Consider the following 42,407-nt stretch of genomic DNA (forward strand, 5'->3'; position numbering starts at 1 on the left):
ACGCGTGCAGTGGTTCCTGCTCCCGCTCCGCGTGCAGTGGTTCCTGCTCCCGCTCCGCGTGCAGTGGTTCCTGCTCCCGCTCCGCGTGCAGCGGTCCCTGTTCCCGTCCCGCGTGCAGCGGTCCCTGTTCCCGTCCCGCGTGCAGCGGTCCCCGCTCCCGCTCCGCGTGCAGTGGCCCTCGTTCCCGTCCCGCGCGCAGCGGCCCCCGCCCCCGCCCCGCGTGCGGCGGTCCCCGCCCCCGCCCCGCGCGCAGCGGCCCCCGTCCCGCGCGCGGCAGGCGTAATGATGGAAGGCTTGGGGGTGGGGGCAGTCGGGTACGCGGGGGTGGAGCCGACTGGAAGAGAGGCTGGAGGAGCGCAATGACTCATCCGTATCCCGATCCCGTGCCGCCGAAGCCGTTCCCTGATCCGGACCGGCCCTTCCCCGACCCGGAGCCCGTGCCGCGGCCCGAGCCGCTGCCGTCGCCGGACCCGTCGCCGATCCCGCAGCCGCCGGGGCCGGGGCCGGAGCCGGGGCCCGAGCCGCAGCCCGGGCCGGTCTCCTGATGCCGCGGGCGTGACCTTGTGCGGGGGTGCGCGGGCGACCCGGCCCGCGCGCCCCCGCAGGCATGTCCACGTCCTCCTGAATCGCCGGTGACCGGCGACGTGCTCCCGGCGTAGCGTGGCCTCTTCGAGACCGCGTACGGAGGAGGAGTCGCCCGTGCCCCATTTCGACCTGCCGCTCGACGAACTGCGCCGCTACCGGCCCCGGTTGGTTGACCGAGCCCGAGGACTTCGACGCCTTCTGGGAGAAGAGCCTGCTGGAAGCGCGCGCGTACGGGCTCGACGCGCGGTTCGAGCCCGTACGGCTGCCGTTGCCGGGCGTGCGGGTGTTCGACGTGACGTATGCGGGATTCGGCGGGCATCCGGTCAAGGGGTGGCTCGTCCTTCCCGCGGGGGCCGAGGAACCGTTGCCCGCCGTCGTCGAGTACATCGGGTACGGGGGCGGGCGCGGCCTGCCCCATATGCATCTGCTGTGGGCCGCCGCGGGGTTCGCGCACTTCGTGATGGACACCCGGGGGCAGGGCAGCGGCGGCTGGGCGCAGGGCGACACCCCTGATCCGGTGGGCAGCGGGCCCGCCCACCCCGGATATCTGACCCGCGGCATCGAGGATCCGCACGACTACTACTACCGGCGTGTGTTCGTCGACGCGGTACGGGCCGTGGAGGCGGTCCGCAGCCACCCGCTCGTCGACGCCTCGCGGCTCGCCGCGCTCGGCGCGAGCCAGGGCGGCGGCATCGCCCTCGCGGTCGCCGCGCTGGTGCCCGATCTCGCCGCCGTCGCCCCCGACGTGCCGTTCCTCTGCGACTTCCCGCGCGCCGCGACCCTCACCGACCGGGCGCCGTACAGCGAGATCGGCCTCTATCTGAAGGCGCGCAGGGGCGGCGAGGAGCGGGTGTTCCGGACCCTGTCGTACTTCGACGGCGTGCACTTCGCGGCCAGGGGGCGGGCGCCCGCGCTGTTCTCCGCGGCACTGCAGGACCAGACGTGCCCGCCGTCCACGGTGTTCGCCGCCTTCAACGCGTACGCGGGGCGGGAGCGTGCCATGGAGGTGTACTCCTTCAACGATCACGAGGGAGGCGGCCCCTACCAGCAGGGAGTGCAACTCCGGTGGCTGCCGCGGCACTTGAGGGAGTGAACGCCTCAACTCCCGTCCTGAATCGCGGTCTTGTCAGCGTTCGGCGCACCCGCTAACTTGCGGGCTTGTCCTGTGTCCGACATGTGCAATCCGTGATGACGTGTGTCTGAGGGAGCTCCCATGGCCGTACGTGGTCGACACCGCCGGTATCAGCCGAACCGCATCAACCGCGCGTCGCTGACCGTCACGGCGGGCGGCGCCGGCATGGCGCTCCCGCTGACCGTCGCGGGCACCGCGGGCGCGGCCGACGTCGACACCTGGAACAAGGTGGCGGCCTGCGAGTCCACCAACAACTGGAGCATCAACACCGGCAACGGCTACTACGGCGGGCTCCAGTTCAAGCAGTCCACCTGGGAGGCGTACGGCGGCACCGCCTACGCCCCGCGTGCCGACCGGGCCACCAAGGCCCAGCAGATCGCCGTCGCCGAGAAGGTCCTCGACGCGCAGGGCCCCGGGGCCTGGCCGGTCTGCTCGGGCAAGGCGGGCCTGACGCGCGGGGGCGGCACACCGGACGTGACGCCGGTCGCCGCCAAGGAGCGGCCGAAGCCGAAGCGGGACGTCAAGGACGTCAAGCCGGAGGTGACTCCGCAGTCCACCGCGGGCACCGCCGAGATGTACACCGTGGTGCGCGGCGACACCCTCTCCGGGATCGCCGCCGACCGTCATGTCCGCGGCGGCTGGCAGCAGTTGTACGACACCAACCGGCGCGTCATCGGCGGCGACCCCGATCTGATCACGCCGGGGCAGCGGCTCTCGGTGCACGGCACGGGAGCGGGCAAGCGACCGGCCGACGACAGGGCGCGCGAGCGCGAGCGGGCACAGGAGCGCGGCCGGGGGAAGGCCGAGGAGAAGGCCAAGGAAAGGGCCGAGGAGAAGGCCAGGGCCGAGGCCAGGGAGAAGGCACGGGAGAAGGCCGAGCAGCAGCGGGCCGAGGCGAAGAAGGAAGCCGCCGCGAAGGAGCGGGCCAAGGAGCGGGCGAAGGAACGCGCCAAGGAACGCGCCAAGGAACAGGCCCGCCCCGCCACGTCGCCCGCCGCCTCCGCACCCGTGGCCGCCTCGCCCAGCACGCCCTACCGCGCGGCGGGCGGCTCCTGGTCGAAGGGCTACCACACGGGCGTCGACTTCCCGGTGCCCACCGGCACTTCGGTGAAGGCGGTCGCCGCGGGCCAGGTCGTCTCGGCGGGCTGGGGCGGCAGCTACGGCTACCAGGTGGTCATACGCCACACCGACGGAAAGTACAGCCAGTACGGCCATCTCTCGGCGCTCTCGGTGAAGGCCGGGCAGAAGGTGGGCGCCGGGCAGCGCATCGCGCGGTCGGGCTCCACCGGCAACAGCACGGGCCCGCATCTGCACTTCGAGGTGCGGACGGGGCCCGGCTTCGGTTCGGACATCGACCCGCTGGCGTATCTGCGGGCGCGGGGCGTACGGATCTGACCGGCCGCCCGGGGGCGCTCGTGCGGGGCGCGTATCCGATCGTCACGCAGGGCGCGGGGCGGCGCCCCGCGTGACGATCAGGACCCGATCCGCTGCTGCTTGTGCAGCGGATACCGGGGCAGGGGCGTGCAACGCACCCGGACCGTCGCGTGCTGCGCCGGGACCGCGGGCAGGGGGTCGAGCGACGGGCGCGGCGAGCGCTGCCCGCCCTGCCCGCCCTGCTCACGCACGCCCTTCGGCGGTCCGCCGGCCGTCCGCACGGACGTGGCCTCCGGCGCCGTCACAGTCGAGGCGTCCGGCGTTGGCAGGGCGTCCGACGTCGGTGTCGGCAGGGCGTCCGGCTTCGGCAGCGGCCCCTCCGCCACCTTCACGCTCTCCGTGCCGCGCGCGGCGCCGATCCGCTCCGTGGTGAGCAGGATCAGGCCGCCCGCGGCGACGACACCGCAGCCGAGGGCGATGACGGTGCCCGTGGTGCCGTAGCGGAAGGATTCTCCGAACAGGGTCAGGCCGACCGCCGCCGCGACGACCGGGTTCACGACCGTCACCGTGGACAGCGGCGCCGCGAGCCCCGCGCCCCGGTAGGACGCCTGCGAGATCAGCACACCGGCCGCCGCGAGCACGGCGATCACCCCGAGGCTCGGGAGCTGTTCGACGAGCGCGACGTTCCGGTCCCAGTCGACCGCCACCGTCTTGGTGAACACCGAGGCGATGCCGAACGCCGCACCGGCCGCGCAGGCCAGGAGCACGCTGCGGACCACCGGGTGCCGGTGCACCGCGTGCGCCGCCACCATCAGGGCGAGCACGCCGCCGCCGGTGACGAGCGCCAGCATCATGCGCTCCGCGCCGTCCAGGGACTGTGAGCCGGACGCCGAGGTCAGCGAGAGCAGCCCCGCGAGGCCCACCGTCGCCATGATCGCGCCGCGCCACGCGGTGGCCCCGGCCCTGCGGCGTACGAACAGGGCCGCCATCGGAAGCGCGAAGACGATGGTCAGCGCGCCCAGCGGCTGCACCAGGCTGAGCGGGCCGTAGGCGAGGGCCACCACGTGCAGCAGCGCGCCCAGGCCGTTGAGGCCGATCGCGGTCCACCAGACGCCGCGGCGCAGCGGTGCGTACCGCCGCTCCGGCGTGCTCGCCGCCACGCGCTCCTGGAGGATCGCACCGCCCGCGTACGCCACGGCGGAGACGAGGGAGAGCAGCACGGACAGCGCGAGGGCACTCATGAGGTGCTCCACGACGTGCGGTGCGCGCGGTGATCCCGGCGAGGCGAACGGTCGGCTTCCATGCTGACAACGATCCCTCGCGAACGGCCTCACGTCGTCGTACCTGAGCAGGCAATCGGTCCTACTACCGATGGAGTACGACCCCACCTTCGTCCTCCCCAGGGCGGGCTACCCCTTAGGGACGGAAGGAGAGGGAAGGAGGGGGACCCGGCGGGGGCGGACGGCGCCGGGCTTGCTTCACTGCTGTCGTGACCACCCTCATCGACCTGGCAGAACTCGGTTCCGTCGGCGGATTCTTCGCCCTGCGCGAGGGGCCGCCGATCGGCAGTGGCGCCGTTCCGTTCGCGGAGATATACGCGGCGCGACCGGCACCCCGCCCCGCACCGCCGCGATCAGCCCCTACGGCATCCCCGGAGGGGCCCGGCGACGACCCCCTCGCGTTCCGCGTGGACAAGGTCGGGCGGCGGCTCGGCGCCCCCGAGGACCGCATCGCGGTGTCCGTGGCCCAGCTCGGGCTCGCGGCCCGGCTGTGGTCCGTGGCGCTCGGTTCGGCCGCGCTGTACGGGGCCGTGCCCGACCTCGATCCCACGCTGCTGCACTGGGACGCCGACGGCACCTCGCCCGACGACCTGTGGCTGACGGACCTGCGCACCCTGCCCGGGGACCCGGGAACCCTCAGGGACGTCGTGCAGCACGGGCACTTGGCGCCCCTCGCCGCCGCGCTGCGCGGCCGGTACCGGATCTCCGCCCGGCTCCTGTGGGGCAACGCGGGCTCCGCGCTCGCGGGCGCCGTACGCGAACTGGACGGGTGGGCGGCGCGCACCGGCCGCCCCGACGTGCGCGAGCGGGCCGCCGCTCTCGCCGCCGCGCTCTTCGACCACCCCGATCTGCGCGGCACCGGCACGCTCGACGGCACCGCGTTCCGGCGCCGCAGCTGCTGCCTCTACTACCGGTGCCCGAGTGGCGGCGTCTGCGGCGACTGCTGCTTCGAACGGCCGCCGCAGCGGTCTTCCCCCGGGGCGTCGTCTGGGTGACCATGAGGGGGCGCGGCCGACATCAGGCGGACGACGGAGGGTTCCCCGTGAAAGTGGGACTGCTCACCCGGGAGTACCCGCCCGATGTCTACGGCGGCGCCGGAGTCCATGTCGAGTTCCTCGCCCGGGAGTTGCGCTCCCTAGCCGACGTCGACGTGCACTGCTGGGGAGCGGGCGGCGCGGTCGACGGCGTGCGGCGGCACCGGGCCTGGCCCGCGCTCGACGACGCCAACGACGCGCTGCGCACCTTCTCCGTGGACCTGTCGATGGCCGCGGCCCTCGCCGGCCGCGACCTCGTCCACTCGCACACCTGGTACGCCAACCTCGCGGGACACGTCGGCAAGCTCCTGCACGGCATCCCGCACGTGATGACCTCGCACTCCCTCGAGCCCCTGCGGCCCTGGAAGGCCGAGCAACTGGGCGGCGGATACGCCCTGTCGAGCTGGGCCGAGCGCACCGCCGCCGAGGCCGCGGACGCCGTCGTCGCCGTGTCGGGCGCCATGCGCGACGACCTCCTCGCCTGCTATCCCGCGATCGACCCGGCGAAGGTCCGCGTCGTCCACAACGGCATCGACACCTCTCTGTACCGCCCCGACCCCGGCACGGACGTCCTCGAAGGGCTCGGCATCGACCCCGACCGGCCGTACGTCCTGTTCGTCGGCCGCATCACCCGGCAGAAGGGCGTGCCCCATCTGCTGCGCGCCGCCCGGTGGCTGGACCGCGACGTGCAGCTCGTGCTGTGCGCGGGGGCGCCCGACACCCCGGAGATCGACGCCGAGTTCCGTACGCTCTTCGAGGAGCTGAGCCGCGCCCGCGCGGGCGTGCGGTGGATCCCGCAGATGCTGCCGCGCCCCGATGTCGTCCAACTCCTCACCCATGCCGCGGTGTTCGCCTGCCCCTCGGTGTACGAGCCGTTGGGCATCGTCAACCTGGAGGCGATGGCCTGCGGCACCGCCGTCGTCGCCTCGCGGGTCGGCGGCATCCCCGAGGTCGTCCAGGACGGCACGACGGGGCTGCTCGTCCCGTACGAGGACAAGGACCAGGAAGGCTTCGAGCGCGACCTCGGGCGCCTCCTGAACCGGGTGGCCACCGACCCGGAGCGGGCCGGGGCGATGGGCAGGGCCGGGCGTTACCGCGCGGTCAGGGAGTTCGGCTGGGACGCGGTCGCCCGGCGCACGGTCGAGGTGTACGAGGAGATCCTGCACGCCGACAGATAGCCGACAAGTAGGGGGCTGGGATGCGCGGTCGACCTTCGGTGCTCGGAATCGTGCTCGCCGGCGGGGAGGGCAAGCGGCTGATGCCGCTCACCGCCGACCGGGCCAAACCCGCCGTCACGTTCGGCGGGACGTACCGCCTCGTCGACTTCGTCCTCTCCAACCTCGTCAACGGCGACATCCTGCGCATCTGCGTCCTCACGCAGTACAAGTCGCACTCCCTGGACCGGCATGTGACGACGACGTGGCGCATGTCGAGCCTGCTCGGCAACTACGTCACGCCCGTGCCCGCCCAGCAGCGCCTGGGCCCGCGCTGGTACTCGGGCAGCGCCGACGCCATCCTGCAGTCCCTCAACCTCGTCCACGATGAACAGCCCGACTACATCGCGGTGTTCGGCGCCGACCACGTCTACCGCATGGACCCGCGCCAGATGCTCAAGCAGCACATCGACAACGGCGCCGCCGTGACCGTCGCGGGGATCAGGGTGCCGCGCGCCGACGCGTCGTCGTTCGGCGTCATCACGCCCGCGCGCGACGGGACGAGGGTGGAGAGCTTCCTCGAAAAGCCCGCCGACCCTCCCGGTCTGCCGGGCGCCCCGCACCAGGTCTTCGCCTCGATGGGCAACTACCTCTTCACCACCAAGACCCTCGTCGACACCCTCCAACAGGACGCCGAGGACGAGCAGTCGGCGCACGACATGGGCGGCTCCATCCTGCCCCTGCTGACCGAGCGCGGCCTTGCCCAGGTGTACGACTTCGACGGCAACCACGTCCCCGGCGAGACCCCGCGCGACCACGGCTACTGGCGTGACGTCGGCACCCTCGACTCGTACTACGAAGCCCACATGGACCTGATCTCCGACCACCCCGTCTTCAACCTGGACAACCGGCGCTGGCCCATCTACACCCACTCCGGCGGCCTGCCGCCCGCCAAGTTCTGCGCGGGCGGCATCGCGGGCGAGTCCATCGTCAGCCCCGGCTGCGTCATCCGCGGCCAGGTCACCCGCTCCGTCCTCTCGCCCGGCGTGAGCGTCGAGGAGGGCGCGGTCGTGCAGGGCTCCGTCCTCCACGACAACGTGCGCGTGGGGCGCGGCGCGGTGGTGCGGGGCGCCGTCCTCGACAAGAACGTCGACGTGCCGCCGGGGGCGACGATCGGGGTCAACCCGGAGCGGGACGCGGAGCTGTACACGGTGTCCAAGGCAGGGGTGATCGCCCTGGGGAAAGGGCAGTTGGTGCCGGTGTGAGAGCGGCGGCCGCCCACGTCGCGCCGAGCGTTCAGAGCACCCGCCGTCTCCGGCCCAGCCATGTCCGGGCGATCACCACCACCGCCAGGAACGCGCCGCTGACGACCTGTTGGTACGCCGAGTCGAGCGAGCCGATCTGGTTGATCACGTTCTGGACCACCTTCAGGAGCAGCACGCCCACCAACGACCCGCTGCCGGGCTGCGCGAGCTCCTGACGACGAGGTCCCCGGTCCGCCCGCGTGGGCGGACCGGGGGCTTCCGCCGTGCGGTGCACGACCCTTGACGGGTATGCGTGGCCGACTCAAGAATGAGCGCGACATATGACCTGACAACGTTGTCGGACGGATTCTCGGGAGGCGTTCCCCCGCATGAGATGGACCCAACGGCTGCGCGGCGCGGGAACGGTGGCCCTGACGGCCGCGCTCCTGGGCGGCGCCCTCGCGATCCCGTCGGCGGAGGCCGCCGCCCCGCGCCCCGGCCGCCTCACCGACCTGGTCAACCCGTTCATCGGCACCGAGAACGAGGGCAACACCTACCCGGGCGCCGCCGTCCCCTTCGGCATGGTGCAGTTCTCGCCCGACACCGGGCACAACACCGGCTACGACCACTCCGACACCCACATCCGCGGCTTCTCCACGGTGCACCTGTCCGGAGTGGGCTGCGGGCTCGGCGGGGATCTGCCGGTGCTGCCCACGACCGGCGACGTGACGGAGACCGACTACGCGAAGTACGCCGCCGAGTTCAGCCACGACGACGAGAGCGCGAGCCCGGGCCGCTACCGGGTCGGCCTCGAGGGCGGCATCGACGCGGAGCTGACCGCGACGCGGCGCACCGGCGTGCAGCGCTACACCTTCCCCGCCACCGACAAGGCCAACGTCCTCCTGAACGCGGGCCAGTCGCTGCACAAGACCGTGCGCACGAAGGTCGAGATCCTCGACAGCCGCACGGTGCGCACCTCCCTCACCGGCAGCGGCTTCTGCCAGGACACCGAGCCGTACACGCTGCACACGATCACCCGCTTCGACCGGCCCTTCACGACGGCGGGCACCTGGAAGGGCGGCACCGTCACGGCCGGCTCGAAGACGTCGTCGGCGGGCGCGGAACGCAATGGCGCGTACGTCCGCTTCGACACCACGAAGGACCGCACCGTCGAGGCGACGACCGCCCTCTCGTACGTGGACGCCAAGGGCGCGGCGCTCAACCTCCGTGCCGAGGGCGGGCGTTCGTACGACCGCGTGGCCGAGGCGGCACGGGACGCCTGGGAGGACCGGCTCGACGACGTGCGGGTCAAGGGCGGCAGCGAGACCGTGCGCCGCACCTTCTACTCGTCCCTCTACCGCTCGTTCCTCGCACCGAACATCGGCAGCGACGTCGACGGCCGCTACACCGGATGGGACCAACGGGTCCACCGCGCCAAGGACTTCACGTACTACCAGAACTGGTCCCTGTGGGACACCTACCGCACCCAGGCGCAGCTCCTCGCCCTGCTCGCGCCGCGCGAGTCCCGCGACATGGCGCTCTCCGTCCTGAAGATCGACGAGGAGAGCGGCTGGCTGCCCAAGTGGGGCCACGGCACGGTCGAGGCGAACATCATGACCGGCGACCCGGTCACGCCGTTCCTCACCAATGCGTATCAGCAGGGCCTGCTCAAAGGGCATGAGGAAGAGGCGTACCGGGCGCTGAAGAAGAACGCGGACGGGGTGCCGCCCGCCGACTCACCGGCGGTCGGGCGCGAGGCCAACAAGGAGTATCTGGCCAACGGATACGCCCCGTACATCAAGGGCCGCCCGCACGCCAAGCCCGGCGACTCCGACTACGACCACGGCGCGTCCGCGACGCTCGAATACGCGCTGTCCGACGCGATGCTCGGCCGGATGGCACGCGACCTCGGGCACGAGGACGACGCGAAGCGGTATGCGGAGCGGGCGCAGAACTACCGGAGGATCTTCGACGGTTCGACCGGATTCTTCCGTGCGCGCGATGCCGCGGGGGCCTTCACGGGACCCGTCGATCCGGCCAAGAGCGAGGGCTTCCACGAGGGCACGTCCTGGCAGTACCAGTGGCTGGTGCCGCAGGACCTGCCCGGCATGGTGGGCCTGATCGGCGGCAAGAAGGCGGCGGGCGAGCGGCTCGACTCCTTCTTCGCGTACGAGCAGTTGCTCAAGGATCCGGCGAGGACGGCCCGCGAGGTGTGGGTCAACGGCCCCTACGACTACTACAACGCCGACAAGTACAACCCGCAGAACGAGCCCGACCTCATCGCCCCGTACACCTATCTCTCGACGGGCCAGCCGTGGAAGACGACGGACGTGGTGCACGCCGCGCTCACCCTCTTCACGGACACCCCGACCGGCATGACCGGAAACGACGACCTCGGCACGATGTCCGCCTGGAACGTGCTGTCCTCGATCGGCGTCTTCCCGGTCCAGCCGGGGACGGACACCTGGGGGCTCTCGACGCCCGTCTTCGAGCGCGTGGACATCCGGCTCGACCGCCGCTCCTACCCGCACGGCGCGCTGACGGTGCGGGCGCCGGGCACGTCCGGCACCCGGCGGTACATCCAGTCGGCGCGGACCGACGGGGCCGCCCTTGAGAAGACGTATCTGACCACCGACGACATCCGCGACACCCGCGAACTCTCCTTCACGGTGGGGACGGAGCCCTCCGCGTGGGGCACGTCGGAAGGGGCGGCGCCTCCCGCGGTGAAGTGACGGTGCCGTTCGCGCCACCCGAAGCGACCGTTCACTTTTGCACCACATGAGTCACATAGGGCCCGCCTCTCTCCGGGAGGCGGGTCTTAATCTGTTGTTAACTCAGCGTATCTTGATCGTACTTGACTGTAATTGCCGAGCGGCGATTGACTGCGAGCTCGCCATCCCCCGCATCGACCCCCGACGCGAGAGCGAGCCATTGACTTCAACGCCTGCTGAGACCTCCGACCTGCTCGCACCTCTCGATCTGGCCTTCTGGAACATAGAGACCGCCGAACACCCCATGCACATCGGGGCGCTCGGCGTCTTCGAGGCCGGTGAGCCCGACGCGGCGGAGCGCGCCGCCGGGCTCCTCGCGGCACGCGCGGAGGGCGTGCCGGGACTTCGCATGCGCATACGTTCCGTGTGGCTGCCCTTCGGCGGCGCGACCCGCGCCCCGGTGTTCGCCTTCGACCCGTTCGACCACGTGCGGATCACCGGCCCGACGCGGGACTTCCACGCCGCGGCGGGGGAGCTGATGCAGCGCCCCCTCGACCGTGCCAAGCCGCCGTGGGAGGCGCACGTCCTGCCGGGCGCCGACGGCACGTCCTTCGGCGTGCTCTTCAAGTTCCACCACGCGCTCGCCGACGGGCTGCGCGCGCTGACCCTCGGCGCGGCCCTCCTCGACCCGGTCGACCTGCCCGCGTCCCGGCCAAGGCCCCCGGCGCCCGCCACCGCCCGGCGGCCCCTGCCGGACCCGCGCAGGCTGCCGGGACTCGTCCGCGACACCGTCGCGGACGTCGGCCAGGCCCTCGGCATCGGCACGTCCGTGGCGCGCGCGACCCTCGGCGTACGCTCGTCGGCCTCCTTCACCTCGGCCGCCACGGGCACCCGCCGCACCGCGGGCGTCGTCCTCGACCTGGACGAGGTGCACCAGGTGCGCAAGGCGGTGGGCGGCACCGTCAACGACGTACTGATCGCGGTGGTGGCCGGCGCCCTGCGCCGCTGGCTCGACGCACGCGGCGACTGCAGCGAGGGCGTCGAACCGCGCGCCCTGATCCCCGTCTCGCGGCGCCGCCCGCGCACCGCGCAGCCGCCCGGCAACCGGCTCTCCGGCTATCTCGTGCGCCTCCCGGTCAGCGACGAGGACCCGCTGGTCAGGCTGCGCAGCGTGCGCACCGCCATGGACCGCAACAAGGACGCGGGGCCCGAGCGCGGCGCGGGGGCCGTCGCGCTGCTCGCCGAGCGCGTGCCGCCGCTCGGGCACCGGATCGGCGGCCCCGTCGTCGCGCAGGCCGCCCGGCTGCTCTTCGACATCCTCGTCACCAGCGTCCCGCTGCCCGGCGTCGGACTGCGCCTCGGCGGCTGCCCGCTCGCCGAGGTCTACCCCTTCGCGCCGCTCGCCAGGGGCCAGTCGCTCGCCGTCGCCGTGTCCACCTACCGGGGGCGGGTGCACTACGGCCTGGTCGCGGACGCCGCCGCCGTGCCCGACCTGGACCTCCTCGCGAACAGCGTGCGCAGGGAGATCGACGACCTCGTGGCGCTGTGCGCGAACGGCGCGGGTTTGGTGACCGGGCCCCGCGCTACGTAAAGTTGCGCTTTTGGAGCTCCCGCGGACGACCCGATGCGCCGCGGCACGGAATGACACGAGGACAGCGGCGATGACGGTGACAGACGAAAGCCAGGAGGGGACCGTCGCGCACGAAGCGTACGGCCCCGGCATCGACCCGGACCGCCTCGCCGTCTGCCTCGCCGTGCTCGACGAGCTGGACAAGCTGGACGTGGACCACCCGGACGCGATCGCGGTGCGCCGCGCCACCGCCGGGATCTACCGGACGGTCAAGCAGCGCCGCCGCCAGGAGCGCCGCGCCGCCAAGACCGCCCACGACAAGGCGGTCACCGAGGCCACCGCGACCGGCTCCGCGCAGCGCATCGACGACGAGACCGAGGGCCTGCTGCCCTCCTCGCAGACCGAGGAGGGCAGGATCGCGGGGATACTCCAGCGCCCGCGCTCCTGCTACACCTGCAAGACCCGGTACGTGGAAGTCGACTACTTCTACCACCAGCTCTGTCCCGACTGCGCCCGCCTGAACCGGTCCAAGCGCGACGCCCGCGCCGACCTCACCGGCAAGCGCGCCCTGCTCACCGGCGGCCGCGCCAAGATCGGCATGTACATCGCGCTGCGCCTCCTGCGTGACGGCGCCCACACGACCATCACGACCCGGTTCCCCAAGGACGCCATCCGCCGCTTCAAGGCGATGGACGACTCGGCGGACTGGCTGCACCGCCTGGAGGTCGTCGGCATCGACCTGCGCGACCCGGCGCAGTCCGTGGCCCTCGCCGAGCGGGTCACCGCGGCGGGCCCCCTCGACATCCTGATCAACAACGCGACGCAGACCGTGCGCCGCCTGCCCTCGGCGTACGCCGCCCTGGTCGACGGCGAGAGCGCGCCGCTGCCCGCCGGGGAGCTGCCCGCCCACTCCGTCATCGGCGCCTTCAACTCCGGCGCGGTTGACGGCCTCGCCGCGCTGCCCGTCGGCACCAGCGGCCTGGACGCCCAGCAGGTCGCCGACCTCGCGCTCGTCGCGGGCAACGCCAGCGTCGCCCGGCACCTCGACGGTACGGCCATCGACGCGGGCGGCCTCGTCCCGGACGTCGTCGACAGCAACACCTGGGTGCAGACCATCGAGCAGATCTCCCCGGTGGAGCTGCTCGAGACCCAGCTGTGCAACTACACCTCGCCGTTCATCCTGATCAGCGCGCTGCGCTCGGCGATGGCCGACGCCGCGAAGAAGGCGTCCAGCGGACGCGCCTACATCGTCAACGTCTCCGCGATGGAGGGCGTCTTCGGCCGCGGCTACAAGGGCGCGGGCCACCCGAACACGAACGCCGCGAAGGCCGCGATGAACATGGTGACGCGGACCAGCGCCCAGGAGATGTTCCAGACCGACGGCATCCTGATGACCTCGGTCGACACCGGCTGGATCACCGACGAGCGCCCGCACTACGACAAGCTGCGGCTGGCCGAGGAGGGCTTCCACGCCCCGCTCGACCTGATCGACGGCGCGGCCCGCGTGTACGACCCGGTCGTGTGCGGCGAGGCCGGTCAGGACCTGTACGGCGTCTTCATGAAGGACTACGCGCCCGGCAAGTGGTAGGGCACGGAGGGTGGCGTCGGCCGCCCCCGAACCTGCTGCGCACCTGAGGCCGCCCCGCTCGCCGGGGCGGCCTTTTTCGCGCCAGTCGTACGTGATTTTCACGCCAGTCGTACGCGATGCAGTGGGCGCCGTCCGCACCCGCGCCCGTCACGGACGGTGACCCCGACGTGCTTCACCGTGCCCGGCGGTGCACGGTCCCGCGGGTTGTGGATCCCGTGCGCGTGCGCAGGGCCCTTGAGCCCGTCCGGTCCCGGCGGCCCGCACATGTCTGGTGAGGCGCCATTGTCCGGAATTTACCCAAGCTTTGAGCCCCATCGAGCGCGGCCGCGCTCATTTGGTTAACCTGGGGCGAACGGGCGGCCACGAGGGATCCACAAACATTCCTCGGCCGCCCCGGGACAGGCTGGCAACCACAGCCGCGGTCCCGCCAGGAAAACGGCGCCACCGCGACCGAACTGCCCATGCCCTTCCGTTACGCGACACAAAGGAGTGCGCGGTGACACCAGATCTGACGAAGCAGGAAAAGCGGCCGGCGGAACGCGGCGGCGAGCGGGCCGGACGGCCCCAGAAGCTCCGCAACCTCGAGGCGTGGGCCAAAGCGGCCCCGATCCGCCTGGCAGGCTACGAGGACGACCTCGCCGAGCCGCACATCCTGCCCGGCATCGACTGATCCGGCTCTCCGGCATCGCTCGATCCGGTAGGAGACCCGGTCCACGACCGGTCCGCTTCGCCCCTGTGCCCCCGCCTCTCCGGCGGGGGCACAGGTGTTTCCCGGTACGGTCGGCCATCCCCTCCGCGGCCGTCCGCGCCGCACGCGGCGGCGGGCCGAGCGTCATCGGCACGCGCTCGCTCCGCCGCTGCGCCGTGTGATCCACGACGCGGAAACTACAAGAGGTCAGGTCAGTTGACCATCCCGCCTCGTCGGGGCCCGGGGATTCATCCGATGGCTCTTCAGAAATGTCCAAGACCCGGTGGGGGAAGGTGCATTGACACCTCTTCGGAGCGCTTGAATCATCGGACCTCATGACCGAACTGCGTTCGCTCTTCGCGCTCCGGCGGCCCGGCGGGTCCCGATGGTCCCGATGGTCCGGGTGGTCCCAGCAGCCAGGCCGGTCCCGGTGGTCCCGCGCTGCCGCCGCCTCCGTCGCCCTGCTGCTCCTCGCGGCGCCGGTCCCGTCCGCAGGGGCCGCCGACACGGAACCGCCGCGGATGCCGCGCACCGTCCCCGCCCTGACCGACTGGACGCCCGCCGACGGCAGTTACCACTACGGCCCCGGCACCCGGATCGTCGCGCGTGACCCCGCGTCGCGGCGCGTCGCCGACACGCTCGCCGACGACCTCGCCGCCGCGGGCAGGGGCGCCGTGCGGATCACCGGCGGCGGCGCAAGGGCCGGGGACATCGTCATCGACGTCGACCGCACGCGGCGACCGCTCGGCGCAGAGGGCTATGAACTCCGCGCGGGCAGGCGCCTGGAGATCACCGGCGCGCGCGAGGCCGGTGCCTTCTACGGCACACGGACGCTGCTCCAGCTGCTCGCCGGGGGCGACCGCGTGCCGGGCGGGCGCACGGTCGACGTGCCGCGGTACAAGGAGCGCGGCGTCGGCGTCTGCGCCTGCTACATCCACATCTCCACGCCCTGGCTGGAGAACCTGGTGCGCGACATGGCGTACCGCAAGCAGAACCAGCTGCTCCTCGAACTGAAGGTGCGCAGCGACAAGCACCCCGAGGCCAACTCCTGGGGCTACTACACCAAGAGGGAGATCCGCCGCCTCGTCGCCCTCGGCGCGAAGTACCACGTCACGATCGTCCCGGAGATCAACTCCCCGGGGCACCTGGACCCTTGGCTGGAGAAGCGTCCCGACCTGCAGCTCACCGACTCCGAAGGGACGCGGCAGCCCTCGCGCCTCGACATCACCAAGGACGCGGCCTTCACCTACTACACGAGCCTCATCGACGAGTACGCGCAGGTCTTCCCCGCCGCCTCCTGGCACATGGGCGCCGACGAGTACATGCTCGGCTCCGACTTCGCCAAGTACCCGCACATCCTGGAGTACGCGAGGAAGAAGTACGGCGCGGACGCCACCCCGCAGGACGCGTTCATCGACTTCGTGAACCGCGTGCACGCCCACGCGGCGGGCAAGGGCAAACGGCTGCGCATCTGGAACGACGGCCTCACCGGCGACAACACCGTCCCCGTGGCGCCCGGCACGACCGTCGAGCACTGGCTCGACGTGCGCACCAAGCCCAGCACCCTCATCCAGCAGGGCCACCCGGTGATGAACGCCGCCTACTCCCTCTACCTCGTCCGCGGCGGCTTCCACACGAACACCGAGAAGCTGTACGACGAGCGCTGGGACCCCCGGGTCTTCGAGGGCGAACGGCTCGCCACCGGCGACGGCGTCACCGGAGCGAAGATCAGCCTGTGGCCCGACAACGGCCGCGGCGAGACCGAGAACGAGGTCGCGGCCGCCATGGCGCTGCCGCTCGCCCATGTCGCGCAGGTCACCTGGGGCGACGCCCACCCCGATCCGACGTACGCGGAGTTCACCGAGCGCGCCACGTCCGTGTCCCACGCGCCCGGTTGGCGTGATCTGACGAAGGTGCCCGTGGCCGACGGGACATACACCCTGCGCGACACCGAGGGGCGTGGTGAGCCCGGCGTCGTCGAGGTGCGGCGCACCGCCGACGGGTATGTGACGCTGCGGTCCACCCGGAGCGGCAGATGCCTGGAGACCCGCAGCGGCAAGCTCACGCTCAACGTGCCGCTCCAGCCGGGCACGGCCGTCACCGAGGAGACCTGCGACCCGGCGAACACGCTCCAACGCTGGCAGCTCGCCGCGGCGGACGGCGGTTACCGGCTCATCAACGCCATCACGCGCATGGCCGCCCATGTGACGGACGACGGGCGGCTCGTGCAGTACCCGACGGACCAACGCCCGCCCGCCGTATGGACCTTGACCGCCCCCTGACCCCCTGCCCCCCTGCCTCAAGGGAGACCCGCATCCCCATGACCGTCAGCAGACGTCTCTTCATGGCCGCCGCCGCGAGTACGGCCGTCGCCGCGTCCAGTGCCTCGATCCCCGCGGTCGCCGCGACGGCCGCCCGCCGCTCCGGCGGCGCCGAACCGCCGTACCGCATCCCCGTCGGCCCCGGCGACTCCCCGGAGTCCGTCGTCGCCAAGGCGTCCCGTGTCCGGCCCACCGCACGGCAGATCGCCTGGCAGAAGCTGGAGCAGACCGCGTTCCTGCACTTCGGGGTCAACACGTTCACGGGCCTCGAATGGGGGACCGGTGACGAGGACCCGGACGTCTTCCAGCCCTCGGGGCTCGACACCGACCAGTGGGCGCGCGCCCTGCGCGACGGCGGCTTCAGGCTCGCCATCCTCACCGTCAAGCACCACGACGGCTTCGTCCTCTACCGGACCCGCTACACCAAGCACGGTGTGGCGAGCAGCAGTTGGCGCGGCGGCAAGGGCGACGTCCTCAGGTCCTTCGCCGATTCGCTGCGGCGGTACGGCATCAAGGTCGGCGTCTACATCTCGCCCGCCGACGAGAACCAGTACCTCGACGGCGTCTACGCCAACGGCAGCAGACGCTCGGCACGCACCATCCCCACCCTGACGCCCGACGACGACCGGGCGGGCGACGATCCGCGCTCCTTCACGCTCGACGCCACCGACTACGGCGCCCACATGCTGAACCAGCTCTACGAAGTGCTCACCGAGTACGGACCTGTCGACGAGGTCTGGTTCGACGGCGCGCAGGGCCGCATCCCGCCGGACAAGGTGGAGACGTACGACTGGGACAGCTGGTACACGCTGATCCGCGCCCTCGCCCCCGACGCCACGATGGCCGTGCGCGGCCCCGACGTGCGCTGGGTCGGCAACGAAGGAGGTCTGGCGCGCGAGAACGAATGGAGCGTCGTCCCCGTCAAGGACTCCGGGAACGGCAGCATCGACTACGCCCTCAGGTACGACGCGCCCGACCAGGGCAGCCGTGAGGCGCTCGCCGAGGCGCGTGCCGTCGCCCAGTACGTGCAGTGGTGGCCCGCCGAGTGCGACGTGTCGATCAGGCCCGGCTGGTTCCACCACGCGGACGAACAGCCCAAGACCGTCGAGCAGTTGACGGACATCTGGTTCCGGTCCGTCGGGCGCAACTCGGTGCTGCTGCTCAACATCCCGCCGGACCGGCGGGGCCTGCTGCCGGACGCGGACGTGGCACGGCTGCGGGAGTTCCGCGAACGGATCCGCAAGGAACTGCCCGAGGACCTCACGCACGGCGCGCGGACCCGGCACGACCGGGCCACCGGCACCGTCACCGTCGACCTCGGCCGGGCCCGCGAGGCCGACCGGATCAGGCTCGCCGAGGACATCCGGCACGGGCAGCAGCTGGAACACGCGGTCATCGAGGCGCGCGTCGGCGACGCCTGGCAGACCGTGACCGAGGTGGACACGGTGGGCGCGAGCCGCGTCCTGAAGCTCCCCGCCGCGGTGACGGCGCGGCGGTGGCGGCTGCGGGTGACGCGGTCGCGGGGCGCCGTGCGGATCGCGGAGTTCGGCCTCTACCGGTCGGAGGTGTGAGAGGACCCGCGTTGACATGCGGGGGAGTGGGTGTCTGTAATGGTGCTCGTGCCGCGTGGCGCCGACCAAAGAGCAGTGGGCAGGTCGGCGACCGGGCGAGCACCTTCACTCAAGGACGACGCCGATGAGTACGTCGTGAGTTCACACCGCCGGGCCTTCGCCTGATCCGTGCGCCTTCGCGCGCCCTCACCACGCCGTTGCGCGTGGCCCCCGCCATGCCGTCATGCGTGGCGCTCCCTCCCCTTCACCGCGCCCGACGCGGCCCCGAACATCCCGTACGGAGAACCGACACCGTCATGCCCACACCCTTCAACCAGTCCGTCATCGACGAGTTCCGAGCCCGCGGCGGCAAGGTCGGCGGCCCCTTCGAGGGCGGCGACCTCCTCCTGCTCACCACGACCGGCGCCAGGTCCGGCAAGCAGCACACCACCCCGCTCGGCTTCCTGCGCGACGGCGGCCTGCTCCTGGTCGTCGGGTCGAACCTCGGCTCGCCCCGGCACCCCGACTGGTACCACAACGTCCTCGCCCGCCCCACGGTGCGCGTGGAACTCGGCACCGAGGAGTTCCAGGCGATCGCCGTCCCCGCCGAGGGGGAGCGCCGCGACCGGCTCTTCGCGCGCGTGGTCGCCGCCGACCCCGGATACGGCGACTACCAGGCACGGACCGACAGGACCCTGCCCGTCGTCGTCCTGGAGCGCCCCGCGCACGAGGCCGACATCCCCGAAGCGGCCGACACCTTCGCGGCCAAGATGCTGCAGGTGCACCTGTGGCTGCGCGGACAGCTGCGGCACGTGCGGGCCGAGACCGACGCGCACTTCGCGGCGCGCGCCGCCCACCAGGGCCCGGGGGAGCCGCCCGCGCCCGGCATCGGACTCCGGATCAGACAGCACTGCCTGGCGTTCTGCGACGCCCTGGAGTTCCACCACACCAGCGAGGACGCACATCTCTTCCCGACCATGGCGGGCTACCACCCGGAGCTGCGCGCGACCTTCGACCGGCTCGCCGAGGAGCACCGCACGGTCGCCCGCATCCAGGGCGAACTGGCCGCGCTCCTCGCGGACATCGGGCACGCGGACCCCGAACGGTTCCGCACCGAACTCGCCCGGATGTCGGAGGAGTTGACGGCCCACCTCGACTACGAGGAGGAGACGCTGCTGCCGATCCTGGCCGAACTGCCGTGGCCTCCCGGGCCGCCGACGGCCTGACCTGCGCTGTTCGGGCACTGTGCAGGCGGTTTGTATCCGGCGTGTATCAGGGAGCGCTCGGCCGCCCGTCGATCCGGCGCCCCGGGGAGCGGCGCGGCCGACGCGCCCGGTGTCTGCCGTATCGTTCCCCTGACCCACCCCAAAACGCCCGTACAGGAGCCATTCGCCCGTGTCCTCACCCGCCTCGCCCGGGGCTCCTTCGCACCCCGCCCGCGTGCTGATGGTGGAGGACGACGACCTGATGCGCCGGTCCTTCACCGTCGCCCTGGAGCGCTACGGCTACGAGATGAAGGCCGCGGCCGACGGCCTCGAAGGGCTCGAACTCTTCCGTGACGAGAGCTTCGACCTGCTGATCCTCGACGTGATGCTGCCCGGCCTCGACGGGATCGGGCTGTGCCGCAGGGTGCGGGAGACCAGCCGGGTGCCCGTCCTGATGATGTCCGCCCGCGGCGACGGGCTCGACGTGGTCGCCGGTCTGGAGGCCGGGGCCGACGACTATGTGGTCAAGCCCGTGGACACGTACGTCCTGGTGGCGCGCATCCGCTCGCTGCTGCGCCGTGCGACCTACGCGCCCGCTCCCGTGCCCGGCCGGACCGGGGCCGAGGGGCCGCCCGCCGAGGGCGAGATGCTGGTGTTCGGGGACCTGAGCATCGACACCGCGGGGATGGAAGTGCAGCTCGCGGGCAGCCCGGTGGCGCTCACCCCGACCGAGCTGAAACTGCTCCTGGAGTTCGCCGCCCACCCCGGTGTCGTCCTGGAGAGGCACACCCTGTTGCGCGACGTGTGGGAGTACGGCTGGGACGGCGACAGCCGCGTCGTGGACCTCTGCGTACAGCGGCTGCGCAAGAAGCTGGGCCGGGAGCGGATCGAGACGGTCCGCGGCTTCGGCTACAAGTTCAGGCGCTGAGGACGGTGCGTCCGTTCCACCGGCCCTTGCGGCCCGCCCGCGCGTCCCTGCGCTGGAAGATCGCGGCACTGGCCGCCGCCACGGCCCTGCTGGTCGTGGCGGCGGTCGGCGTACTGGTGCATGTGTGGACCGCGGGCGACATCCGTGACCGGGCGCGGGCCCGGGCCTTCAACTCGCTCTACTCGGCCATGGACGTCCACCGGCGCACCGGAACGCTGGCCGACGGCGCCGAGCTCGACCCGCCCGACCTGCCCGCGGAGCTGCGGCACCCGGCCGACGGCGAGCGGCACACGGCGTACGACGAGCGCGTCGACGGGAACATCGGGCCGAGCGTCTGGGCCGCCCAGCGGACCGGCGGCCCGGGCAGCCCGGTGCTCGCCCTCCAGGTCAACATGGGCCCCGAGCTGCACACGCTGCGCCGCCTCGACATGGTCATGGTGCTGGCCTCGCTGGCCGCGCTCGCGGCGGCCGTGCCGCTCGCGGTGTACGGGGCCGGGCTGCTCGCCCGCAGACTGCGCCGCGTCTCCGAGACCGCCGTCCGGATCTCCGCCGGGGACCTCGACGCCAGGACCGGGCCCACCAAGGGCGGCGACGAGGTGGCCGACATCGCCGCCACCGTCGACCGCATGGCCGACCACCTAGGCCAACGCCTGCGCACCGAGCGGCAGTTCACCGCGGACGTCGCCCACGAGCTGCGGACCCCGGTCGGCGGTCTCCTCGCCGCCGCCGATCTGCTGCCGCCCGGCGAGACCGAGGATCTGCTCCGGGCCCGGGTGCGCGACCTGCGCGGCCTGGTCGAGGATCTCCTGGAGATCTCCCGACTGGACGCGGGGGCCGAACTGCCCGTGCGCGCCCGGGTGCCGCTCGGCGCGGTCGTCGCGGAGGCCGTGGCGCGCACCGGCCTCGACACCGAGGTCGTCGGAGCGGAGACCGGGAGCGTGGAGACCGACCCGCGCCGCCTGGAGCGGATCGTCGGCAATCTCGTCGTCAACGCCCACCGGCACGGCGGCACCCCGGTGCGGGTCACCGTCGAGGGCCGCACCGTCGTCGTGCGCGACCACGGCCCCGGCTTCCCGCCCGACCTGCTGCTGCACGGTCCGCGCCGCTTCCACACCGGGGCGAAGGAACGCGGCACCGGCCACGGCCTCGGCCTGACCATCGCCCTGGGCCAGGCCCGGCTGCTCGGGGCCGAACTGCGCCTGGACAACGCCCCGGACGGCGGCGCGGTCGCCACGCTGCGCCTGCCCGCCTGACCGCTGCCCGGGCCGGCCTCCTGCCGCACCGGCCTCCTACCGAACCGGCCTCCTACCGAACCGATACGAAGCGACGCGGTCGCCGATACACGGCGGCCCAGGCCCCGATACGTCCTGCGGACACCCTTCGAAGTGCCCTGTCCCGCACCCGAAGAGGAGCCGCCCGTGACCGCCGACCCCCTTGCCCCGTACGCACCACGCCCCACTGCCGGGATCGCGGCCGCCACCACCGAGCTCTCGAAGGTCTACGGCAGCGGCGACACCCAGGTCGTCGCCCTCGACCGGGTCAGCATCGGCTTCCGTGAGGGCGAGTTCACCGCGATCATGGGCCCGTCCGGCTGCGGGAAGTCCACCCTGATGCACTGTGCCGCCGGGCTCGACGCGCCGAGCTCGGGCTCCGTGCGCATCGGCACCACCGAGCTGAGCACGCTGGGCGACCGGCAGCTCACCCAGCTGCGCCGCGACCGGATCGGCTTCATCTTCCAGGCGTTCAACCTGCTGCCGACGCTGACCGCCCTGGAGAACATCACGCTGCCGCTGACCATCGCGGGGCGCCGCCCCGACCGGGAGTGGCTGGAGCGCGTGGTCGCCATGGTCGGCCTCTCCGAGCGCCTCGGCCACCGGCCCGCGCAGCTCTCCGGCGGGCAGCAGCAGCGCGTCGCGGTGGCCCGCGCCCTGGCGTCGCGGCCCGCGATCGTCTTCGGCGACGAACCCACCGGCAATCTCGACTCGCGGGCCGGCAGCGAGGTCCTCGGGTTCCTGCGCGCATCGGTGCGGGACCTCGGCCAGACCGTGGTGATGGTCACCCACGACCCGGTCGCGGCGGCCTACGCGGACCGTGTGGTGTTCCTGGCGGACGGCCGGATCGTGGACGAGACCCGTGAACCGACGGCGGACTCGGTCCTCGACCGCATGAAGCGCCTCGACCCCAGGGCCCGGTGAACAGAGCCATGTTCCGCACCGCCCTGCGCAACCTCCTCGCGCACAAGGCCCGTCAGGCGATGACCGCCCTCGCCGTCTGTCTGGGCGTCGCCTTCGCCTCCGGCACCCTGGTCTTCGCCGACTCCACCGCCGCGGCCCAGTGCGCCGCCGCCTCCAGGAACTTCGCCGACATCGCGGTCAGCGTGACCGCGAAGGACGCCCCGTCAGGGCCGCCCGCCGACGCACGGAACGGCGTGCTCGACGACATGCTCGTACGGAAACTCGCCGCCGTGCCCGGTGTCGCCGCCGTACGTCCCTCGGCCGAAGGCTCGGCCGCCCTGAACGCATCGGACGGCACCCCGCTGCGGGTCAGGGCGGGCGCGAACCCCGCCGGGTCCTACGTGCCGGGCAAGGACGGCAAGGACAGCCGCTACCCGCTCGCCAAGGGCCACGCCCCGAGGAACAGCGGCGAAGTCGCCGTCGACAGCGGCACCGCATCGGCCGGCCGCCTCCGCATCGGCGACCCGGTCCGCCTCGCCACCGACGGTCCCGTCATGACCAAGCGTCTCGTCGGCATCGTCACCACCGACGACACCCGGGTGACCGCGGGCGGCACCCTCGCCCTGTTCGACCGGGCGACCGCCCAGAAGCTGTTCGCGTCCCCGGGCCACTACACCGGCATCGATCTGACCGCCGCACCCGGCACCGCACCCGCCGAACTCGCCCTCCGCGTCACCGAGATGCTCCCGGCCGACCGGGCCGAAGCCACCACCGGCACCGCACAGGCCGAGCAGCAGGCGATCCTCGTGTCCACGCTGACCAGGGGGTACGAGAAGCTGCCGATGGTGTTCGCGGGGGTGGCGCTCTTCATCGGTTCGTTCCTGATCGTCAACACCTTCACGATGCTCGTGGCGCGGCGCACCCGGGAGATCGCGCTGCTGCGGGCGATCGGTGCCTCGCGCCGACAGGTGGCGCGCTCCGTCCTCCTGGAGGCGGCCCTGGTCGGCCTCGTCGCGTCGGCGGCCGGTTTCCTGCTCGGCCTCGGCATCGCCGCCGTACTGCCCGAGGTCCTGAGCACCGGTGGGAACCCGCTGCCCCAGGGCCCCTTGGTGATCGGCCCGCGCTCCGTCGTGGCGGCGCTCGGTGTCGGCGTCGGCGTCACCGTGCTCGCCGCGTGGCTGCCCGCACGCAGGGCGGCGAAGGTCGCGCCCGTCGAGGCGCTGCGTACGGCCGAACAACCCCCGTCCTCCCCTCGGTCGCGGCTCCGCGGCATGCTGGGCGTCGTTCTCCTGGCGCTCGGCGCAGGCCGGCTGATCTCGCTCAGCGGCGCGCGGGACGCCTCGGAGGAGAACCTGCGGAGCGCGATGCTCGGTTGTGCCGTCCTCGTGGTCTCCCTGATCGTCCTTGCGCCGCTGCTCGCGGGCCCCGTGATCCGGCTCGTCGGACGCCTCACCGGCCGCTTCGGGGCCGCGGGCCGACTTGCCAGGGAGAACGCGCTGCGCGATCCCCGGCGCACCGCGGCCACCGCCGCCACGCTGCTGGTCAGCACCGCGCTGGTCACGGGGCTCGCCGTCATCGGCCACTCCAGTGGGCAGGCACTCGACCGGCAGGCCGCGGCCGGGCTCGGTGCCGACTACGTGATCGGCACGCGCTCCACCACGACCGGGATCGACCCCGGCGCGGTGCGCCGGGTGGCCGACACCTCCGGGGTGCGGACCGCGACCGCCGTCACGGACTCCAGCGTGTTCGTCGGTGGTGGTGTCAGGGAGATCTCCGGAGTCGACCCCGCCGCCGTGCACGACGTCATGAACCTCGACTTCGTCAGTGGCTCCGCCGAGGATCTCGGCCCCGGCCGGATCGCCGTCTCGCGCACGGTCGCTCAGGAGAACGGCGTGAGCACGGGCGACCGGCTCGACGCCGCGATCGGCCGGAGCAAGGAGCCCACCTCGTACACCGTCGTGGGCGTCTACCAGGACAACCCCGTCGCCCACGACGTGCTGGGCGCCCGCGCCGACGTACAGCGGGACAGCTTCCTGCGCGGCTCCGTCCAGCGCGTCCTCGTCCGCACCGACGACGGCGTGACCTCGCAGGGCATCGAGGATCAGCTGCGCACCGCCGTGGGCGACAGCCCGCTGCTCACGGTGCGGGACCGGGAGCGGCTCGTCGACGAGGCGGCGGGCACCATGGGCGACCTGCTGACGGTGATGTACGGGATGCTCGCCATCGGCGCCGTGATCGGCGCGCTCGGCATCGTGAACACGTTGGCCATGTCGGTCGCCGAACGCACCCGTGAGATCGGCGCGCTGCGCGCCATCGGCATGGACCGTGCGGACGTACGGCGGATGATCAGGATCGAAGCGGTGGGCGTCGCGGCGTTCGGCACCCTCCTCGGCCTTGCGGGCGGCCTGTTCGGCGCCTGGGCGGTCGGCTCGCTGGCCAGCGGCGCGATCGAGCAGTACTCCCTGGTGCTTCCCTGGGACACGCTGCTCCTGATGTGCCTGTCCTCCCTGGTGATCGGCGCGGTCGCGGCGGTGGTCCCGGCCCGCAGGGCGGCGGGCCTGAGTCCCCTGGAGGCCGCCAAGGAGGCATGACGCACGGTCAGTTCCGCACCCGCCCCGTGCTCTCCCGCTCGATGAGCCGCGGCAACGGCACCTGCACCGTCGCCCCGGGCCCGTCGTCGAGCAGGGCGAGCAGCTCACGGGCCGCGGCCCTGCCGAAGGCCACCGTGTCCCGGGAGAGCGCGGTCAGCCACGGGTGGACCATGCGGCACAGCGCCGAGTCCTCCCAGGCGACGACGGAGAGGTCGTCGGGGACCGTGAAGCCGAGGGAAGTCGCGGCGGCGACCCCGGCGACGGCCATCACGTCGTTGTCGTAGACGAGGGCCGTCGGCGGCTCGGCGGATTCAAGGACCCGCCGGGTCGCCGCGGCGCCCTCCGCGTCGGAGTAGTCCGTCGTCACCGAACGCACCCCGGACAGGCCGCGGCCCGCCGCCTCGGCGTGCAGGGTGCGGATGCGCCGCTCGGTGTGCGCGAGCCCTTCGAGGCCCGCGACGTGCACGATGCGGCGGTGGCCGAGTGCGTACAGATGACCCACGACCGACGCCATCGCGCCCGCGTCGTCCGCCCACACCGTCGAGAGCCCCGGATGCCCGGCCTCCGGGTCGGGCACACCGCCCGTCACGACCGCGGGAAGACCCAGCTCGTCGAGGAGTCCGGGACGGGGGTCGTCGGTGCGCGGATCGACGACGAGCACGCCGTCCACGCGGTGCTCCGCCCACCAGCGGCGGTAGACCGCGCACTCGGCGGCCACGTCCTCGACGACCTGGAAGAGCAGCCCCAAGTGCCGCTCCGCGAGGACCTCCTGGATGCCCGAGATCAGCTGCAGGAAGAACGAGTCGACGCCCAGCGTCGCCGCCGGGCGCGCCACCACGAGGCCCACCGTCGCCGAACCCTCGCCGGACAGGGCGCGCGCCGCCGTGCTCGGCCGCCAGCCGAGCTGCTCCGCGACCCTGCGCACCCGGTCGCGGGTGAGGTCGGAGACCCCGGGCCGGTCGTTGAGCGCGAAGGAGACCGCGCTCTCGGAGACCCCGGCGCGGCGCGCGATGTCCTTCATGGTCGGCCGGCGTGCCGGTGACCGCTTGCCTTGCACCCGTTGCCCCTTTCCCGACGCCGGCGTGCTCGTGACGCCCCGCGTACTAATGCGCTTGAGCGGTCCGACCCTAAAGCGCATTAGTGGTTCGCCGCAAGACTCTCAACACACCCTTCTGACCTGGTGAGTTGTCGACCCGATCGCGTGATCTCCGATATCTGGACACCGATCCGGCGGCCGGAATCCATTGACAATTATCGGCAGTTGGATGCAGGGTCTGCCTCGGCGAGGACTGCCCGGCTCGGACGGCCGCAGTCACCGCCGTCTCACGCTGGGCCGAGCAAAGGAGCCGTTTCACCGTGCGTATCTCCCGTATCCCCCGCAGAGCGGTCGCCGCGGGCGCCGTCCTTGCCGTCCTGCTGCCACTGAGTGCCTGTGGTGACGGGGACGATGGCGGCTCCACGGACGCGTCGGGGAAGATCGAAGGCAAGATCACCTTCCAGACCTGGAACCTGAAGGCCAACTTCAAGCCCTACTTCGAGGGCCTCGTCGACGAGTTCGAGGAGAAGTACCCGGGCACGAAGGTGCACTGGGTCGACCAGCCCGGCGAGGGCTACGCCGACAAGATCAGCGCCGATGCCGCCGCCGGCACGCTCCCCGACGTCGTGAACGTCTCGCCCGACCTGGTCGCCCCGCTCGCCAAGGCGGGCCTCGCCATGGACCTGGGCAAGGCGGCGGGGAAGTACGAGAAGGAGTACCTGCCCGGGGCCTGGAAGAGCCACCAGATACCGGGGATGGACGGGACGTACGCCTTCCCCTGGTATCTGAACACCGGGCCGCTCTTCTACAACAAGCGCCTCTTCAAGGACGCGGGCCTCGACGCGGACAAGCCCCCGAAGACGTACGACCAGCTCTTCGACGACGCCCGTGAACTGGCGGAGAAGAGCGACGGCAAGGTCGCCACGCTCGCCAACGTCCCCACCATCGAGGACTTCGGCCGCTACGGCGTACCGCTGATGAACAAGGAAGGCACCGGCTTCACCTTCAACGACGCCAAGGGCGTCGAACTCCTCACCAAGTACAAGAAGTTGTACGACGCCAAGGCGCTCGACGGGCAGGCGCTGACCGCGACCCCGGAGTCGACGGGCAAGAAGTTCCTCACCGAGGCCGTGGCGATGAACCCGGGCAGCGCGCTCGACCTGGAGAAGTTCAAGAAGGACGCGCCGACGCTCTACAAGAACATCGGCATCACCCCGCAGATCAGCAGCACCGGCAAGGACAACATGTATGTGATGGGCGTGATGGTGAACGCCCGCACCAAGCAGACCCCGGCCGCCGTCGCCTTCGCGCACTTCGTCACCGACGCCCAGCACCAGATGGAGTTCGCCAAGAAGGTCGCGATCTTCCCCAGCACCCAGGGATCCCTGGACGACCCGTACTTCACCCAGCAGGACGGCAAGGAGGAGACCCGGGTCCGCGTCGCCGCCGCCAAGTCCATCAAGACCGCGGTGAACTACACGCCCGTGCTCTTCAGCGAGCAGATGAAGGTAGAGCTGCGCAACGCCGTCGCCCGTGCGCTGCAGGGCAAGGAGAGCCCCGAGGAAGCGCTCGACAACGCTGTCAAGAACTGTGACCGGCTGCTGAAGCAGAGCTGAGCGCGGGCGCCGTGCCGAGCCATGACCAGGGAACGCCAGCCATGAAGAGTCCCACCGCCGCCAAGGCGACATCGTCCGACATCAGCACCGCGGGCCCCGCCCTGAAGGATCTGCCCGGCGCCCACCGCGGTGCGCGAGGCACCCGCATCCGGCGTCAACTGCCCACGAGCCCCTGGCTGTTCGCCGCCCCCGGGCTCGCCGTCGTCGCCGTCTTCATCCTCTATCCGTTCATCAGCACGCTCAACAACGCCTTCACGGACAAGCGGACGCTGATCCCCGGCGAGTACGTGGGCCTCGCCAATTTCCGTGAGCTGCTGCACGACGACATGTTCTGGATCGGCCTTCGCAACAGCACGCTGTACGTCATCGTGGTCGTCCCCGCGCTGGTCCTGCTGCCCCTCCTGCTCGCGATGCTCGTCCAGAAGCACATCCCCGGCATCACCTTCTTCCGGTCCGCCTTCTACACCCCGGTCGTCGCCTCCATCGTCGTCGTCGGCCTGATCTGGGTGTGGATGCTCGACGAACGCGGCCTGGTCAACGCGGTGCTGGAGGCGGTCGGCGTCGGCAAGGTCGGCTTCCTCAGCGACCAGTGGCTGCTCCTGTTCAGCGCCATGGCCGTCACGGTCTGGAAGGGCCTCGGCTACTACATGATCATTTACCTCGCGGCGCTCGCCAACGTGCCGCGCGAACTCCACGAGGCGGCCGCGGTCGACGGCGCGGGGGCGGTACGCCGCTTCCTCTCCGTCACCGTGCCCGCCGTGCGCTCCACCATGGTCCTGGTCGGCGCGCTCTCCTCGGTCGCCGCGTTCAAGGTGTTCTCCGAGGTCTATCTGATGGCGGGCCCCACCGGCGGCCCCGCGGGCGAGGACACCACGCTCGTGATGCTGGTGCAGCGCGTCGGCACCGGCCTCACCGGCCGGGTCGGCTACGCATCGGCGATCTCCGTCGTCGTCTTCGTCGTCACCGTCGCGCTGATGCTGCTCGTGCTGCGGGCGGACCGGAAGGAGGACGCGTGAGCCTCACCAAGAGCGATGCCCGTCCCGAGGCTGTCGCGCGCCCGAAGCCCCGCCGCGCCCGGTTCACCGACGAGAACGGCCGCCGGATGCCCGTGTGGGAGATCGTCCTGCGCTACGGACTCCTGCTCGCCGTACTGGCGTTGATGATCGGCCCGTTCCTGTGGCAGCTGTCCACGTCCCTGAAGGGCCCGCACGAGAACATCTTCAGCTCCCCGCCGAAGTTCCTGCCCTCCGACCCGACCCTCCACAACTACGAGCGGGTCGCCGACACCATCCCCGTCTGGGACTACGCGCTCAACTCCCTGAAGGTGGCCACCGCCAACGTCGTCACCAACTGCGTGGGCGCGACGCTCGCCGGATACGCCCTGGCCCGGCTGCGCTACCGCGGCCGCAAGGCGGCCACGATCGTCTTCATCCTGGCCATGCTGGTGCCCGTCGAGGGCATCATCATCGCCCAGTTCACCACCATGCGTGAGCTCGGCCTCAACAACACCCTCATCGGTGTCCTGCTGCCGGGCTGCGTCTCCGCGCTCAACGTCCTGCTGATGCGCAACGCCTTCCTGAACGTGCCCTACGAGATCGAGGAAGCCGCGTTCGTCGACGGCGCGAACGTCTGGCAGCGGTTCCTGCGCATCGCCCTTCCCGCGGTCAAGGGCACCCTCGCGGTCGTCGCGATCTTCGCCTTCATGGGCGCCTGGGACGACTTCCTGTGGCCCCTGATCGTGCTCAGCGACCCGGACCGCTTCACGCTGACCATCGGCCTGAACTATCTGCACGGCACCTTCGCCAACGACGAGCGGCTCGTCGCCGCGGGCACGGTGATCGCCGTGCTGCCGCTGATCGTCCTCTTCGCCTGCCTCCAGCGGTACTTCTTCCGCGGTGTCGGCGAGGGCGCGGTCAAGGGCTGAGCGGCGCGCTCCTCGCACCCCCAGAACCAGAACCAGGATCCGCATGCCTACTGATGTGCGCTTCGGCGCCAACTACACGCCAAGCCAAGGGTGGTTCCACCACTGGCTCGACTTCGACATCGACGCGGTGCGGACCGACCTCGACGGGCTCGCCGCACTCGGCCTCGACCACATCCGGGTCTTCCCGATCTGGCCGTACTTCCAGCCCAACCGCACCCTGATCCGCCCGCGCGCCGTCGAGCAGCTGGTCGCGCTCGCCGACGCCGCCGCCGAACGCGGACTCGACGTCAACGTCGACGGTCTGCAGGGACACCTGTCCAGCTTCGACTTCCTGCCCGCGTGGACGCAGACCTGGCACCGGCGGAACATCTTCACCGACCCCGACGTGGTGGCCGGGCAGACGGCGTACCTGCGCACCCTGGCCGCGGCCCTCGCCGACCGGCCCAACTTCATCGGCATGACCATCGGCAACGAGATCAACCAGTTCTCCGCGGGCCCGCACCCCGACCCCGACCGCATCACCCCGGAGCAGGCGGACGCCTGGCTGCGCACCGTCCTCGCCGCCTGCGAGGAGGGCGCCCCCGGCAAGCTCCACCTGCACGCCGAGTACGACGCCGCCTGGTACCAGGACGACCAGCCCTTCACCCCGGCACAGGCCGCACGCCTCGGCGGCGCGACCGCCGTGCACTCCTGGGTGTTCAACGGCACGGCCCAGCGGCACGGGCGCACCTCCGCGGCGACCCGCGGGCACGCGGCGTACATGATCGAGCTCTCCAAGGCCTGGGCACTCGACCCCCGCCGCCCCGTCTGGCTCCAGGAAGTCGGCGCGCCCGCACCGCTCATCCCCGCCGAGCACGCCGCGGAGTTCACCGAGGACACGATCGCCGCCGCGCTCGACTGCCAGGACGTGTGGGGCGTGACGTGGTGGTGCTCCCACGACGTCTCGCGCGACCTCGCGGATTTTCCCGAACTGGAGTACAGCCTCGGCCTGTTGACCAATGACGGCAAGGTCAAGCCCGCGGGGGCGACGGTCGCTCGCCTCGCGGAGGAGTGGCGGGGAAGGCCCTGCGCACCCGCGCCGCGGACGACCGCGCTGGTCGTGGACGGGGCGGATGCGCGGCGCTCCGAGTGCGGGCCCGGGGGAGCGGTCTTCGAGGCGTACGCGCGGCTCGTGGCGGACGGGGTGCGCCCCGCGGTGGTCCTCGCCGGACGGGCGGGGGACGTGGAGCATCTCGCCGCGCGGGGCATCACGGAGGTCGTGCGGCCGGGGGAGGTCGGCTAGGCAGAGACACTTCCGCTTCCCCCATCCCGCCCCTTCCCGAAACTGGGGCTCCGCCCCAGACCCCGCTCCTCAAACGCCGGAGGGGCTGAATTTTCAGCCCGTCCGGCGTCTGAGGACGAACTCGGCGGAGCCGGAAGTCTCGGAAAGGGGCGGGATGGGGGAAAGAGAACCAGCCCCACCCCCGCCCTCACCGACCCGCACTGAAGACCCCCTGGGAGACCCCTCATGCATGACGACCGCAGCCTCGTCGAAGCCCGTCTCAAGCGCGTACTGGACGAGCGGATCAGGCCCGCCGTGTACCCCGCCTCCGTGCCGCTCGACGTCGCCGTGTGGAACGCCCCTGACGAACCCGTCCCGGTGGCCGACGGAATCGCCGCCGACCCCTCCCCGACCGCCGTCGGGGAGAAGTGGGGTGCGCCCTGGGGCACCAGCTGGTTCCGCGTGACGGGGACCGTGCCGAAGGAGTGGGCGGGGAGGACCGTCGAGGCGATTCTCGATCTCGGCTTCGACGAGAACATGCCCGGCTTCCAGTGCGAGGGCCTCGTCTACCGCCCCGACGGCACCCCGGTGAAGGGCCTGAACCCGCGCAACCAGTGGGTGCGGATAGCGGCCCCGGCGGAGGGCGGCGAGGAGGTGCGGCTGCATGTGGAGGCCGCGTCCAACCCGGTCATCCTCGACTACCACCCTTTCCTGCCCACGCAGTTGGGCGACAAGGAGACCGCGGGCAGCGAGCCGCAGTACCGGCTGGAGCGGATGGATCTCGCCGTCTTCGACGAGACGGTGTGGCAGCTCGTCATCGACCTCGAAGTGCTCGGCGAGCTGATGGCGGAGCTGCCCGTGGACTCCGGGCGGCGATACGACATCGTGCGCGCGGTCGGCCGCGCGCTCGACGCCGTCGACCTGCAGGACGTGAACGGCTCGGCGGCCGCCGCGAGGGCGGAGCTGGAAGGGGTGCTCAGTACCCCCGCCGAGCCCTCCGCGCACCGCATCAGCGCGGTCGGCCACGCGCACATCGACTCCGCGTGGCTGTGGCCGCTGCGGGAGACGGTGCGGAAGGTGGCGCGTACGACCTCCAACATGACCGCGCTGATCGAGGACGAGCCGGACTTCGTGTTCGCCATGTCGCAGGCGCAGCAGTGGGCGTGGGTCAAGGAGCACCGCCCCGAGGTGTGGGCGAAGGTCAAGAAGGCGGTCGCGGAAGGGCGGTTCGTGCCCGCGGGCGGCATGTGGGTCGAGTCGGACACGAACATGCCGGGTTCGGAGGCGATGGCCCGTCAGTTCGTGCACGGCAAGCGGTTCTTCCTCGACGAGTTCGGCGTGGAGAACGACGAGGCGTGGCTGCCCGACACCTTCGGCTTCGCCGCGGGCCTGCCGCAGATCATCAAGGCGGCGGGCGCCAAGTGGCTGCTCACGCAGAAGATCTCGTGGTCCCAGACCAACCGCTTCCCGCACCACACCTTCAACTGGGAGGGCATCGACGGGACGCGCATCTTCACGCACTTCCCGCCCGTCGACACGTACAACTGCTCCATGAAGGGCAGCGAGATCGCCCACGCGGCGAAGAACTTCAAGGACAAGGGCGTCGCCCGGCACTCCCTCGCGCCCACCGGCTGGGGCGACGGGGGCGGCGGCACCACCCGCGAGATGATCGCGAAGGCCGCGCGCCTGAAGGACCTCGAAGGCTCGGCGACCGTCCGCTGGGAGACGCCGGAGCAGTTCTTCGAGAAGGCCGAGGCCGAGTACCCGAATCCGCCGGTCTGGGTCGGCGAGCTCTATCTGGAGCTGCACCGCGCCACGCTCACCAGCCAGGCGGGCACCAAGCAGGGCAACCGGCGCAGCGAGCATCTGCTGCGCGAGGCGGAGCTGTGGGCCGCGACGGCCGCCGTGCGCAGCGCCGAATTCGCGTACCCCTACGAGCAGTTGGACCGGATCTGGAAGACGGTCCTCCTCCACCAGTTCCACGACATCCTGCCGGGCTCGTCGATCGCCTGGGTGCACCGCGAGGCCCGCGCGACCTACGCGGCGCTGGCCCAGGAGCTGACCGGGATCATCGACAAGGCACAGCGCGCCCTGGCCGGTGAGGGCACGGGCGCGCTCGTCTTCAACTCCACGCCGCACACCCGCGAGGGCGTGCCCGCGGGCGGGGCGGCGGCCGCGTCCGTCGAGGGCCAGTCCGCGATCGCCGCGCGTGCCGACGGCGGCTTCGTCCTCGACAACGGCCTGCTGCGGGTGGAGATCGACGCGCGCGGCCTGGTCGTATCGGCGTACGACCTGGTGGCCGACCGCGAGACGGTCGCGCCGGGCCGGGCGGCGAACCTGCCGCAGCTGCACGCCGACTTCCCGAACATGTGGGACGCGTGGGACGTCGACGAGTTCTACCGCAACACCGTCACCGATCTCGCCGACGCGGACGAGGTCGCGCCGGGCGACGGCGCATCGGTCCGTGTCGTACGCACCTTCGGCGCCTCGCGCCTGACCCAGGTGCTCTCCCTGGAGCCCGGCGCCCAGCGGCTCGACATCGACACCGAGGTCGACTGGCACGAGACGGAGAAGTTCCTGAAGCTGGCGTTCCCACTGGACATCCACGCCGAGCGGTACGCGTCCGAGACCCAGTTCGGCCACTTCTACCGCGCCACGCACACCAACACGAGCTGGGAGGCCGCCAAGTTCGAGGCGTGCAACCACCGCTTCGTGCACCTGGAGGAGCCGGGCTGGGGCGTCGCCCTGGTCAATGACTCGACGTACGGCCATGACGTGACCCGCACGGTCCGCGCCGAGGACTCCGGCACGACCACCACGGTCCGCGTCTCCCTGCTGCGCGCCCCGCGCTTCCCCGACCCCGAGACCGACCAGGGCGTGCACCGCTTCCGGCACGCCCTGGTGCCGGGCGCGGCGATCGGCGACGCGGTGCGCGAGGGCTACCGCATCAACCTGCCGGAGCGCCGGGTGACCGGCGGCTCGGCGGTCGCGCCGCTGGTCACCGTCGACAACGACGCCGTGGTCGTCACGGCGGTCAAGCTCGCCGACGACGGCAGCGGCGATGTGGTCGTCCGCTTCCACGAGTCGCGCGGCGGGCGCGCGAAGGCCACGCTGACGGCGGGCTTCGCGGTGGGCTCGCTCGCGGTGACCGACCTCCTGGAACGCCCACTGGCCGACGCCGCGACGCCGGAACTCGCGGACGGCGCGGTGGCGTTGACGCTGCGGCCGTTCGAGCTGGTGACGCTGCGGTTCAGCCGCGGCTGAGGCGGGGCCGAACTGACCTTGAGTGCGGGGCACTTGTGCCCCGCCCTTGGGGGTCTAAGCGGCCTTGTGGAAGTTCGCTGCGGTTCGGGTGCGCCCCCGAAGGGGCGCGGGGAACTGCGCGACCAGCCACGGCGCACCCGCAGATGTGGACCGCATTTCCCGCGGAGCGCTTAGCGGCCTTGGAGGGCCCAGTCGCGGGCGGCCGCGAGGCGGCGTTCGAGCTCGTCGGGCGACGTGAGTCGGCCGCTGCGGGTCTGTACCTGACCCGTCTCCACGGTCGCGAGGTCCTCCTCGAATTCCCCGGTGTCCCACAGGACCAGCTGGGCCATGAAGCTCTCGCCGTCGAGGACCCAGCTCACCGACCGCGGGGCGCGCCCGGCAAGAGAGAACTCGACCTCCGAAACCGCTGTCAAGTCGGTCCCGTCGCCGACCTCTTGACGTATCCACTCCTGGGCCCGTTCCAGCAGTGCGGCGCCTGGGGACATCTCCACCCTCACGATTTCGCGGGCCCCGCCGGACATCACTCCGACGGGGCCCCGGCACAACCTATCCGCACGAAGGCGTGGCGCTCGCTGGGATTGCGTACGCGGCCGCAAGGCTCTTGTCGAAGATGACGAGCAGGCCATCAGGCATGTACGTGAATCCCTCGCCATCGGCCTCGCCGAGTGCGACTACGAGACTCGAATCGTCGGCGAACCTGAAGTGGTAGGACCAAGGCATCTCAGGGCATCCCTCGTTGGGAATGTGCCAAGCGATGTCGATGCTCACGATCGGCACACCCAGGAGCCGCTCCCAATCGGCGTGGTCGGTCACATCGACGGGATCTCCGGGAAGGGCTTCGCTCGCTTCTCCAGGACTCCTGAACGCAATCGCCATGCCTTCGTTGAGGCCATCCATCGCCCAGGACAGAACCAGCGTGGCCCCGCTCTCCAGGCCCAGCTCAACTGCCATGTCGACTTCGTGGGCACGGTCTTGCCTATGCCCTTCGGGCCAGCCCTGCCCCTGCATCGCCACGTAGCGAACCGTTCTCACGGCCTCGCCCGCGACGGTCTTCCTGAGTTCGGCGAGCTCGGCGCCGTTGTGGGCCTGGGCGGCCCACGGGTTGATCACCAACATGTCTAATACCGCCCGAAGTACTGGAACTGGCCATTGGCGTCGAAGGTTGCCCCGATCCCGCGTCCACCGGCCGGGTCCGGCATGATGTACCGCGTCCCGCCGGGGAAGTTGCCCGTGGTGACGGGTGACGTGGTCGTCTTCGGGTTGGTCAGAATGTCGTCCAACAATTCCTGACCCGCGGATTTCAGCTGCTTTCCCGGAACCTTGGGAAGATCCCCACGGTTCATATGCTTCTGATATTCGCGTGCCGCATGCGTCGTCTTCCCCTTGGCCGGACGCGTTCCGCTCTTCGAGAGAGCATCAAAATCGGGGCATCCGCCGGAATTATGAACCAGGACCGGTGTGGACCCGGCCAGGACATAGTACGTGTGCAGATCGGCGACCGTCAGGTTGTAGACGCGCTGCTGGGGTGCGGTCCAGGTGTCGGTGGCGGTGATCTGCGGCGTGGTCCCGTCGTCGCCACGGAGACGCATCCCGGGCTTGAGCTGCGCGGCCTCGGTCCAAGCGCCGCTGCCGTCCGTGGTCCAGAAGGGATGTTTGTCCGTGGCGACCACCCTGCCGCCCGAACTGCCGACCGTGATGCCTACGAGGTCCTTCTTGCCCTCGCCGACGATGGTCGCCCGGACAGGCTTGGCCTCGGTCCGGCCGGAGAGCGGGTCGGTGGCGAGCACCTGGTCACCGGTTCGAATGTCCTCAACCGCTTTGGTCCGGTGATTGGCCGTCAGAACGCGCGTGCCGGGCACGAAGCTGTTCTTCTTGCAGGGCTTCTGGCCCCTCTTCAGCCACTTCACCTTGAGGGCGTTGAGCGCGAGGCCCTTGAGGCACTTCACGGACTTCGTACGGGCACAGGCCTCGATCTCGTCCAGGCCGATGTACCAGGCGATCATCCGGTCCAGGGTGGTGCTCCTGACGCAGCCCATTCCGCCGGCGCCGTCGCCACCGCACACCAGGATGATTTCGCCGGGCTTGAGATCCTTGAGGTCTCCGTCTCCGAAGATTCCGCGCCGGTACTTGGAGAACCGCTTTTCCAGGGTTGCGCGGAGTTCGTCGTCCGACATCGGCTTGCTGGCTTCGCGGATCTCCTTCTTCATCTGGTCCTGCAGTTCGGCGACCAGCTTGTCCGATGCCGTGACCAGTGCCTCAGTCTCTGCCTTGGCCGCCGCGACAGAGTCTTGGTCGGCGGCTTCGGCGGAGAGCCCTGCCTGGTACGCGGACATATTCGCTTGAGCGGAGTAGCCGTAGGCGCGCGCCGCGGAGCGTTGGGCCTGCTGTGCGGAGCGGTCCGCTGCCCGAGCGTCCTGCTGGGCGGACGCGGCGGCACCGCGAGCCGTCTTGGCGGACTTGGCAGCCTGTACGGCGGACTTCTCCGCCCGGTCGGCGGCCTTGTCGGCGCGCTGGGAGTCCTTGGCCGCCTGCTCCGCGGACGTCTTGGCCGCGTTGGCCCACTTGACGGCTTCCTTCGCCTTGCCGCGGGCGTGTGCGGCGGCCTTCTGGGCCTCGGCGGCGTCCTTGTGCGCGAGCGCCGCCGACTTGTCGGCGCCCGCCAGGAGCGCGTCGATCTCGGCGATGTGCGCGGCGGCGTTGCCGTCGCGCTGCCGTGCTTTGTACTGCCCGTACTCGAGGAAGGACCGCAGCCCGGACGCCGGGCCGGACAGAGCCGCCTGCGTGGCCGCCTTCACTTCGGGTCCGCCCTTGGCCATGATCTGCGCGGCCGTGACGCGGTCGTCGGCTTCCTGGGCCTTGTACCGACCCGTTTCCAGGAACTCCTGGAGGTCGGCCGAGGTGCCGTCAAGTGCCTTGTTGGCAGCCTCCTTTACGCCCGGTCCGCCCTTGGACATGAGCTGCGCGACCGCGACCCGGTCGTCGGATTCCTTGCCCGGGTAGTCGCGGGTCCGCAGGAACTCCCTGACCTTGCCGATCGGCCGGCCGAGCGCGGCCACGGCAGCCTGCTGCTGGGCGGGCTTGTCGGAGGTGGCGGCGATGTGGGCCACGCTGGCGCGGTCGTCCTGCTCCAGTGCGAGACCCAGCCGGGTGTCCACGAACTCGACGACGCCGTCGTCGGTTCCTGTCAGCGCGGCCTCGGCTGTGGCGCGTACCCAGGTCCCACCGGTGGCGAGGAGGCTGACCGCCAGCTGCTTGCCCTTGGCCACCTTGACCTTGGGGTCCGTCGCCGCGGCGGCGTCCTTCCAGAGCGTCCGCGTCTCGTCGTCGAGCTGCTGGATCCGTCCCGCTTCCCATTCGGCGACCGCGATCTGGGAGTCCTCGGCCTTCTTGGCCTCCTCGGCCGCGAGGATGTGCTCCTCTTCCTGCTCGGCGAGACGATCGTCGTCGACCTTGCGGGCCAGCGTCACCACGGACTTGGCGCTGTCGACGGCCTTCTGTGTGTCGTCGGCGGCCTTGGTGGCGGCGTTCGCCGCATCGCCGGACGCCTTGGCGGCGTCCACCGCCTTGCCCGCTTCGGCGGCGGCCTTGTCCGCGGCCTTGGCCGCTGCCCTGGCGTGCTTCGCGGCCTCCCGTGCGGCGTCCCGCGAGCGGCGTGCGGCCGCTCCTGCCTGGTTGGCATTGGTCTGGGCGGCGTTGGCCGCCCGGGTGGCCTGGCCTGCGAGCCGCTTCGCCTGGGCCGCCGCGGCCTTCGCCTCGTTGGCCTTGCCGCCTGCCTGGCCCGCCCATTGGCCGGCCTCGACGGCCGCGGCCGCGGCGGCGGCCGCGTTGGCACCGGAGCGGGCTGCCGCACCGGCCGCCGCGGCGGCCTGGTCGGAGGCGATGCTGGCCTGATCGGCCGCGTCGGCCGCCTTCTCGGCGCCCTTCGCGACGTCCCGTGCCTTCTCCGCGGCCTTGCGTGCCGCCTTGGCCCGGGAGGCGTCGGTGGCCGCGGCCGCGGCGGCGGACTGTGCCGCTGAGGCCGCGCCGCCGGCCCGGCTGGCCGCGTAGGCCGCCTGCGCCGCGGCACCGGCCGCCATGCGGGCCGCCTTGTTGGCCGCCGCGGCGGCCGAGACCGCCGTGCGCGCCGACTGGGCCGCCCGGTTGGCCGCGCCCGCGGCGTCGCGTGCCGCCGCCGATGCCTTGTTGGCCGAGTGGGCGGTCTTCTTGGCCTCGGCGGCGGCGGTCTGCGCGGCCTTCTTGGCCCGGGCCGTGGCCTTCTCCGCCTTGGCGGACTCCTCCTTGGCCTCCTGGGTCAGCTTCTTGGCCCGCTTCTGGGCGTGGTCGGCGAGGTCGGCCAACTGGGAGACGGTGAGGACTTCCTGGTCGCGTGCGGACGCGACCTGCCAGCCGTCGTCGAGGAAGTCCTGGATGTCGTCGGCGGTGCCGTCCAGGGCCTGCTGGGCAGCCTTCTTCACATTCGGGCCGCCCGCGGTCATCAACTGCGAGACCTGGACTCGGTTGTCGTCCTCGTGCGGCTTGATCTGCCCCTGGTTGATGAACTTGAGCCAGTCGTCGGGCGTCCCGTCAAGCACCTTGTTGGCGGCGTCCTTGACGCCGGGACCGCCTGCGGCCATGATCTGCGCGACCTCGACGCGCAGGTCATGCTCCTGCACGGTCGGCAGCTGCTCGGCCATGAAGGCTTCGACGTCGTCGTCCGAGCCCAGCAGGGCGGCCTCCGCGGCCTGCCTGACTCCTGGTCCTCCTTCCGCCCATGCCGCCAGGACGTCGGATCTGTCGTACTTCAGCTGTGATTCGTCGGCGGCCGCGGCAGGACTGATGTCCATGCCGGCGACCAGCGTCAGGGCCGCGAGCGTGGTCACTGAGCCACGCCAGACCGGCGAGAATCTTGACCTGATGGCCAACTGCTTTCTCCTTTACCGCATTGATGGGCCGGACTTCCGTCACGTCCGGCCGGGGGAATCGAGGAAGCCGAGCAACGTGGAGAGCCGTCGCTCAGGGCAGGGCTACGGCGCGCCTACTCCGCACACCGGGCTTCCTTCCAGCGAAGGAACTCGTCCGGGCGGTTGGTGATCATGCCGTCGACACCCCATGACGTCGCGGCCTGCCAGTCGACGTCGCGGTCGACCGTCCAGACGAACGTCTCGACACCGGCAGTCCTGAGCCGCTCCACCGCGTCGGGCCGGGCCGCGAGTCCCTTGAAGCTCACCGCGTAGGCGCTGAGGGAGAACGCGCGGGCCGTCGCCACGGGGTCCGCGTCGAGCTTGGACCGGAGCAGCGCGACCTTGAACTTGTGCGGCGACGCGGCCGCGTACCGCACCACGTTCTCGTCGAAGGACTGCACCATCGTGCGGTCGGCCATCCCGGCTTCGGCGACGAGATCCAGCGCGCGGGCGACGCTCGCGGACGTCTGCGGACCCTTGATCTCAAGGAGCATCCGGGAGGACCGGACCTTGGGCGACGCCAGCACCTGCTCCAGAGTGGGAACGCGCCCGCCGCCCTTGACGGTCAGCTTCGCTATCTCGCCCGCTGTGAGCTGCTCGATGCGTCCCGTGCCGTCGGTCATCCTGTCCACGGTCTCGTCGTGCATGATGACCGGCAGGCCGTCCTTGGTGAACTGGACATCGGTCTCCACCCACTCCGCACCGCGGTCGATGGCCGCTTCCAGCGAGGCGACCGTGTTCTCCGGGGCGAGCCTGGGTGCGCCGCGGTGCCCGACGGTGACCGTGCGGGAACAGAAGGCGGGAGCGCCTTCCGTGGAGACGCGGATGTCGTCGATGGTCCCTGCGGCGTTCTCCTGCCAGCCGCCCTTGTAGAGGAGCCGGCCGATCTGGAGTCCGCCGTGGGCGCGCCAGGGCGTCGTGAACTTCACCGACTGCTGGAGCTTGCCGTCGACGGACAGGGACAGTGACTGCTTGGCCGCGTCGTACGAACCCGTGAGATGGGTCCACGTCCTGCTCTGCGCCACGCTCTTGCTCGTCGCGCGGACGATCTTGGTGTCGTCCGAGTCGGTGGCGTGCCGGTTGAAGATCCACTTGTCGTAGTACTTGGAGTAGTAGAGCTGGAAGCCGCTGGCGTGGTCGCCCGCCTGGGACAGGAACGTGTAGTTGTTGTCCTTGTTGTCGAGCTTGACCCAGGCGGAGACGGTGAACGACTTGGTGGTGTCCACCACAGGATCGGCCGTCGCCGCGTACGCCGTCGTCCCGTTGAGGTGCAGCGCGGTGCCGGTCTTCCCCGCGACGCCCAACTTGGCGCCGCCACCGGCCATGGTCGCGACCGGGCCGGCGCCCTTGCCTCCGCCGACGCGTGCGCTGCCCGCCTTCTCATCCAGGGGGAAGGCGGCCAACTCCTGCATATGCGCCGGGACATGGCCTTTGCGGAGGGCGGTGACATCGGCCGCTGTCGCCGCCGACTGCGCGACCTGGATGTCGTCGACGGTCGCGGCGGAATTCTCCTGCCAGGTGCTCTTGTAGAGGAGCCGGCCGATCTGGAGTCCGCCGTGGGCGCGCCAGGGCGTCGTGAACTTCACCGACTGCTGGAGCTTGCCGTCGACGGACAGGGACAGTGACTGCTTGGCCGCGTCGTACGAACCCGTGAGGTGGGTCCACACACCTGCCTTGGCGGTGTCCTTGCTCAGGGTGCGGACGATCTTCGTGTCGTCGGTGTCGGTGGCGTGCCGGTTGAACAGCCACTTGTCGAAGTACTTCGAGTAGTAGAGCTGGAAGCCGCTGGCGTGGTCGCCCGCCTGGGAGAGGAAGGTGTGGTTGCGGTCCTTGTTGTCGAGCTTGACCCAGGCGGAGACGGTGAACGACTTGGTGGTGTCCACCACCGGTCCGGCCGTCGCCGCGTACGCCGTCGTCCCGTTGAGATGCAGGGCGGTGCCGGACTTGCCGGTGGCACCCAGCTTGGCGCCGCCGCCCAGCCTCGCGGCGAACTCCTTGGGGGTCCCTCCCGACACACGCCGCGCACCCGCGGCCTCGTCCAGCGGGAAGCTCGCCTTGTCGACGAGTGCGGTGTCCTCGACGGCTGCGGACCGCAGGTCGGTTGCGGACCGCGGATCGGTTGCCGCCACGGCGTGGGGAGCCGATGCCCACAGGGTCGCCGCCAGCATCGCGGTCAGGGGCAGCGTCAATCTGCCACGCGGATTCATTCTTGGTCCTCACTTGCAAAGCAATCAAGCGCACGAGAAGGGGGGGCATGTGCGCAGCACGAATCGAGGCCCGGCCCGGCGTGTGTCCGCCGGGCCGGACCCGGTGCAGAGGCGACTCAGCGCCTGCTAAGCGCTCCGCGGGAAGTACGGTTCACATCTGCGGGTGCGTCGTGGCTGGTCGTGCCCACGCGGCGGAGCCGCATATCGACACAGCCCCGCGCCCCTTCGGGGCGCACCCGAACCGCACCGGACTTCCACAAGGCCGCTTAGTTCTTGACGCGGATGCCGTCATTGACGAGCTCGTCGGCACCGACGGCCCGGTCCCAGACGCGGACGTTGTCGATGGCTGCGGCGGCGTGCTCCTGCCACGTGCTCTTGTAGAAGAGTCGGCCGATCTGGAGTCCGCCCTGGGTGCGCCACGGTGTGGTGAAGGCGGTGGCTTCCTGGGGCTTGCCGTTGATGAACAGCTCGATCTTCTTGGTGTTGCTGTTGTAGACGCCGGTGAGGTGGGTCCACACGCCTGCCTTGGCGGTGTCCTTGCTCATGGCGCGGACGATCTTCGTGTCGTCGGTGTCGGTGGCGTGGCGGTTGAAGGTCCACTTGTCGTAGTACTTGGAGTAGTACAGCTGGAACCCGCTGGCGTGGTCGCCCGCCTGGGACAAGAAGGTGTAGTTGTTGTCCTTGTTGTTCAGCTTGACCCAGGCCGACACCGTGAACGACTTGGTGGTGTCGACCACCGGACCTGCCGTTGCGGCGTACGCCGTGGAGCCGTCGAGCTGCAGGGCGTTGCCGATCTTTCCGGCCGCGCCCAACGTGGCGCCTTCCCCGGTCACGGTCGCGACCGAGCCCGCGGTGGTGCCGCCACTGACGCGTGCGCTGCCCGCCTTCTCGTCCAGGGCGAAGGAACCCAACGCCTGGAGGTGCGAGGGAAGTTCACCCTTCTGCAGGGCGGTGACGTCGGCCGGAGTCGCCACCGACTGGACGACTCGGACGTCGTCGATCGTGGCGGGGGCGTGCTCCTGCCAGGTGC

29 protein-coding genes and 2 pseudogenes are annotated in these 42,407 nt (G+C 71.4%); 22 read left to right on the plus strand and 9 right to left on the minus strand.

The features are described 5' to 3' along the window. The coding region (locus ACFWZ2_RS20110) for a DUF4573 domain-containing protein (protein WP_384547501.1) at nt 1–361 on the minus strand (361 nt) is incomplete at its 3' end. On the opposite strand from ACFWZ2_RS20110, the gene ACFWZ2_RS20115 reads away from it, so the two are divergent. The 3 genes and pseudogenes from ACFWZ2_RS20115 to ACFWZ2_RS20125 all read left to right on the plus strand — a co-directional run bounded on the left by ACFWZ2_RS20115 (nt 360) and on the right by ACFWZ2_RS20125 (nt 3,112). Then, on the plus strand, nt 360–545 hold the full coding sequence (locus ACFWZ2_RS20115) for a hypothetical protein (RefSeq protein WP_384547442.1): 186 nt from the start codon (nt 360–362) through the stop codon (nt 543–545). The genes ACFWZ2_RS20110 and ACFWZ2_RS20115 overlap by 2 nt on opposite strands. Before the next feature lie 154 nt (nt 546–699). After that, nucleotides 700–1,678 (plus strand): annotated as a pseudogene (locus ACFWZ2_RS20120) (acetylxylan esterase). A gap of 120 nt (nt 1,679–1,798) precedes the next feature. Continuing rightward, nucleotides 1,799–3,112, plus strand: coding sequence for a transglycosylase family protein (locus tag ACFWZ2_RS20125; protein WP_384547444.1), 1,314 nt, complete (start codon nt 1,799–1,801; stop codon nt 3,110–3,112). Between the two features lie 77 nt (nt 3,113–3,189). Here the strand turns inward: ACFWZ2_RS20125 and ACFWZ2_RS20130 are convergent, their stop codons facing one another. Then, complete coding sequence (locus ACFWZ2_RS20130; RefSeq protein WP_384547446.1) at nt 3,190–4,332, minus strand: DMT family transporter; 1,143 nt, start codon at nt 4,330–4,332, stop codon at nt 3,190–3,192. A gap of 248 nt (nt 4,333–4,580) precedes the next feature. Here ACFWZ2_RS20130 and ACFWZ2_RS20135 point away from each other — a divergent pair, with 248 nt between their 5' ends. From ACFWZ2_RS20135 to glgC, 3 genes are read left to right on the plus strand one after another with little or no spacing between them, the layout of a single operon-like run. Further along, on the plus strand, nt 4,581–5,366 hold the full coding sequence (locus tag ACFWZ2_RS20135; protein ID WP_384547448.1) for an IucA/IucC family C-terminal-domain containing protein: 786 nt from the start codon (nt 4,581–4,583) through the stop codon (nt 5,364–5,366). Between the two features lie 47 nt (nt 5,367–5,413). Continuing rightward, on the plus strand, nt 5,414–6,583 hold the full coding sequence (glgA, locus tag ACFWZ2_RS20140) for a glycogen synthase (protein WP_384547450.1): 1,170 nt from the start codon (nt 5,414–5,416) through the stop codon (nt 6,581–6,583). A gap of 20 nt (nt 6,584–6,603) precedes the next feature. Beyond that, nucleotides 6,604–7,824 carry a glucose-1-phosphate adenylyltransferase gene (glgC, locus tag ACFWZ2_RS20145; protein WP_384547452.1) on the plus strand — a complete coding sequence of 407 codons (1,221 nt, stop codon included), beginning with the start codon at nt 6,604–6,606 and terminating at the stop codon, nt 7,822–7,824. Nucleotides 7,825–7,855: 31 nt separating this feature from the next. On the opposite strand, the pseudogene ACFWZ2_RS20150 reads toward glgC, so the two are convergent. Continuing rightward, nucleotides 7,856–8,017, minus strand: a pseudogene (locus tag ACFWZ2_RS20150) (ABC transporter permease); the annotation flags it as partial. 175 nt (nt 8,018–8,192) lie between these two features. On the opposite strand from ACFWZ2_RS20150, the gene ACFWZ2_RS20155 reads away from it, so the two are divergent. From ACFWZ2_RS20155 to ACFWZ2_RS20205, 11 genes are all read left to right on the plus strand, one after another. Then, entirely contained in the window at nt 8,193–10,535 is a 2,343-nt protein-coding gene (locus ACFWZ2_RS20155; RefSeq protein ID WP_384547455.1) for a GH92 family glycosyl hydrolase, read from the plus strand. A 199-nt stretch (nt 10,536–10,734) separates the two neighbouring features. Next, a complete protein-coding gene (locus ACFWZ2_RS20160; RefSeq protein ID WP_384547457.1) occupies nt 10,735–12,105 on the plus strand; it encodes a wax ester/triacylglycerol synthase family O-acyltransferase in 1,371 nt (456 codons plus the stop codon). 70 nt (nt 12,106–12,175) lie between these two features. Beyond that, complete coding sequence (locus ACFWZ2_RS20165; RefSeq protein ID WP_384547459.1) at nt 12,176–13,672, plus strand: SDR family NAD(P)-dependent oxidoreductase; 1,497 nt, start codon at nt 12,176–12,178, stop codon at nt 13,670–13,672. A gap of 496 nt (nt 13,673–14,168) precedes the next feature. Next, complete coding sequence (locus ACFWZ2_RS20170; RefSeq protein ID WP_384547461.1) at nt 14,169–14,342, plus strand: hypothetical protein; 174 nt, start codon at nt 14,169–14,171, stop codon at nt 14,340–14,342. A gap of 353 nt (nt 14,343–14,695) precedes the next feature. Next, on the plus strand, nt 14,696–16,642 hold the full coding sequence (locus tag ACFWZ2_RS20175; protein WP_384547463.1) for a family 20 glycosylhydrolase: 1,947 nt from the start codon (nt 14,696–14,698) through the stop codon (nt 16,640–16,642). Nucleotides 16,643–16,680: 38 nt separating this feature from the next. Further along, a complete protein-coding gene (locus ACFWZ2_RS20180; RefSeq protein ID WP_384547464.1) occupies nt 16,681–18,252 on the plus strand; it encodes an alpha-L-fucosidase in 1,572 nt (523 codons plus the stop codon). A gap of 296 nt (nt 18,253–18,548) precedes the next feature. Then, complete coding sequence (locus tag ACFWZ2_RS20185) at nt 18,549–19,457, plus strand: nitroreductase/quinone reductase family protein (RefSeq protein WP_384547466.1); 909 nt, start codon at nt 18,549–18,551, stop codon at nt 19,455–19,457. A gap of 220 nt (nt 19,458–19,677) precedes the next feature. Further along, nucleotides 19,678–20,364, plus strand: a complete 687-nt coding sequence (gene cseB, locus ACFWZ2_RS20190) for a two-component system response regulator CseB (RefSeq protein ID WP_384547503.1) — start codon at nt 19,678–19,680, stop codon at nt 20,362–20,364. A 26-nt stretch (nt 20,365–20,390) separates the two neighbouring features. Beyond that, on the plus strand, nt 20,391–21,617 hold the full coding sequence (locus ACFWZ2_RS20195) for a sensor histidine kinase (RefSeq protein ID WP_384547468.1): 1,227 nt from the start codon (nt 20,391–20,393) through the stop codon (nt 21,615–21,617). A gap of 165 nt (nt 21,618–21,782) precedes the next feature. After that, nucleotides 21,783–22,559 carry an ABC transporter ATP-binding protein gene (locus ACFWZ2_RS20200; RefSeq protein ID WP_384547470.1) on the plus strand — a complete coding sequence of 259 codons (777 nt, stop codon included), beginning with the start codon at nt 21,783–21,785 and terminating at the stop codon, nt 22,557–22,559. 8 nt (nt 22,560–22,567) lie between these two features. After that, nucleotides 22,568–25,129, plus strand: a complete 2,562-nt coding sequence (locus ACFWZ2_RS20205) for an ABC transporter permease (RefSeq protein WP_384547472.1) — start codon at nt 22,568–22,570, stop codon at nt 25,127–25,129. 7 nt (nt 25,130–25,136) lie between these two features. Here the strand turns inward: ACFWZ2_RS20205 and ACFWZ2_RS20210 are convergent, their stop codons facing one another. Then, complete coding sequence (locus tag ACFWZ2_RS20210) at nt 25,137–26,150, minus strand: LacI family DNA-binding transcriptional regulator (RefSeq protein ID WP_384547474.1); 1,014 nt, start codon at nt 26,148–26,150, stop codon at nt 25,137–25,139. A 335-nt stretch (nt 26,151–26,485) separates the two neighbouring features. On the opposite strand from ACFWZ2_RS20210, the gene ACFWZ2_RS20215 reads away from it, so the two are divergent. The 5 genes from ACFWZ2_RS20215 to ACFWZ2_RS20235 all read left to right on the plus strand — a co-directional run bounded on the left by ACFWZ2_RS20215 (nt 26,486) and on the right by ACFWZ2_RS20235 (nt 34,230). After that, nucleotides 26,486–27,781 carry an ABC transporter substrate-binding protein gene (locus ACFWZ2_RS20215; RefSeq protein WP_384547476.1) on the plus strand — a complete coding sequence of 432 codons (1,296 nt, stop codon included), beginning with the start codon at nt 26,486–26,488 and terminating at the stop codon, nt 27,779–27,781. Nucleotides 27,782–27,822: 41 nt separating this feature from the next. After that, entirely contained in the window at nt 27,823–28,797 is a 975-nt protein-coding gene (locus ACFWZ2_RS20220) for a carbohydrate ABC transporter permease (RefSeq protein ID WP_384547478.1), read from the plus strand. Nucleotides 28,798–28,883: 86 nt separating this feature from the next. After that, complete coding sequence (locus ACFWZ2_RS20225) at nt 28,884–29,705, plus strand: carbohydrate ABC transporter permease (protein WP_384547505.1); 822 nt, start codon at nt 28,884–28,886, stop codon at nt 29,703–29,705. A gap of 43 nt (nt 29,706–29,748) precedes the next feature. Further along, the gene (locus tag ACFWZ2_RS20230) at nt 29,749–30,987 is read left to right on the plus strand and encodes a glycosyl hydrolase (RefSeq protein ID WP_384547481.1); all 1,239 of its coding nucleotides are present in this window, start codon (nt 29,749–29,751) and stop codon (nt 30,985–30,987) included. 225 nt (nt 30,988–31,212) lie between these two features. Further along, nucleotides 31,213–34,230: an alpha-mannosidase gene (locus tag ACFWZ2_RS20235; protein WP_384547483.1), complete on the plus strand. Its 3,018-nt coding sequence runs from the start codon at nt 31,213–31,215 to the stop codon at nt 34,228–34,230. A 170-nt stretch (nt 34,231–34,400) separates the two neighbouring features. Here ACFWZ2_RS20235 and ACFWZ2_RS20240 read toward each other — a convergent pair whose 3' ends face one another. The 5 genes from ACFWZ2_RS20240 to ACFWZ2_RS20260 form a co-directional block, all read right to left on the minus strand. After that, nucleotides 34,401–34,721 (minus strand): hypothetical protein, encoded by a 321-nt coding sequence (locus ACFWZ2_RS20240; RefSeq protein ID WP_384547485.1) that lies wholly within the window; start codon nt 34,719–34,721, stop codon nt 34,401–34,403. A 55-nt stretch (nt 34,722–34,776) separates the two neighbouring features. Then, nucleotides 34,777–35,346, minus strand: coding sequence for a hypothetical protein (locus ACFWZ2_RS20245; RefSeq protein WP_384547487.1), 570 nt, complete (start codon nt 35,344–35,346; stop codon nt 34,777–34,779). 2 nt (nt 35,347–35,348) lie between these two features. Then, complete coding sequence (locus ACFWZ2_RS20250; protein WP_384547489.1) at nt 35,349–39,089, minus strand: polymorphic toxin-type HINT domain-containing protein; 3,741 nt, start codon at nt 39,087–39,089, stop codon at nt 35,349–35,351. Nucleotides 39,090–39,244: 155 nt separating this feature from the next. After that, a complete protein-coding gene (locus ACFWZ2_RS20255; protein ID WP_384547491.1) occupies nt 39,245–41,377 on the minus strand; it encodes a glycerophosphodiester phosphodiesterase family protein in 2,133 nt (710 codons plus the stop codon). A 266-nt stretch (nt 41,378–41,643) separates the two neighbouring features. Continuing rightward, nucleotides 41,644–42,407, minus strand: a 764-nt coding sequence (locus tag ACFWZ2_RS20260; protein ID WP_384547493.1) for a LamG domain-containing protein, incomplete at its 5' end; no start/stop codon positions are given.

The organism is Streptomyces sp. NPDC059002 (assembly GCF_042740435.1).
In the GTDB taxonomy this organism is placed as follows: Bacteria; Actinomycetota; Actinomycetes; order Streptomycetales; family Streptomycetaceae; genus Streptomyces.

Excerpts from the sequence above, each read along its gene's own strand:
- ACFWZ2_RS20185 (WP_384547466.1), top strand. The coding sequence starts at position 18,549 with ATGCCCACACCCTTCAACCAGTCCGTCATCGACGAGTTCCGAGCCCGC.
- ACFWZ2_RS20255 (WP_384547491.1), bottom strand. The coding sequence starts at position 41,377 with ATGAATCCGCGTGGCAGATTGACGCTGCCCCTGACCGCGATGCTGGCG.
- ACFWZ2_RS20175 (WP_384547463.1), top strand. The coding sequence starts at position 14,696 with ATGACCGAACTGCGTTCGCTCTTCGCGCTCCGGCGGCCCGGCGGGTCC.
- glgC (WP_384547452.1), top strand. The coding sequence starts at position 6,604 with ATGCGCGGTCGACCTTCGGTGCTCGGAATCGTGCTCGCCGGCGGGGAG.
- ACFWZ2_RS20125 (WP_384547444.1), top strand. The coding sequence starts at position 1,799 with ATGGCCGTACGTGGTCGACACCGCCGGTATCAGCCGAACCGCATCAAC.
- ACFWZ2_RS20230 (WP_384547481.1), top strand. The coding sequence starts at position 29,749 with ATGCCTACTGATGTGCGCTTCGGCGCCAACTACACGCCAAGCCAAGGG.
- ACFWZ2_RS20220 (WP_384547478.1), top strand. The coding sequence starts at position 27,823 with ATGAAGAGTCCCACCGCCGCCAAGGCGACATCGTCCGACATCAGCACC.
- ACFWZ2_RS20205 (WP_384547472.1), top strand. The coding sequence starts at position 22,568 with ATGTTCCGCACCGCCCTGCGCAACCTCCTCGCGCACAAGGCCCGTCAG.
- ACFWZ2_RS20130 (WP_384547446.1), bottom strand. The coding sequence starts at position 4,332 with ATGAGTGCCCTCGCGCTGTCCGTGCTGCTCTCCCTCGTCTCCGCCGTG.
- cseB (WP_384547503.1), top strand. The coding sequence starts at position 19,678 with ATGGTGGAGGACGACGACCTGATGCGCCGGTCCTTCACCGTCGCCCTG.
- ACFWZ2_RS20165 (WP_384547459.1), top strand. The coding sequence starts at position 12,176 with ATGACGGTGACAGACGAAAGCCAGGAGGGGACCGTCGCGCACGAAGCG.
- ACFWZ2_RS20155 (WP_384547455.1), top strand. The coding sequence starts at position 8,193 with ATGAGATGGACCCAACGGCTGCGCGGCGCGGGAACGGTGGCCCTGACG.
- ACFWZ2_RS20235 (WP_384547483.1), top strand. The coding sequence starts at position 31,213 with ATGCATGACGACCGCAGCCTCGTCGAAGCCCGTCTCAAGCGCGTACTG.
- ACFWZ2_RS20210 (WP_384547474.1), bottom strand. The coding sequence starts at position 26,150 with ATGAAGGACATCGCGCGCCGCGCCGGGGTCTCCGAGAGCGCGGTCTCC.
- ACFWZ2_RS20180 (WP_384547464.1), top strand. The coding sequence starts at position 16,681 with ATGACCGTCAGCAGACGTCTCTTCATGGCCGCCGCCGCGAGTACGGCC.
- ACFWZ2_RS20115 (WP_384547442.1), top strand. The coding sequence starts at position 360 with ATGACTCATCCGTATCCCGATCCCGTGCCGCCGAAGCCGTTCCCTGAT.
- ACFWZ2_RS20245 (WP_384547487.1), bottom strand. The coding sequence starts at position 35,346 with ATGTTGGTGATCAACCCGTGGGCCGCCCAGGCCCACAACGGCGCCGAG.
- ACFWZ2_RS20225 (WP_384547505.1), top strand. The coding sequence starts at position 28,884 with ATGCCCGTGTGGGAGATCGTCCTGCGCTACGGACTCCTGCTCGCCGTA.